This window comes from Mesocryomonas fontinalis, assembly GCF_055730125.2.
The window spans coordinates 169428-226803 of record NZ_JBUZWG020000008.1 but is presented as its reverse complement, the minus strand read 5'-3'; the positions used below and the strand labels follow the sequence as shown (position 1 = coordinate 226803).

Here is a 57376-nt window from a genome sequence, read left to right as displayed (position 1 = left end):
CGTTTGCCGATGCCGTCGCACTCGTCGATGAAGAGGATTGAGGGCGCGTTGCGGCGAGCGTTCTCGAAGGCGGCATTCATCCGGGTAATGACGCTGCCGAGGTAGCCCGACTCCAGCCAGGTCGAGACCGACGAGACGTGAAGCGGCAGATCCAGAGAGTTGCAGAGCGCGCGGGCGAAGGTCGTCTTGCCCGTGCCGGGCGGTCCCGATAGCAGCAGCCGCGAGCTGAGCTGGTCCCAAGGCAGCATGCCTTCGCGCCAGAGGGCGAGATCAGCCTTCAGGTCGAGCGCCCAGTCGCGCGCAGCGCCGAAGCCCGCCAGGGTCTCGACCTCGAGGCGATAGGGCTGCGTCACGACCTCTGGCAGGATAACCTCAGTACCGGAAGCCGCAACGGCATCTGCCTTGCTCTTCTCGGAGCGGCTTTTCCCCTGCCGCTCCATGCCTGTTGCCGAGAGGCTGCTTGCCTTCCGATCCCAGTCACGATCACCTTGCGAACCAGCCCGCCCACCGAACTGTGCTGCGGCTGCGGCGCCCCCGTCTTCCCCATCCTCGCTTCCAGCGCTCAGAAGGTGCTCCAGCATCTGAATGGTCCTGCCGACCGAGACGCCGGGACGGATCGCGACCGAGAGATCGGCGACAGAGAGGCGGGCAAGATCGAGGGACGCGGCTTCGAGGGCGGACAGGACCAAACTGACCTCGTTCCCAGCGACCCTCGCTGCCGTCTCTGCGATGACGTCGTCACCGAGCGCGCCGACATGCACCACTTGATCTGCCGCCAGCGACAGCAGCGAGGAGATCGGCGTGTTCTCTGCGATGACCAGGAGCGGATATCCGGCACGCGCGATATTGGCGATCCGGGTGCGCATCGCGCCGATTGCGGGGTCAACGGGTTCATCTGCGTCCGGCTCGCAGAGCATGGTGACGATGCGCCAGCGGATGTCGAGATCATCGGAGAAGCGAACGTGACCGCCGGGCCGGACGTATCCGACGTCGATTGTCTGCGTGCGACCCGGCAGGATGGAGTCCGCATCGAGCAGGCGGAGCAAGGACGCCGCAAAGCCGCTCACGCTGGCGCTGATCACGACAACCGAGCTCGGCCGATTGAACAGAGCGGCGAGATCGTCGACCACCATGTTGTTCTGGCGCAGACCCTGTTCGAGAAGCACCAGCGTTGCGACGTTCTCGGCAACGGTATGCTCGCCAAGGGCGTAGTGGATCGCGAAGACGGACGCTGTCGAAGCTGCGTCCAGGCGACGCTTGCTGCCCGTCGTCTTACCCTTTGCGGCCGCCATCAGACCGATCCCTCATTGAGGGAACGCCCGGCGCCGGTCTCGATGAGACCCTTGGCCGCCAGCCAGTCGAGGACGAGGCGGCAGGTCGGGTCCCCGGCCTCGGCGTGGCGGCCCAGGTGGTTGGCGAGAACGGCCGGAAAGCGATGGGGGACGCTCCCATCGCCCTGAGCTGCGACCGCTGCAACGTAGCGCTCGTGTCGCGGGGCGGTCCACAGCGACAGACCGATGATCAGGGCGGGATCGTCGAGGTCCGACGGCTTGCTGGAAGCTTCTGCCTCGAGGCCCGCGTCGACGGTGTTTGTGGCGGTGTGGGCGGACAGCGGGGCGCGGACGGACTGAGGCGACCGCGGATTGCCGACGGACCGGAAGGCCACGACGCTCGTCGGCGTGCCGTTGACCTGCAGGCTGGAGGGGTCGGCGTTGATGATGTTGGGCATGAACATGGCTTTCCCGTGCGCTGCGCCAGCGTTGAAGCGGCTGCGGCGATGATGAGGTCGAGGATGAGGGACAGACTGCCGCTGAGACCGGAGGGATCCTCAGCGGCAGCGGATCGGATCAGGCGTCGAGGCGCGCTCGCGCGAAGCCGACGCGGATGGTGCACGGTATGTGCGGAGCCGCGGAGCGGAAATGATTTCCGGTCCGGCCGCCACCGACATAGACGCCGGGTGACGTCGACCACGGCAGCGATGCGCCGTCTGCGCCGAGGTCGTCGGCCGCGGCGTTGCCGTGGAGGATGGCCTGCGCTGGCAGCACCGTCTCGGCGCAGTTCATTCGCATGCGCTTGGCTGGTCCGGTCTCCGCCTCAACAAGGCGACGCGCTTCGGTCGAGAGCAGTGCGCGGATCTTGACACCGAAGCGTCGGCGCACCTCGGCCAACGTCTCGGCGGCGCCGTCGACCTCGATGAGGTCGTTGATCTCATCCATTGCCCAGATGCCGTTCTCATGGTCGCTCGGTGCGCTTGCCCCGTCGACTATGGCGATGCCGACTGTGTCCACCATCAGCCGCATGTGCTCCTTGTAGAGCCAGTCCGGCAGGATCAGCGATGTCGCCAGCATTTTGGTCTTCAGCTCGGCCAAACGGTGGGTGTCGAGGTAGGAAGCGATCGAGCGTTTTACGTCGAGGATGGTGGCGCTGTGATAGCGGCGGTTCACCAGGACAATGTCCGGCGTGTAGGTGACACGGGTCCGGGCATCGGCGTCGAAGCTGAGGCCCTTCAGTGTGCCGCCGCGGTTGAGGGCAATCGCCTCCAAAGCCGCAGGCGTCACGGGCAGCTTCAGCGACTGCGACAGGATGACGAGGTCGGGATTGCGCTGTCCGATGCCGATGATCGCCTGCTCCAGCAGCTTGCCCTCGTGGGCAGAGACCGAGCGGATCAGCGCGGCGAGGCCGACGTAGTCGCCTAGGATCGCATCTGGGGTCGGCGTGCTGGCGGTGATGGCCGCGACGGCCTTGTCGATCAGCGCCGCGAGGTCGGCCTCGATGTCGCCGAATGCGATGCGGTAGGAATAGCGGGCACGCTCGGCCACGGCCGAGGCGGCACCCTTCGAAGAAAGACGCATGAAAAGTCCCTTGGATGAGGGAGATGATCGGCGCGAGCGCAGCCGGGCACGTCGGCGCCGGTGAGGGCGTCGGGCGGACAAGGCCGTGGCGACAAGGCGGGGCGGAGTGCCACGGCCTGCGTCAGCGTCGGGTGATCATCTCGAATGGATACGGAAGGACGAAGAGGCCGGAGCGCCTAGGCGCGGGCGGCCGTCTGCAAGCGCGCTATGGCGCCCTGCAATCCCTCGGGCACAGCGGCGCCGCGATCGTCGTTTCCAAATCTTCCCTCGAAGGGACGAAGCAGTTATGGCTCGTCATAGCCCAAGACCTCTCAATCAGGTTGCGGGTTAGGCCCTCGTTTGGTGTCTCACCACCAGCGGGGGCCGCATTGTGTCGACTTGGGGTGATCCCAAGCTCAAGACAATACCTGAGCCCTTCAACCACCGATCGCAAGGCGTCGAACAAAGCTCGGCGCCAGGATGGTTAACGATGGGCTCGAGAACGGTCGGCCTCATCCTCAGTCGAACGCTTAAATCCGATAGTGATCCGCTTTACAATTGTTAGGCTTTGTTCCGCTATCTAACCTCTCAATCATGCGGGGGAGAATGGCATGCACCTCTTCGAGAAACAGATGTTCATCTGCGATGAGGGTCGCGATCCGCACTACGCCCTAGCGCTCGGCACGGGCTCCGGTGGGGCAAGGCCTGCTCTTGACTGGCTAGAAGGTGAATGGACACCGGTCCGGCATTGCTTCTCGTTCAATTTCGGCCGCGAGCATCTGGGCCTTGCCATCGGCGACTGCGAATGGCTCAGTCCAGAAGCTCTGAGGCCGTTGCTGAAGACGATGGAGGAGCTGGCCTATACCGCCGACTACATGAGCATGGCTCTGCCGGAAGGTGGTCTGGTGGTTTTGGCGACAAAGCGGGTCGCCAGCAGCGCACTCGCCGTCGCCTACTCTACTTGGTTCGCGGGCCGGATGCAGGTCGGGATGTCACGCTACTGTGGCCCGGTGCTGTGGTTCGGAACGTTGCAGATGTGGGAGCCGCCCGTCGACCTGATCACGAAGATCGATCGCTACGCGCGCGCCAAGAAGTCGGCGGCCTGGGGACCGGGCCGCATCTACCTGGTCGACTCCAAGGAATTCGAGGAATGCGACTGTGAGGTAGAGCCCGAACTCTGGCTAGAGGAGATGCAGGCAGTCAAGTTGCCGCGGGCAAGCCTGCTTCTCTGAACAAGGGAGCGGTGCCAAGAACCTCGATGTTGTTGCCCCCGAATGGTAGGACAGTACCAGACGGATTTCCGGGACGCGATGAACTCGTGGGGTGAGAGATAGCCGAGCGCCTAATACGGGTTAACGGCATCGTAATGCTTGAACCAGATCGGCAACGCATCGATGAAGGTTCGAGCGTCCAGAAGGGAAGAGACGCGGGGGTAGTCGCGCGTAATTGTCCGGACGAAGGCCTCGGCCATGCTTTGGATTGCGGGCTGTGGACGGGCGTGGTCTTGGGCTTCAGCCCGATCTCCCGTGCCAAACGCTTAGTTTCGCCCGCGATATAGCCCGAGGCGTTGGCGTCAAGCCATTAGATTGTCTGCGGCAGGCGGTTCACGCCAAACGGGCCTCGACGGTGAGGAGCATGAGGTCTTAGATGTCCTCGCCCTTGATGCCCTCGTTCGTGGCGATGACGCCAATGCCTCGCGGTCGAAGCAGTCGAGCACTGTGCAGACGGTGCTCATCGCGAACCGTCCTTGGGTCACCACAGCGAGCCCAACAGCGCTTATCCAAACTGCCATCTTGGCTCGCACTGCCCTCCGCATGGTTTCCGGCACCGTTGACGTCGGCCCGTAACCTGGGCACAAAACTAATGCCCATTGTGGCGGCGAAAGCCGAAACCGGAAGTGTTTACCTAGACTTGCTTTTCCTCTGGCTGAGAATCCAGGTTCCCCAGCCAAATATTTTCAAAATATTTCCGTGAGTCGGATTTTACAGATCGACAGATTTCGGTCTGCGTGGTCGTTCGTTGTTGCAACAAGTTCGCTGGTTCTCGGGCTGTGACTGGCTGCCGGCGCTTGGATGCGAGAAGCGGCGAGTCATGGCTGGATCGTTACTGACTCCAGAGGCGGTGTGAGGTGTCGGGTCTCCTTGGACCAACCACAGCCCTCGGCCTCGCGAACACATCACTCTGCATACACCACGGCGCCGGGTTAGAGTTGCGCGACTTTCTTGCGACGGCAGTCCTCTGTGGGTCAGGAAAAACCTACGCGGAGACTGCGACGGTGAGGTTGCAGGCCTGGCCATGCCGGTCGATCAGTTCGGCGACGAAGCCGTCTTTCTTGGCCTTCTCGACGAAGGAGGAGAGGAAAGCGGCGCCTGCCGGTCGGCCACGCCGTATTCCGATCGCCTGCTGGATCGCAAAGAAGCCGCCCTCCAGGACGCGCGCACCGGGAAGTTTCTCGGCATCTTCGACAAGGCGCGGGCGGAGGCCTGCGAGCACGTCCAGTTGGTGCTCGACAAAACGCGCGTAGGACGCGTCTATCCCGGCCGATCGAACGAGTTCCGCCTGACTGATGTTGCGCTCCAGCCAGAGGTCGTACGCGGTCCGGGCAGCGACGGAAATCCGGATGTCGGGCTGGTCGACATCCGCAATGCTTGCGATCGGCGAGCCCGCCGGCACGAGGTAAGTTGCCTCGATTTCAACGTAGGCGCTGGTGAAGTCGATGAATTCCGATCGTGCGGGATCCGCCCCGATGAGGCCGATATCCCAGACGTCGTCGCCCGCGGCATCTGCCAGCAGACCTGGTGACGCAAACGGAATGAGATCGACGGGGACGCCGAGCCGATCAGCAATTGCCTTGCCCATGTCTGGAGAGATGCCGGTTGGATCGCCTTTCGGGTCGGTGCCGGTGACCAGCAGGAAATTGGACAGGTTGACGCCGACCCGCAGTCGGCCCGTGGGGGCGAGATCGAAAAGGGCGGCATCGAGCACCGGGGCACCTCGCACGACAGAGAGATAAACTTCTCGGAACGGGATAATTAGAACGTCGGAGCGTTCACATCGACCGCCAACCGATCATGGCAATACGTCCGCATTCCGTTGTGCAAACCGGCACGATCGGGGTCAAGCAGGAAGGGCCAGCCAGTAGGGCTGCCCCGACGCCAGCTTCTCGATCGGCTGGCGCTGGGCGGTTGCTATCCGCGGTGGTGGAGGATTTCCCGGAGGTGGCCGAGTTCTACCGCGTGAGCGGATCGGTGGATTATCTGCTGGGGCCGTCGCACCCGATGTCGCGGCCTTTGACGCCGTCTACGAGAAGCTCGACCGAAATGAAAATCCGCATCAGTCTAGAAATATAGTGGAATTATCTTGTCGGGCTCTCGACGGCTGCCTTATCTTCTCCGGTGTCCCGGCGAGCCCCGCTGGTGCCGTCGGCGACGGGCAATAGGGTCGCTTCGGCAACTGAACCTTACCGTTGCGCGCGTGCCACCGGCCGCGCCTTTGTGGAGAGCTGGCCGATGAGCATCGACACCCCCGACAAGATCAACGTTCTGTGGTTCCTGCCGACGCATGGCGACAGCCGCTATCTCGGCACCAGCGAAGGCGGCCGCTCGGTTGATCTACCCTACCTCAAGCAGATCGCCCAGGCGGCGGACGGGCTCGGCTATTACGGCGTGCTCCTGCCGACCGGACGGAGCTGCGAGGACTCCTGGGTCGTCGCCTCGGCGCTGGTGCCGTTGACCGAGCGGCTGCGCTTCCTCGTCGCGGTGCGCCCCGGCCTGCAATCGCCGACGCTCGCCGCCCGGATGACCGCGACGCTAGACCGCATCTCCAACGGACGCCTGCTGATCAACGTCGTCACCGGCGGAGATCCGGTCGAGAACAAGGGCGACGGCATCTTCCTCAGCCATTCCGAGCGCTACGAGGTGACGCGCGAGTTTCTCGAGATCTACAAGGCGGTGCTCGCCGGCGAGACGGTCGCCTACAAGGGCAAGCATTTCGAGATCGAGGACGGGCGGCTTCTGTTCCCGCCGGTACAGACGCCGCATCCGCCGCTCTATTTCGGCGGCTCGTCCGACGCCGCCAACCAGGTCGCTGCCGAGCAGATCGACAAGTATCTGACCTGGGGCGAGCCACCGGCGCAGGTCGCCGAGAAGCTCGACGTCATCCGCCGCCTCGCGGACGCAGAAGGGCGCAAGGTGAGCTTCGGCATCCGCCTGCACGTCATCGTCCGCGAGACCAATGCGAAGGCCTGGGAAGCGGCGGAGGAACTGATCAGCCGGCTCGACGACCAGACCATCGCCGACGCGCAGAAGGTGTTCGCGCGGATGGATTCGGTCGGCCAGAACCGGATGAGCAGCCTGCACGGAGGCCGCCGCGACAGGCTGGAGGTCAGCCCCAACCTCTGGGCCGGCGTCGGCCTGGTGCGGGGCGGCGCCGGCACCGCGCTGGTCGGCGACGCGGAAACCGTCGCCGAGCGCATCGACGAGTATCGCCGGCTCGGCATCGACAGCTTCATCCTCTCCGGCTACCCGCATCTCGAGGAGGCCTACCGTTTCGGCGAACTGGTGCTGCCGCATCTGCCGCTCGCTCACGCATTGCCACGGCAAGCGTCTTCGGTGAACATGGGACCGTTCGGCGAGTCGATCGCCGGCGACAGGCGCCCAGAGCTGAAGGCCAGCCAATCGTGACAGAAGGCCATTCTCCGGGCCGCAAGACGGTCGTCATCATCGGTGGCGGCTGTTCCGGCTCGGTCGTCGCGCACCATCTGGCGACGGCGCCGGAGATGCCGGGCCTGGACATCACCGTCGTCGAGCCGCGGCCGGCACTCGGGCCGGGGCTCGCCTATTCGACCGAGGAGCCGGCGCACCGGATCAACGTGCCGGCCTCGAAGATGAGCCTGTTCTCCGACGATCTCGTGGATTTTACCCGCTGGCTGGCGAATGCTGCGCTCGCGCCGGCGGACGCCGTCGATGCGACGGGAGAGGCCTATCCCCGGCGCGCGGTCTTCGGGCGCTACCTCGCCGAACGGATGGCGCCGCTGGTCGCGTCCGGCCGCATCCGGCAGGAACGGCAGCGGGCCGAGACCATCGCCAGCCGCGGCGATGGCCGGTTCGACGTCGGGCTTTCGGACGCGCAGACGCTCCTTGCCGACATCGTCGTGATCGCCACCACCCATCCGCCGCCGGCCGTTCCGGCTGCGCTGGCGCCGCTCGTCGGCCATCCCGGCTTCATCCCCGACGTCTATGCCGAGGGCGCTTTGCGCGGCGTCCTGTCAATGGACCGGGTGCTCGTCGTCGGCAACGGGCTGACGGCCGCGGACGTGATCGCAGCGCTGGACGGACGCGGCCATATCGGCCCGATCACCAGCCTGTCGCGCAACGGCCTTCGCTCGCGCGGCCATGCCGAAACGCCGCAGGAGCCGTTCGGCGACTTCACCACAGCGCCCGAGACCAGTGCCCTGGCGCTGCTGCGCCGCATCCGCCGGACGATCGAGGCGGGGAAGGCGCAAGGTGCCAGCTGGCACTTCGTGCTGGATGCCGTGCGCAACCAGGGACCGGAGATCTGGCGGGCGCTTCCCGTAGCGGAGCGGCGCAAGGTCGTGCGACGGCTGCGCAGCTTCTGGGACGTCCACCGCTTTCGCGTCGCGCCACAGGTGGCGGCGGTGCTGGACCGGCGAGCACGCGACGGCAGCTATCTCTCGCTGGCCGCCTCGCTGCGATGGGCCCGCCCGACCAGCGAGGGCATCGAGGTCGCATCCCGCCGGCGCGGATCCGGCTCGATCCGCACCGCCATGGTCGACGTGGTGATCAACACCACCGGCCCCGCCCACCGCAGCGTCGTGGAGCGCGCGCCGCTGCGCAGCCTCTTCGACGCGGGAACGGTGAGCCTCGACGAGGTCGGCCTCGGCCTTGCCGTCGCCGAGGACGGGCGGGCGCTCGACGGGGACGGCAAGCCGGTCGCCAACCTCTATGTCGCGGGCCCCCTCGCCCGCGGCACGGTCGGCGAGCTCATGGGTCTCTATGAGGTTGCCCGCCACGCCGTCGAAGTTGCCGACGCCATTCGTCTGGCGGGCGGCGCAGCGCGGCCGCGCGCCGGCGAGCCATCGGCCCATTTCAGCCAGGGGAACCGGACGCCTGCGCCCCTCGCGAAGGCCGCCGTCGGCGTCTGAGGCTTTCTCGTCGAGCACGTCCGGCAGCGGCGCAAGACGCACGAAAAATCTAATTCAGTCTACCAATTTGGTAGATTATTAGTGTCGCAGCCGACCGGCGGATCGTAGCGTCTCTCTGGCAGAGGAGATCATGCGCCGCTGCCCATCCTTCCCCCAGGATGCCCTCTCACCGCCCGGAGCGATTTTCATGAAGCCATCCCTTTTCGGTCGTTCCGTTCTCATTGCAAGCATGCTCGCGCTGCTGTCGAGCGCGGCTTCCGCTGCCGAGCTGAAGGAGATCACGGTCGACTGGGCGACGTACAATCCCGTCTCGATCCTCCTCAAGAACGAGGGGTTCCTGGAAAAGGAGTTCGAGAAGGACGGGATCAGCGTGCGCTGGGTGCAGTCGGCGGGTTCGAACAAGGCGCTGGAATTCCTGAATGCCGGCTCGATCGATTTCGGTGCCTCCGCCGGCGGCGCGGCGCTCGTCGCCCGCATCAACGGCAATCCGATCCGCTCGGTCGGCGTCTATTCGCTGGCAGAATGGACCGCGCTCGTCGTCCCGGCCGGCAGCCCGATCACCAAGGTCGAGGACCTGAAGGGCAAGCGCATCGCGGTGACCCGCGGCACCGATCCGCACATCTTCCTCGAACGCGTCCTGGCGGATGCCGGCCTCTCGGACAAGGACGTGACGCTCGTGCTGCTGCAGCATGCCGACGGAAAGCAGGCGCTGCTGCGCGGCGACGTCGATGCCTGGGCCGGCCTCGACCCGCTGATGGCCTCGGCGGAGATCGAGGACAAGGCCGTGCTGTTCCTCCGCAAGCCCGAATACAACAGCGGCGGCGTCCTCAGCACGCCCGAGACCTTCGCCGCCGAGCATCCCGACATCGTCAGGCGCGTGCTCGCGACCTACGAGACCGCCCGCCAGGAAGCCGTCGCAAAGCCCGATGTCCTCGAGGAAGCGCTGGTCGCCGCGACCAGGCTGCCGCCGGAGGTCATCCGGCGCCAGCTCGAGCGCACCAAGCTGACGACGTCGCGCATCGACGATGCCGAGCGCAACGCCATCCTCGGCGCGGGCCTCGCTCTGCAGAAAGCCGGGCTCGTGGCAGCCGATGTGAAGGTGAGCGAGGTCGTCGACCAACTCGTCGACGACAGCTTCGCGCCGCCGAGCCAGTGAGCGTGCGGGTGGATCGATCGGCTAGCCTCGGGATGACGCCGTGAGCTCGGTTGCAAGGCTCGCTCTGCCCGACGAGGCCGCCGCTGCGAAGCCGGCATCGGCGCTGCGGCCCCGCCGCTATCAGGTTCCGCTCGGCTGGATCATCCCGGTCGGCCTCGCTCTGTTCTGGGAGCTGGCCGTCTGGGCCGGCTGGTCGAACGGGCGCCTGATGCCGCCGCCTTCGCGCATTCTGGAGTCGCTCTGGGCGCTCGCCCGAACCGGCGAGCTGACGACGCACGTCGCGGCGACCGCCACGCGCGTCGCCTGGGGATTTGTCGCAGGTTCGCTGGCCGGCATCCTTGCCGGGGCGCTGACCGGGGCCGTGCCCCTGGCGCACCGGGTCCTCGATCCGACCATCCAAGCCCTGCGCGCCATTCCCTCGATCGCCTGGGTCCCGCTGTTCATCCTCTGGTTCGGGATCTTCGAGACGTCGAAAGTCGTGCTGATCGCCGCCGGCGTCTTCTTTCCCGTCTATCTCGGCGTCGCCACGGCCGTCCTCTCGGTGGACCGGCGGATCGTCGAGGTCGGCCGGGCCTTCCGGCTCTCGCGCACCGCCATGATCCGCCGGGTGCTGCTGCCCGCCATCCTTCCGCAGACGGTGACGGCGCTGCGCACCGGTCTCGGCCTCGGCTGGATGTTCGTCGTAGCCGCGGAGTTCATGGGAGCGTCAGAGGGTCTCGGCTACCTCCTCGTCGATGGCCAGCAGCTCGGCAAGGCCGACCAGATCGTCGCCGCGATCCTCGTCTTCGCCGTCCTCGGCAAGCTGACCGACCAGGCGCTCGCCGCCGCAGCGCAGCCCTTCCTGCGCTGGCAGGACCGCCATCAGGATGGCATCTGATGCTCGTCGCCGACAATCTCACGCGCACATACCGCAACGGCACGACGGCGCTGAGGAACGTCTCCGCCGACTTCCCCCCGGGCGGCATCACCGCCATCGTGGGCGGCTCGGGCTGCGGCAAGTCGACCTTGCTGCGGCTGCTGGGTGGCCTCGACCGGCCGGACCAGGGCGAGGTCCTGTTCGACGGCCAGCCGATCCTCGCCCCGCATCCCGACATCGGCATCGTGTTCCAGGAGCCGCGGCTGATGCCCTGGCTCACCAATGCCGGAAATGTCGAGTTCGGCCTGTCGGACCTGCCGCGCGCGGTGCGCCGCGAGCGGGCGGCGGCCGCGTTGAAACGTGTGCGGCTCGAGGATGTCAGCGATCGCTGGCCAAAGGAATTGTCGGGCGGCCAGGCGCAGCGCGTCGCCATCGCCCGGGCACTTGTCACCGAACCCTCGGTGCTGCTCCTCGACGAGCCCTTCTCCGCCCTCGACAGCTTCACGAGGTCGAGCCTTCAAGCGCATCTGATCGAGCTTTGGCGCGAGAGCTCGATCACACTGGTGCTGGTGACGCACGATCTCGACGAGGCGCTGATCCTTGCCGACCGCGTCCTCGTCATGAAGCCGCGGCCCGGCCAGATCGCCGCGAGCTTCGATGTCGATATCGAGCGGCCGAGGCGTCGCAGCGATCCTATCCTCGACCGTCTGCGCGAGCAGATCAGCACGATCATCGAGGCCACGTCGACGATCGAAAGCCTCGCCTCCTGAGCACGCCAAAAAGAGGGTCGGCTTTGGGCACCCATCATCAGGATCAAGGTGCCCCAAAGCCCGTATGTCGTGCCGCGCCGCACGGTGCGATGGTTCGGTGACGGGGACGACGACGCCCGTATGAACCACCCCGCCTGGAAGTCTTGAGCATTCGTCCGCTCGAGGTGCCGGCGCCTACGAAGGAATTCACATGACCGCTTCCACACATGACATCGTCGACACCGCCGTCGCCGCGGGCTCGTTCTCGACACTCGTCGCTGCTGTGACGGCCGCAGGCCTCGTCGATACGCTGAAGGGCGCAGGGCCGTTCACCGTCTTCGCGCCCTCCGACGACGCTTTCGCCGCCTTGCCCGCCGGGACTGTCGAGTCCCTTGTGAAGCCCGAGAACAAGGAAAAGCTCACCGCGATCCTCCTGCTCCATGTCCTCCCGGGCAAGGTGATGGCAGCGGATGTCGCCGGAAAGGTCCTCGACCCCAAGACCGCGGGCGGCGCGACGGTTCACGTCGACGGCACCAATGGGGTGACCGTCGACGGCGCCAAGGTGGTTTCCGCCGATATCGCGTGCACGAACGGCGTCATTCACGTGATCGACACCGTCCTGCTGCCCAAGGGCTGACGACGAGACCTGTGGCCGCGGCGGGACCATGCCGCGGCCACCGGTTCGCGGGCTTTGCCGATAACCAATCGGTACGGCGTTGCGAGCATGCAGCGAGTTCGGCGGGGCACTGGATCATCGAGAGATCCAGGCGGTATGCGGCGCGATACGAAGTTGAAGCCATATGCGGAGCGGCAGGGCGCTAGAGGCCCGCCTCTACGGCAAGACGGATAAGGTCGGCCGTCGTCCTCAGGCCAAGCCGGTCCATCAGGATCGAGCGGTGCATCTTCACCGTCTTTTCCGCAAGATCGAGTTCGGCAGCGATCTGCTTGTTGAGGAGGCCGGTCGCGACGAGCTTCAACACCTGTCCCTGCCGCGGCGACAGCGCCTTGACCATCTCGGCGGCCCGGATGCGGCGCATGCTCGACGGTGCCTTCGCGTCGGCATCGAGCTCGACCTGCGAACCGAGGAAGTACAGGAGCGCGTCCTGCTCGTCGTAGATCGGCGCCACGAGGACCGCATTGCGGAACGGCTGGCCGCTGCGCTTGTAGTTCAGGATCTCGACGAGTACCGGACGATGCTCGCGCACGCCGCGGCGTATCTCCTCGGTCAGCCACGGCTCGGTTGCAGGTCCTGAAAGGAAGCGGCAGTTGCGCCCCACGACCTCGTCGACGGGATATCCCGTGAGCTGGCAGAACGCATCGTTGCAGGCGACGATCGGATTGTCAGGCAGCCTTGGATCGCTGATCACCGAAGGAATGGGGCTGTCGGTGACAAGGCGGATGTGGCGGTTCTGATGGGAAACAGCCCTCTCCCCCCGTTCCATCAATTTGCCCGCCTCGCCCATGCGGCTCACCTTACAGAGGGCGTGACGCGATGGCACTTAGATAATCTGTAGATCAAGCATGGTTCGGATGCTTCCCAGCAGTTCAGGTCGAAGAATTGAAGCAAGAACTAAGTACCTCTTATTTCCAAGAAAGCTGATGTCAGTCAGTCCGTTCGGCTAGTTGGAACTTCGGACAATTTGGACTTCAGGATTGCCGCCCCTCCCGCCAATGTGCCGGCAGACCCCACCACGGGACCCAAGGTTGCGTGTGGTGCTCGTGATGGTAGCCAAAGTGGAAGCAGGAGAGCAGCGACGCCAAATACCCGAACTCGTTCGAGCGCGCATTGTGTTCGTCGGCGAAACCGTTCTCCTCCTCGTGACGGTGGGGGCGGAAGGTGCCGAAATAGAACAGCTGCAGCGACGACAGGAGCGAGGGCAGCCCGTAGAACAGGACGACGTTCAGGACCGGGGCGCGGAAGACCAGGATGTAGGTTGCCACCACCGTGCACACGAAAAGGATGGAGCGACGTCCGAAATATCGTGTGAAGAAGGTGCGAAACCATGGCCAGAACCGATCGGGCTCATCGGCGTAGAAATCCGGGTCCTCGGCAGTGCCGGGCGCGTCATGGTGAGCCATATGCGCGCCGCGAATCTGGCGCCACGCGAAACCGGCATAAATCGTCAGGATAAAGGTGCCGATAAACGTGTTCAGTCTCGTCCAACCCGGCGCAAGCGAGCCATGCATGGCATCGTGCGCGACAATGAATAGGCCCACCGTCAACCAGCACTGCAAGGCGATGATGACCGGAACGAACGGGAGCGTGCTCCAGCCAAGATCGAGGAAGAAAACCGCTGCGATGTGGATCGTCATCCAGGCAACAAGCACGCAGCCTGCAAGCGACAGACCGATGGCCGCCTGAAACGGACGGAGCCGGGGCCTCTGCCCCAGCGCGCCTTGACGCAGGGCGAAGGCTTTGTGGCTGCTTGGGGCGACCTCACTCATCTCCATCTTTCCATTCTAGTTTGCGGGGTCAGTCGGCGGCATGCGGCGTATCGCCTCCCGACGCTCCGGACACCCCAACCGGAGAGATTGGGCAAGTCAGCCTGGTTTAAAGGGTTTGGGCCGATCGGGACTCATTTGGACGCACCATTGGACGCAGCATAGTCGAGAGGATCAACTCACGACATGAGGAGCGAGGAGCCGGGCCAGGTGATCTCGGCCAGGCGCGCCAAATGGGCTCTGGACCAGGTCGAAGGCGGCTCCATATCCTGCGCACAATGAAGCAAATCTCCCCCGATGCGAGCCAGGATCGTCTTCAGCCCTTCGCGACGCCAGAGCGGTCCGAAGCAGCGAAGCCGTCGCTTGTCGCCTGCGTGCTGCTGCTCGCCCTCGTCAATGGCGTCGCTGCAGGGTTCCTCTGGATGTTCGGGCGCCCGTTCCTGCCCCGGCTGGAGCCACTTCGGTTGTGGAGCGCCGGTTTCGAGGCAGGGGCGAACTCCCAGCATCTATCGGATCCCTATTCGTTCATGCACGGCGTCTTCGGCGCCGGGCTTTACATCTTCATCAACGGACTGAAGCCGGGCTGGTCGACCCGCGCCAAGCTGATGGTCGCGGTGATCGGGAGCGCCGTCTGGGAGATCGTCGAGAACACGCCTCCGGTGATCCGCCTGTTCAACGAGTCCGGCCAGCCTGGCGCCTATGCGGGCGACAGCATCGTCAACTCGATGAGCGATACCGGCTGCGTGATCCTCGGTTTCTTCGTCGCCCGCTTGATCGGCTGGCGCGCCACGCTGGTCCTGGCGATCCTGATTGAGGTGGTGCTGTCGCTGACGATAGGGGACGGCCTGTTGCTCGGGGCGCTGAAGGTCCTCGGTCTCGTCTGAAGTCGCGCCACCGAGGTCTGGCCTGCGAGGATAACGCGCAGTCTGCAAGGCTTGCCAGCCATCGGCTGATCCCCATATCCTCGGCAACCGAACGACGCGAACACGCCGCGCCCTTCAGAAGCGAAATCCGCAGAGCCGCCATGACATTCGAGATCCTCCTTTACGTCCTCATAGCGCTCGTCACCGTGGCGGCGATGGAGGGTTTTGCCTGGGCGATGCACCGATACGTCATGCACGGACGGAGCGGATGGTCCTGGCACAAGTCGCACCACGAGGAGACCGAGGGTCTGTTTGAAAAGAACGACCTCTATGCCGTGGTCTTCAGCGGTTTCGCGGTCGCCCTGTTCTTCGTCGGTCAGGCATTGTCGCCGGTGATCCTGGCGATCGCATGGGGCATCACGCTTTACGGCCTGCTCTACTTCATCGTGCACGATGGGCTCGTGCACCAGCGCTGGCCGTTCCGCTACGTTCCCCATCGGGGCTATGCCAAGCGGTTGGTCCAGGCTCACCGGCTCCACCACGCGGTGGAGGGGCGCGGGCACTGCGTATCCTTCGGCTTTCTCTACGCGCCGCCGATCGACAAGCTGAAACAGGAACTGCGCCGCTCGGGTGTCCTCGACCGCGAGCGCATCGAGCGTTCGGTGACGGCCCAGGGTTCGTCCCACGCCCCGGTGCGCTAAGCCCTGATATTGGCGTGTTTCGCAAATTCTACAGGGATGCCCAGCATCCCTCGACTGGATGGGCACACCCAGTCTGAAAAAGATGCTGCAGGTTCAATACGATAGAGCACCCTTCGTGCGCCCTTCGGGAAGCACGGCGCTTCAGGACGCTATCAGATGCAGCCCCGTACGATGGGACCCCTGGCGGTTGGCGCCGGGGCGGCGTCGGGTCGTCTGGTCGTCCTCAGTCTGGAACAGCATCAACTGCTGATTCAGCTCGTGCACTTCAGCGGCGAGGCTGTTGCTGGCTGCCGTCGATTCCTCGACCATGGCGGCATTCTGCTGCGTGCCATGGTTCAGCGTGCCGAGCGCGATGTTGATTTCCTGGAGGCCGACCGCCTGTTGGCGGGCCGACGAGACGATCGCGATGACGTGGGCATGGATCTCGGTGACCTCGCCGACGATCGCCTGCAGCGCTTCGCCGGTTCGCGACACCAGGTCGACGCCCGCACCAACCTGCCGACCCGACGTCGAGATCAGGCTCTTGATCTCCTTGGCAGCTTCCGCCGAACGCTGGGCGAGCCCGCGCACTTCCTGGGCGACGACCGCAAAGCCCCGGCCTGCCTCGCCGGCCCGTGCCGCCTCGACGCCGGCGTTCAACGCGAGGAGGTTGGTTTGAAATGCGATCTCGTCGATGACGCCGATGATCTTGCCGATTTCGTCGGAGGAATGCGCGATCTCGGCCATCGCCGCCGTCGCCTTCGCCACGATCTGTCCCGACAGTTCAGCGCCACCCTTGGTGCGCGACACGAGCTCGCCGGCCTCGTCGGCCCGCTTGCTGGAGGTGTTGACCGCCGCGGTGATCTCGGTCAGCGCCGCCGCGGTCTCCTCGAGAGCTGCGGCCTGCTGTTCGGTCCGCTGGGCGAGATCGTCTGCGGCGATGCGGATTTGATCGGCGCCGTTGCCGATCTCCAGCGCGTTGATGCCGACGGACCGGAGCGTGTCGCGCATGTGCTCGACGGAGGAGTTGAAGCTGACCCGCAGCGGCTCGAGAGAGGGGATGAACGGACTGTCCAGCCGCTGCACCAGATCCCCCTTCGCCAGCTTGTCGAGCGCTTCGCCGAGGCAGTTCACGATGCGCACGCGTTCGGAGACATCGGTCGCGAACTTCGTCACCTTCACCACCTTGCCGTCAAGGTCGAAGATCGGGTTGTAGGACGCCTGGATATAGACGGGCTGGCCATCCTTGCCGATGCGCTTGAACTCGTCGGCGATGAATTCGCCGTTCCGCAACCGCTCCCAAAAGACGGCGTAGGCGGGCGCGACGGCGACGGCGGGCTCGACGAAGATCCGATGATGACGGCCGATGACTTCCTCGAGCCGGTATCCCACCGTGACGAGGAAATTGGCATTGGCGTCGATGATTTCGCCAGTCGGCGTGAACTCGATCATCGCCTGCGCCCGTCCGATGGCGTCGATCTTAGCGGACTTCTCGATCTGTTCGAGCTTGGAGGCCGTGATGTCGTTGGCGAACTTGACGATCTTGTGCGGCTTGCGTCCCGGTCGGGCCACCGGATTGTAGTTGCCGCGGATGTAGACCTGCTTGCGGTTCCGGCCGTAGCGCAGAAACTCGCTGCACTCGAACTCACCGTCGCTGAGGCGCTTCCAGAAGGAGGTGTACTCCGGCGACGCCGCATAGCCCTGGTCGAGGAACAGCCGATGGTGCTGCCCGACGATGTCCGACAGCGAATAGTCCATCAACTCGCAGAAATTGGCGTTGGCGGTGAGGATGGTGCCATCCATCGAAAACTCGATCGTCGCCATCGATTTGTCGAGCGCAGCCAGCAGCAGTTCGGACTTGCTTGGGAAGAAGTGGGTCACGGTGGTCTCCGGGGCGACAACCAAAAGCCGGTATCGCTCGGCGGATCGTTAGGCGCTTAACTTCTAAGAGGGAGCTAAGATTTCCCGTCGAATTGCTCACTGTCTCGAATGACCATGAAAAAGCCTGAAAGCCCGCAATCACGGGGTGTAGACGAAGTTGACCTGCCCTTTTTGGACGGTCCGGAGAGGCCCGGCGACCTCTCGCTAGGGAAGCATGAGGCCGGCCACCGGACGGCGGCGGCCGACGACAGTTCGCTGAAAGCCGACCGACCGCTTCCATCCTTTTCAGCGACGGGACTACGGTCCAGACGCAACCCCGGAAGCGTTCTCTTGAGTGGATCCCGGAGCGTCACGGGATCGGGGAACAAGCCGTGGATCCTGGCGACGAAAGCCTGGTCCCTCGCGATCAGACACGGCTCTTGATGCGTCGCGGAAGTGCGACGACGGACCCAGCCAGGATCAGCGGCAAGGCCATCAAGAAGGCCCAGCCCGGAACTTCGGCAAAGAAGACGGCCCCCGCCCCTGCCGCCCAGAGGATCGAGAGATACTCGAAGGGTGCCAGAGCACCGGCTTCGGCATGCCGGAAGGACAGCGTCATCATGATGTGGGCAAAGCCTCCGGCAAGGCCGGCGCCGACCAGCAAGGCGGCCTGCGGCAGGCTGGGAACGACCCACCCCGCCGAAAGGGTCAACAAACCGCCGGCGGCTGATACGATCGCGAACCAGAAGGCGATCGCGCCCGCCTTCTCGCCCGCCAGCGTCAGCCGACGGACCTGGATCAACGCTCCCGCCGTCAGGAACGCCGTCACCAGGCCGAGGACGAACCCGAGCAGCGCGTCATCGGAGAACGTGCCCGACAGCGCCGGGAGGCAGAAGACAGCGCCGCCGCCGAGGCCCAGAGCGACACCGCCGATCCGCCTTCGGCTCAAGCCTTCGCCCAGCAGAGCCCAACCGAGAAGGGTCAGCATCACCGGCGCGAGGTAGGACAACAAGGTCGCCTCCGCCAGTGGAAGAAGGCGGATCGTGGCGAAGGACGTGAACATCGCGCAGGCACCGAGAAGCGCACGGGCGACGTGACCGAAAGGATGGCGCGTTGCCAGCCCGCGCGGGAAGTCGCCCGTCCAACTCAGAAACAGGACCAGGGGCAGCAAGGCCACCGCCGATCGGAAGAAGACCACCTGACCGAGCGGCACGGCATCGCCCAGCGCCTTGATGCAGACCCCCATCGCCGCGAAAGCCAGCGTGGATCCGATGCGCAGCACGATGCCGAGGGTCTCGCGGCTGATCGGGTGGCGAACCGCCCTGCGCGCTGCGCTCATTTGCTACCGAGGTCGACGAGAGCGCTGTCGAGCCTGACGCCCACGTCCACCGACGCCTCGGTGCAGCAACCGTCCGCTCCTCGCTGCCCACCCCGGTTCACGGCGCGATCAGTAAAATGGTTCTGGATGCAGATCGGCATTGGGTACGGCTCCGTCGGCAGCAGGTCGATGAGGGCACTACACCAATCCGGGCGTCACGCCGATGCCGAACCCACCCAGTCGAGGCAGATTGGTATGGTTCTAAAGTATACTGGTTGCCTCATATTATACGGCGGCGTAGATCACACCTACCCAAACCAACGTTTCCGGAGCTCACTGTGATCAAGTCCCTGCGGCACACCGCGACCCTCGCTGCGTTCATCCTGAGCCTTGCCGCACCGACGCTGGTAAGCGCGGAGCCGCGTACGTTCACCGACGTCGTCGGGCGCGAGGTCACTGCCGACCTGCCGGCCAAGCGGGTCGTCCTCGGCTTCTACTTCGAGGACTACATGGCGATCGGTGGAGAGAAGGCCTTCGACCATGTGGTGGGCCTTTCGCGCGAGGCCTGGGTCGGCAAGGTCCCCGCCAACTGGGCGATGCACCTGGCTCATCGCCCCTCGCTCGCAGAGATCCCGGACGTCGGGGAAATCGACGCGCAGACTTTCTCGGTCGAGAAGGTGCTCTCCCTCCAGCCGGATCTCGTGGTCCTGGCCGAGTGGCAGTACAAGGCGCTGGGGCTCGACGCCGAGCGCATCGTGAACGCCGGCATCCCCATCGCCGTCGTCGACTACAACGCGCAGACCGTGGAGCGCCACGTCGCGTCGACGCATGTCCTCGGCGCGGTCACGGGTGAGGAAGCGCGCGCGGACGAGATCGCGGACTTCTACGAAGGGGCGATCAAGGACGTCGCCGACCGGATCGCCAAGAGCGGCCAGCCGAAGCCGAAGGTCTACACCGAGTTCGGCAACAAGGGGCCTTCCGAGCCCTCCTTCACCTATGGCAAGAACATGTGGGGCGCGATCGCCACCGCGGCTGGCGGCGACAACATCGCCGCTCCCTTCGTGGAATGGTGGGGCGTCATCAATCCCGAGCAGGTCCTCGCCGCCAAGCCCGATGCGATCTTCATCTCGGGCCGCGAGAACAACAGCAATCCGACCGCCCTCTCGATGGGGCAAGGCGTCGGATCGGACGAGGCGCACGAGAAGCTCAAAGCCTTCGAGGGCCGCCCGGGCTGGGCCGAGCTTCCCGCCATTCGCGACGGCCGGCTCTACGGGGTCTACCAAGGCGCCTCGCGCACCCTGTCCGACTTCGCGATGGTGCAGTTCATCGCCAAGCAGCTTTACCCAGCCGCCTTCGGCGACGTCGATCCGGTGGCGAACTATCTCGCCTACTACGCGAAGTACCTGCCTGTGACACCGCAGGGCACCTTCGCGATCACCTTGCAGAACTGAAAGTCGTGAAAGGACAGCGCATCCCGCCGCCGGGCACGACGGACACTCCATGACACCCGCTTCGCCCCATGCCGATGCGATCGCCAGCCACCGCCGCCGGGAGCGACGCCGCTGGCGCGCCATTGCGATCTTCGCGCTGATCACCGCCGCGAGCTTCGTTCTGGACGTCGCAACCGGTCCGTCGCTCCTGCCCCCCGGCGAGGTGTTGCGATCGCTGACCCGGCTTGGCGAGCGTGCCGCCATGACCGACACGATCGTCTGGGATCTCCGCTTGCCCATGGCGCTCATGGCGATCAGCGTGGGGGCGGCGCTTGGTGCCGGCGGCGCCCAGATGCAGACCATCCTCGACAACCCGATGGCCAGTCCCTACACGCTCGGCATGGCCGCGGCCGCCGGCTTCGGCGCCGCGCTGGTGCTGGCTTTCGGCGGCTTCGGGCTCGACGCCATGTTCGCCGTGCCCATCGGCGCCTTCGTCTTCGCCATGCTGGCGGCCTTGTTCCTGTTCGCGCTCGCCTCGATGCGGCGGATCCGCGGCGACACGATCATCCTCGGTGGCATCGCCCTCCTCTTCCTGTTTCAGTCGCTGCTGTCGCTGGTGCAGTTCCTGTCCTCGCCGGAACTTTCGCAGCAGATCCTGTTCTGGCTGTTCGGCAGCCTGACCAAGGCGACATGGCCGACCTTCTGGCTGACCACGGGGGTGACCGCCGTCTGCGGCCTGCTCCTATGGCGCGACTCGTGGAAGCTCGCGGCCCTGCGCATGGGCGAGACACGGGCGACGAGCCTTGGCGTCGATGTCCGGCAACTGCGCATGAAGGTCCTGGTGATCGTCGCGATCATGACGGCGACGGCGACGAGCTTCGTCGGCGTGATCGGCTTCGTCGGTCTCGTCGCCCCGCACATTGCGCGGATGAGCGTCGGCGAGGACCAGCGCTTCCTCCTGCCCCTGTCCATGCTGTGCGGCGCCCTCCTCCTGTCGACCGCGTCGGTCCTGTCGAAGTCGATCGTGCCCGGCGCCCTCTTCCCGGTGGGCATCGTGACGGCCATCGTCGGCGTGCCGTTTCTCCTGTGGCTGATCTTCGCACCGCGCAGGGCCGGGCGATGATCCGGCTGGACGGGGTCGCAGTGTCGCGGGGCGGGCAGACGATCCTCGAAGATGTCAGCGCCACGCTGGAGCACGGTCTCGTCCACGCGGTGATCGGCCCGAACGGCGCGGGCAAGACGACCCTTCTGCGCGCACTGTTCGGCGAGCTCCCACTGTCGGCCGGCGCGGTCGAACTGAGCGACCACCGGATGGGCCCCGGACGCCAGACATCCGCCTTCCGCAAGACCTGGCGCGACACCTTGGCCTACATGCCGCAGGACAACAGTGCCGACCTTGCGATGACGGTCCTCGAGGTCGTGGTGCTGGGCCGTCTTGGACGGCTGCAATTCCACGTCGACGACGAGACCCTGAGAGCCGCAATGGCGCGTCTGGAAGCGACCGGGATTGGCCACCTCGCCGATCGTGAGATCGGTTCGCTCAGCGGTGGCCAGCGACAGATGGCGATGTTCGCGCAGGTTCTCATGCGCGACCCCCACGCAATGCTCCTCGACGAGCCGGTCAGTGCGCTCGACCTGAAGCATCAGATCGGGCTCCTCGACGTCGTCCGCGACGAGACGCGCGCCAAGGGGCGGGTGACCGTCGTGGTGTTGCACGATCTGAACCTTGCATGCCGATACGCCGACAACCTCCTGATCGTCGCCGGGGGAACACTGCGGGCGTCCGGCCCGCCGCAAAGCCTCGTCACCGCCGATCTGATCGCCTCCGTCTACGGCGTCGAGGTCGAGGTTCTCCGGGACAGCGTCGGCTCGCCCGTGGTGCAGCCGACGGGACGGTCCGTCACGTCGGCAATCCGTTCGCAAGGCACGCCGGACGGACTTTCAGGCCCCTGACCCCGCCCGGGGGGACCTGCTGCGGCGAGGCCTCTCGAGCATCGTGGCACTCTCAATCCCTGACCGGCCTAGAGACGCCCGGGTCATGGCTTGGGGATAGCGGGCGTGACGCCCGCCATCCCCCGCCGGTTCAGTCGCGATAGAAGCGACGATCATCCCTATCCCAGCGTCCGCCACGGCGGTCGCCACGGTCCCAGTCGGGACGGCGATCCCAGTGGCGGTCCCGGTAGGCGCGGCGTCCGTCCCAGCGGTCCCAGTTGCCGCGGTCGCGGTAGAACGACCGGTCGCGATAGTTGTCGTCCCAGTAGCGACCGAAGGAGTAGCCGACGATCGGCGCACCGATGCGGCCGACGACCTCGGGCCCGGTGTAGCGGCGCCCGACATCGACCACGGCGATATAGTTGGAGGACATCCAGCCGCGGAAGCCGCGGAACCCGACGTCGCACCAGGAACGGGTTTCGAGGCAGCCGAACACGCGGACATCCTCGCCGCTGCGAACGACGTCGACGGCGGGGTATTGGGTCGAGGGGCCCGCGCGGAGGTTGACGTTGGTGGTGGCGATGGCGGTTGCCGTGGCGGCCTGTGCGGCATTGAAGCCGAGGACCGCGCCTGCGACGGTCAGGACGGCGAGAAGGGTGGATTTCTTTCGCATGGAAGCGTCTCCGCAATTCGTTTCAGAGCGTGCTTTAAGCCATACCGAACCTGAACCGTTCCCGAACAAGGACCGTGCCGGCGTCCGCCCTCTACCCAGCCGCGGTACACGGCGTATCGAGGGCCCGGATCGACGCAATCGGCAGACTGGCGGCAAGCGCGGCGAAGGCCGCCATTCGCCGAGGGGTTTGCAGGAGCCTTAGGCCGGCAAGCGGCAAAGGCCTGCACCACTAGGGCAGCCCAGCGTCTTTCGGGAACGAAACGAACAAAGCATCCTTGGCTTGTCATACCCACGGCAACGCCGCCAAAACGGCTTCGACAAAATTCCCGCAAGCGGTTCGACGACGAGACCCCATGGCCCAAACCCGTATCGTCGCCATCGGCGACATCTCCCTGGCAGCCTGCGACTGCCCCGCAGATCCCGGCCAGGCCGGCATGCCGCTGCTGTTCGTGCACGGTGCCGTGCAGACGCGCCACATCTGGGATGCGCAAATCGAGGCTCTGGCGGGTTCTCGCCGGCTCGTGTCGTTCGACCTGCGCGGCCACGGCGAGACACCCCTCGGGTCTCGCCGCCTGTCCATCGAGCAGCTCGCCGCGGACGCCCTGGCGCTTCTGGACTCGCTCGGCATCGACCGGGCTGCAGTGTGCGGCATTTCGCTCGGCGGCATGGTCGCGCTCGAAATGGGTGCGCGGGCGCCCGAACGGATCTCCTCCCTCATCCTCGCCAATACCCCGACGTCCCTCTCGTCGACAGCGTGGCTGCGGGAGTTGATCGACTGGGCGGATCCGCAGGATCTCCTGCCCTTCGCATTCCGGCTCCTCGGTCAGAAGCGGACCGCCCGGATCGGCCTTGCGATCGCCTCGCGGATGGTCGGGCCCCATTGGGTCGGCACGACGGCCCGCCACCACTTCATCCGCGGTTTTGCGACCATGGCGCCGGGGGCCATCGTCGCCACCTACCGCGCCATCGTCGATGCGCGTCCGGTCGACCCCGGCGCTCTGCACTGTCCGATCCTGCTCATCAAGGGCGATGGCGACGCCCCCTCGATCAATGCCCAGATGGACCATCTGGCCAAGGAGTTGCGCCATGCCCGAGCCGAGACCATGGCGGCAGGACACGTGGCCTCCCTCGACGATCCCCGAGCGTTCAACCGTCTGCTGATCGATTTCCTGGACCGTCACGATCCGCCGGCAGTGATCGCGGGGGAGGAGAGCGTGGCCGGTTGCCCCCCGGCCCCATAGAGCGCCTAGCGTCCGGAGGGATGCATGGTTCATTCATCGAAAATTGTTCGATCCCGGTTTGCCGTAGCCATAGGTGGCGTATGTTTCCCGTACGGTGGCCATTTCGGCGTCCGTCAGAAGAACGGGATCCCCCAGGGATTTCGCCAGCTGATACTGCCGGGCCAGGTTCTCCAACTTCTCGGTACGGGAAAAGGCTGTCTTGAGGTCCGGGCCCAGCGCGATCATTCCATGATTGGCCATCAGGCATGCGTGGTAATTTTGGCCGATCGTCGCCGAGACGACGTCGGCGAGGGCCTGGGAGCCGAAGACCGCATAGGGTGCGCACGGTACTTCGTCGCCACCGAAACCCGCGACCATATAGTGGAACGACGGTATCGGTTTCCGGAGTGCGGAAAGCGCCACGCAGTAGACCGGATGGGCGTGCACTACGGCCTGGGCCTCAGGCCTCCGACGATAGAGCGAGGCATGCAGCGCCCACTCGGATGACGGCTTCAACGGGCCGAGGGACCCTCCCTCGAAGCTGACTGCCGCGATCTGCTCCTCCCGCATGTCGCAAGGCTCGACACCGGACGGGGTGATCAGCATTCCATCTCCGAAGCGGACGGAGATGTTGCCGGCCGTCGCATTCGACAGACCCCGGGTGATGCACTCGCGGCTGTATCGAACGAGATCGCGTCTCAGTTCCCCTTCGTTCACGTCGATTGCCTCCCTTCATGGCCGAACGCATCTATAGCGCGTACCAGCACGTCCGGCGTGCCGAGCTTGCCGGACTTCAGAAAGAAGCTGACGGGATCCGGCCCCTCCGCGACGCAGAAGCCGCCCCCCAGCGCTCCGCGCGGCATCGAGCGGACCTGCTGGATACCGAGGGCGCTGACGATCGAGCCGGACGTTTCGCCGCCGGAAACGACGAACTTGCGGATGCCTGCCGCGTGCAGGCGAACGGCGATGCCGGCGAGCAACGTCTCCGCCTTGCGAGCCGCCTCGATGCGGCCGAAACGGGCCTGCGCGTCCCGTATGCCGGATGCGTCGGTGCAGGTCGTGATCGCAAACGGCCGTTCGCCGATATGCAGCGCCGCGAAGGCCAGCGCCCGGTCGATTCGCTCGGCTTCGGATCGGTCGTCCAGCAGGTCGATGCGCAAGGCGGGATATTCGGATTCGAAACTGGCGAGCTGCGTCTCGGCCACGGGACCGACGCTTCCGACGAGAACCGCGACGGGCCCTTCCGCATGGCGGGGGAGAACAGCCCTGTCCCTCTGACCGCCGCAGCAGCGCAAGCCGAGAGCGATGACCAGCGCGTCGCTGGCGACGATCGCCCGTGCGCCGATGGCGAGTTCAACGCTGCAGTCGATGTCTCCTGCATCGACGCAGTCGCAGAGCACATGCCGGGTGCCGTTCGCGACGAGGTTCTGGAGCACCAGCCGGGCCGATGCCGGTCCCTTCGCCAACGCTTCGTGCGGGATCAGGCCGACGGGGGTGCGTGTCTGCAAGGAGAGGAAGCGCACGAGATTGGGATCGGGCATCGGCGTCACGGGATCGAAGCGCTTGATCGACTCGTTCACCAGGCTGCCGCGAACGAACATATGGCCCTGGAACACCGTGGTGCCGAACTCGGGAAAGCCCGCACTGATCAGCACGGGATTCTGGTCGTATCGATCCGCCATCAGGTCGGCGACGGGACCGATATTGCCTTCCGGCGTCGAATCGAAGGTAGCGCAGGCCTTGTAGGCCACCGTCGAGCAGCCGAGGGCGTCCATGGCATCAAGCGCCGCCGAGACTTCTGCCAATGCGGCCTGCGGAGGCGAGAGGCGCATGCGTCCTGCGATGACGAGGATCGATGCGCCCGTCCGGTCCTCTTCGGCCGCGCGCGCGTCGAAGTAGACCGGACACTCGATCCCGGCCAGTTCAAAGAAGCTGGCGACCAAGAGGCCCCCGGTGAAATCGTCGGAAACGATGCCGTAGATTGGTTTCATCGACATGACGGCGCGGATGCGCTCTCCCTCCTCGTGTGATCCGGGGCCCGGCAGCTAGCCGATGTCGGGCTTTGCATCCGGGTTTGCTGTGCCGGCAAGCGAGACCCGGCAGGCGCCGACTTCCGCCCGTCCGGCCGGGACGGTCCTGCGCCAGCGCGGCGACAGGATCAGCGCGACGCCGCCGAGCGCGAGGAGCGATCCGACCGCCATCTTCAGGTCGACATGGTCGCCGGTAAAGGCGACGCCGAGCGCCACCGTCATCACCGGCATCATCAAGGTGAGCGGCGCAATCACGCTGGCATCGTAGTTCTGCAGCAGCCGGTAATAGCCGGTATGGGCGATGATGGTGACGATCATCGCCGAGAACACCACTGCCGCGACCAGCGGCCGGCCGCCGGCCATGAGATGGCCAAGCGGCGCCGGTTCGGTCGCCGCCGACAACAGCGCCAGGGGCGCGATCGAGATGAGGCTGACCCAGGCCTGCAACCGCAACGGCGCGATACGCGGCATCTGTTTCATCAGGATCGAGCCGAGTGACAGCGCCAGTGCGGCGGCGAGGACGAAACTGGCGCCGAGCGAGGGCGTCAGCCCGCCCGGCGTCCACATCACCGTCACCACGCCGATGAAGGCGACGGTGACGCCCAGCACGCGCTGCGCCGGCATCCGTTCGCCAAGCACCAGCACCGACAGGATCGCTGTGCACGGAATGCCGAACTGCACGACGATCGCCGCCGTCGATGGCGAGGCGTGCTGGAGGCCGAGGAAGAGCAGCCCGAAATGCCCTGCCCCCATCAACAGGCCGACGATCACCATGCGACCAAAGGGTCTCGGGATCGGCCGGAGGTAGCGATGCAGGAGCACCGCGACCAGCACGAAGCGCAGCAGCGCATAGAGCAAAGGCGGCGTGCCGAGGTCGGCGATGACGATGCGCCCGATGACGACATTGACGGCCCAGATGAAGCAGATCCCGACGAGACGGGCGAAATCGGAAGTCGGCATGGGGCCACATAAAGAGATTGCACTGCGGCTTATGATATATCATATTTTCGCTGACCTCTAGCACCGGACGGCACCATGACGATCAATGTTCGCGAGACGAAGGATTCCCAGCTGCGCCGGCGCGCCGAGGCCGTCATCCCCGGCGGCATGTACGGCCACCTCAACGTCAAGGGCCTTCCGGACGGCTATCCGCAGTACTTCGTCGCCGGCGAAGGCTGCCGCGTGACCGACGTCGACGGCCGCAGCTATCTCGACTTCATGTGCAGCTGGGGGCCGAACATCCTCGGCCATCGCCATTCGGAGGTCGAGGAAGCCGTGCAGAAGCAGCTGGCGATGGGCGACTGCCTGAACGGCCCGACGCCGCATCTGGTCGAACTCGCCGAGCGGTTCGTGGCGCTGCTGCCGCATGCCGACTGGGCAATGTTCCAGAAGAACGGAACCGACGCCACCACCACCTGCGTGACGCTCGCCCGGGCCCGCACGCAGCGCCGCAAGGTGCTGGTCGCCAAGGGCGCCTATCACGGCGCGGTGCCGTGGTGCTCGCCGTCGCTCATCGGCGTCACCGCCGAGGACCGCGCCCATATCGAGACCTATGTCTTCAACGATATCGAGAGCCTGGAAGCCGCGGCGAAGAAGGCCTCCGGCGATCTTGCGGCGATCGTCGTCTCACCCTTCAAGCATGACTTCGGCATCGAGCAGGAACTGCCGACGCCCGAGTTCGCCGCCAGGGTCCGCGCGCTCTGCGACGCCGGCGACGCCGCGCTGATCCTCGACGAGGTGCGCTGCGGCTTCCGCCTGTCGATGAGCGGCAGCTGGAGCCAGTATGGCGTCGAGCCGGACCTCTGCTCGTGGAGCAAGGCGATTGCCAACGGCTATCCGCTCGCCGCCGTGACCGGCAACGACAAGTACCGCGCGGCCGCTTCGCAGATCTTCGTCACCGGCTCGTTCTGGTGCGGCGGCGCGGCGATGGCTGCAGCGGTCGCGACGCTGACCGTGCTGGAGCGCGAGAACGCGCCGGACGAGATGCGCCGCGTCGGCCAGAAGTTCCGCGACGGGATCGCCGCGCAGGCCGCCCGGCATGGCGTGGCGCTGGTCAACAGCGGCCCTCCGCAGATGCCGCTGATCCTTTTCGACGGCGACGTCGACTATGCCAAGGGCGCCCGCTTCACCCAGGAGACGCTGGCCCGCGGCGTGTACCTTCACTACAAGCACAACATGTTCCTCAGCCTCGCGCATACCGATACCGATATCGACGAGGCGCTTCAGGCGACGGACGAAGCCTTCGCTGTGATCGCTCGCGAGTTCGCCTGATAGCGGTCCTGGCAGCGATGGCGTAAGGGCAGATGCCACCGCCGGAAGCCGCCTTCGCGCATCGGCTCCGCGAAGGCGTCGCCGGGAGGAATGAAATGTCTCATGCGGAAATGATCGCTCTCGAGCCGGTTGGCAGTCCCAGCCTCAGCGATCAGATCTTCCATCAGCTGCGCGATCAGCTGATGAGCGGTCAGCTACTGCCGCACCAGCGGCTGCGCATCCGCGACCTGGCGACCAGCCTCGGCACCAGCGAGACACCGGTGCGCGAGGCGGTGTTCCAGCTGGTCCGCGACGGCGCGCTGGAGCTGAAGGCGCGGCACTACATCCGCGTGCGCGGCCTGACCTTGCCGGAATACCTGGAAAACCGCGACATCCGGCTGCTCCTGGAACCGATGGCCGGCGAACGGGCGCTGGCGCACATCACCGCCTCCGAGATCGAGCGGCTCGCCGCGATCCACCGCCAGCTGATCGAGGCCGAACAGACCGGCGCCTGGCGGGAGGCGATCACCGCCAACTACGCCTTCCACATCGGCCTGTACCGTCACTCGCAGCTGCCGCACCTGATCGAGGTGCTGGAGCGCCTGTGGCTGCGCCTCGGGCCGATGCTCAACCATCTCTATCCGCACGGACATCCCCGCTATGACGGCCGGCACCAGCACGAAAACATTCTCGACGCTCTGCGCCGGCAGGATCGGGCTGACCTTGCCGCCTCCATCCGCGAGGACATGCTCGAGGGGGGACGTGGCTTCCTCAGCCGGCTCGAAGCGCTGACGAAGGACGGGAGACTGACGCCGAGCGGCGTCTGAGGCGGCCACCTTTGCATGAAAATTATGCAAAAGCGGCGCGACGCATTTAAGCGGCAGAAACCGAGTTGACATCCTTGTGTTCAGCCGTTTGATATATCCTGTATCAGCCCAACGGAGTGTGCCGCGATGACGACCCGAAGCTCGATCAAATCCCGCATTGCCAGCCTCATGCTGGGCGCCTCCCTTCTGGCAGCGCCGCTGTCCATCGCACAGGCCGCCGACGACGCGCTGGTCGTCGCCCGCAACATGGACGTCAACTCGCTCGATCCGGCCCGCGGCTTCTGCGACACCTGCCAGATCTACCTCTCGGCGGTCTACGAGACGCTGGTGACGCTGGGCGACAACAACAAGACGCTTGTCCCGAAGCTCGCCACCAGCTGGAAGGCCAATGCCGACCAGACCGAATTCACCTTCAACCTCGCCCCCGCCGCCGTCTTTGCCGACGGCGCGCCGGTGACCTCGGCCGACGTCGCGTTCTCGATGATGCGGCTGAAGAATATCAAGGGCGACCCGTCCTTCCTGATGGACTCGGTCACCGCGATCGAGACGCCCGACGACAAGACCGTGGTGTTCAAGACGAAGGAGCCGAATTCGGAATTCCTCGGCATCCTCGCCGCCTCCTATGCCGGCATCGTCAACAAGAAGCTGGCCGAGGCGAATGGCGCCAGCGCCGCCGACGACGCGGCCACGGCCGACACATCGGACGCCTGGTTCTTCGCCCATTCCGCGGGCAGCGGCCCCTACATGCTGGAATCCTACACCGCCGACGCCGAACTGCGCTTTGCCGCCAACCCGAACTACTGGGGCAAGAAGCCGGCGATCGCCGAGGTGATCATGAAGCAGACGGCCGACGCCGTGGCGCAGGCGCAGATGCTGGAATCGGGCGCCGCCGACATCGCCATGCAGATCGACCCGGACACCGCCGCCTCGCTCAGCAATCCCGACGTGGTGCTCGACACCGTGCCGTCCTTCAACTTCCTCTATGTCGCGCTCAGCCCCGGCGCCAAGGGCAACACCACCCCGCTGACCAAGCCGATCCGCGAGGCGATCGCGCTCGCCATCGACTATGACGCGATGATCGACTTCACCGTCGGCGGCAAGGGCAAGCTGCAGCCGGTCGCCATCCCCAACGGCTTTCCCGGCACCAGCGACCTGCCGATGCCGAAGGAGGACCTCGATAAGGCGAAGGCCCTGATGGCGGAAGCCGGCGTGCCCGACGGCTTCACCATCGAGGCACACTATCCGGCCGTCAACGCCTATGGCGTCGACATCTCGCTGATGATGCAGAAGGTGCAGCAGGATCTCGCCCGCATCGGCGTGACGATCAACCTGACGCCCACCACCTTCGCCGTCTGGCGTGAGGAAGTCGCCGGCGACGGCATCCCGATGACCGCCGTCTACTATGCTCCGGACTATTTCGGCTCAGCCCAGTACGTGCAGTATTTCTCGATGATCGAGGGCAATGCCTGGGCGAAGCGCGCCGGCGCGGGCAAGGTCGAGGGCGTCGCCAACCTCAAGGAAGCCGAGCTGTTCAAGCAGGCGATGGCCGCCTCGGGCGACGCGATGGACGCCGCCTACAAAGCGATCGCGCTGGAGATGATCAACGAGAAGATCATCCTTCCGCTGGTCAGCCCCGACCTGGTTCTGGCGGCGCGCAAGGGCGTCAAGGGCGTGCGCTACAGCGCCTGCTGCAACCTCGCGCTCGACCAGTTGAGCCGCGAGTAGCCGCAGCCGGCACGGGAGCCCATCGCCGGATCATTCGGCAGATAACCGACACATGAGGGGTCCGCGGCCACCGCCGGGCCCTGGGCGGGAAACAGAATGTCGAGAACCATCCTGCGCCGCCTGCTGATGATGCCGCTGCTTGTCTTCGGCATCATCACCGTGGCTTTCCTGCTGTCGCAGTTCACCAAGGGTGACCCGCTCGCCTCGATCATCGGCGAGCGGCAGATGAACAACCCGGTCATCGTCGCCGCCGCCAAGGTGAAATGGGGCCTCGACCGCACCTTGCCCGAGCGCTACGCGATCTATGTTGGCAACCTCGCGCGCGGCGACATGGGCACCTCGTTCCGCACCAAGCAGCCGGTCGCGAGCGATCTCGCCCAGCGCCTGCCGGCAACGCTCGAACTCGTCATCGCCGCGGTGATCGTCGGCGCCGTCTCCGGCATCTTCCTCGGCGTGCTCGCCGCCAAATACCGCGACACCGTGGTCGATTCGCTGATCCGGGTGTTCGCGCTGATGGGTTCGTCCGTGCCGATGTTCTGGCTGGGCCTCCTGGTGCTCTTCGTCTTCTCGGTGAAGCTCGGCGTGCTGCCTGGCCCCGGCCGGCTCGACACCCGCACCGCCGCGCCGGCATTCGTCACCGGCTTCTTCACGATCGACACGCTGATCGCCGGTGATTTCGCGAAATTTCGCGAGGTGCTGTCGCATCTCATCCTGCCGGCGCTGGTGCTCGGCTGGACGGTGACCGGCATCGTCGCCCGCCTGGTGCGCGCTGCCATGCTCGACGTGATGGCCCAGGATTTCGTCCTCGCCGCCCGCGCCAAGGGCGCCAGCGAATGGCGGGTGCTGCTCAACCACGGCCTGCGCAACGCGCTGATCCCGACGCTGACCATCCTCGGCTTCACCTTCGCCTATCTCATCACCGGCGCGGTGCTGACCGAGACGATCTTCGCCTGGCCGGGCATCGGCTCCTATGCGGTGGATGCCGCCCGCTCGCTCGACCACCCGGCGATCGTCGGCGTCACCATCGTCGGCGGCCTGTCCTTCCTCATCGCCAATCTCGTCACCGACGTCGCCTATGCCGCCGCGGATCCCCGCGTCCGCGTGGGAGGCGGACGATGACCGTATTGCCCGCCCTCCCCGTCGTCTCTGCGGCGCCGGTGCGCCGCCGCCGGCTTCTGCCGCGCTGGATCAGCGCACCGGTGCTGGTCGGCCTGATCGTCGTCGCCGCCTGGATCATCGTCGCCGTGACGATCGACCTCTGGTCGCCCTACAATCCGGTGACGCTTGCCGGCAAGCGGCTGCAGATGCCGAGCTGGCAGCACTGGCTCGGCACGGATTCGCTCGGCCGCGACGTGCTGATCCGCACCCTCTACGGCGCCCGCTTCTCGTTGCCGATCGCGCTCTCGGTGCTGACCGTCGCGGTGGCCATCGGCTGTGCGCTGGGCGCGATCGCCGGCTTTGTCGGCGGCGTCGTCGACGGGGCGATCATGCGGCTTGCCGACATCACCTTGTCCTTCCCGCCGATGCTGCTCGCCATGGCGATCGCCGCCTCCCTCGGCCCTGGTCTCGTCAATGCCGGGCTGGCGATGGTGATCGTCTGGTGGCCGGTCTATGCGCGGCTGATGCGGGCGCAGGTGATCACCGTGCGCTCGCTCGACCATGTCGAGGCGGCCGTCGCCACCGGCGTCTCCTCCCGCCGGGTTCTGCTGAAACACATCGTGCCGCTGTGCTGGAGCCCGATCCTCGTCAACGCGACGATCGACGTCGGCCAGGTGATCCTCTTGATCGCCGGTCTCAGCTTCATCGGCCTCGGCGCCAAACCACCGACGCCGGAATGGGGGCAGATGATCTCCGAGGGCGCGGCGAGCTTCTACAGCTGGTGGATCGCCACCGGGCCGGGGCTCGCCATCCTGTCGCTGTCGCTCGCCTTCTCTTTCATCGGCGACGGCATCCGCGACCTTCTCGATCCCCGGACCATGCAGTCATGAGCGCGCCCCTGCTTCTCAGCGTCCGCGGCCTGCAGATCTCGCTGCGCCAGCGTGATCGCGACGTGCTGGCGGTCGGCAATGTCGACCTCGAGGTCGACCGCGGCGAAATCCTCGGCCTCGTCGGCGAATCCGGATCGGGCAAGAGCCTGTCCATGCTGGCGGTGCTCGGCCTGCTGCCGAAGAGCGCCGCCGTCAGCGGCTCGGTGCGACTGGACGGCGAGGAATTGCTGGGCCGCCCCGAGCGGGAGCTTCGAAAGATCCGCGGCAAGCGCATCGGCATGATCTTCCAGGACCCGATGACGGCACTCGATCCGGTGATGACCGTCGGCGCGCAGCTGATCGAGGGCATCCGTATCCACGAGCCGCAGCTGTCCCGCCGAGCGGCACGGCTCCGCGCGATCGACCTGCTCGGCCAGGTGGCCATCGCCTCGCCCGAACAGCGGATCGACCAGTATCCGCACGAATTCTCCGGCGGCATGCGCCAGCGGGTGGTGATCGCCATGGCCATCGCCAACGATCCGGAGCTGCTGATCGCCGACGAGCCGACGACCGCCCTCGACGTCACCATCCAGGCGCAGATCGTCGAGCTGCTCGACAAGCTCCGACGCGAGCGCAATCTCGGCCTGGTGCTGATCACCCACGATCTCGGCCTCGTCGCCGGCCTCGCCGACCGGGTGACCATTCTCTACTCCGGTAAGATCGTCGAGCGCGGGCCGGTGCTCGACGTCTTCGCCGAGGCGCGGCATCCCTATACCCGCGGGCTCCTGCGGGCGATGCCCTCTTCCGACGACACGCTGGAACGGCTGGTGGCGATCGAGGGCACGCCGCCCTCGCCTGCCGACCGGCCCAGCGGCTGCGCCTTCCACCCCCGCTGCCCCGCCGCCTTCTCGCTCTGCGCCAAGGAGGAGCCGAGCTTCCGCTGGTTCGGCCCCAGCATGGCCGCCTGCCATCGCGCGGGCGAGCTCGACGCGCCGACATCGATGGAGGACATCCATGCTGGCTGATGCGCGCGATCTCACCGACATGGCGCCCGGCACCGCCGAGCCCGTCCTGTCGGTTCGCCACCTCACGGTCGAGTTCCCGATCCGCAAAGGCCTGATCATCGAGCGGCAGGTCGGCGCCGTCCAGGCGGTATCGGACGTCTCCTTCGACCTCATGCGCGGCGAGACGCTCGGCCTCGTCGGCGAGTCCGGCTGCGGCAAGTCCACCCTTGCCCGCAGCATCATCCGCCTCGTCGCGCCGACCGCCGGCGAAATCCTGTTCGGCGGCGAGGATCTCGCCAAGTTGTCGCCGGCCGAGATGCGACCGCACCGGCGCCGGCTGCAGATTGTCTTCCAGAACCCCTATGCGTCGCTGCACCCGCGGATGACCGCCGGCGAGATCATCGCCGAGTCGCTGCGTGGTCTCGGCCTCGGTGCCCAGGCGGAAAAGCTGCGCGTCACCGAGGCGATGCGGCGCGTCGGCCTCCTGCCCGAGCACTACGATCGCTACCCCTTCGCCTTCTCCGGCGGTCAGCGTCAGCGGATCGGCATTGCCCGCGCTCTGGTGCTGGGGCCGGACGTGATCATCCTCGACGAGCCGGTCTCGGCGCTCGACGTGTCGATCCAGGCCGGGGTGCTCAACCTCCTGAAGGACCTGCAGGAGGAGCTCGGCCTCTCCTACCTGTTCATCGCCCACAACCTCTCCGTCGTCCGGCACATCTCGACGCGGGTCGCGGTGATGTATCTCGGCAAGATCGTCGAGATGGCGCGGCGCGACGATCTCTACGCCCGGCCGATGCATCCCTATACGGCGGCGTTGCTCTCGGCGGCCCCGCTCGGCGATCCGGTGCGTGAACGCCAGCGCAGCCGCATCGTGCTCAAAGGCGACGTGCCGAGCCCGGCCAACCCTCCCTCCGGTTGCCGCTTCCGCACCCGCTGTCCGAAAGCGCAAGCGCTCTGCGCGACAGCGGAGCCACCGCTCGCCGAACTGTCGTCCGACCATCTGGTCGCCTGCCACTTTCCGATGATCGCTTCGAGCTGAGACGGGCTGCGCCTCAACTCGACCGCGACGGGAGAAGCTAAGCCGAACGGCGATAGCTTCGACCGTACCGGATGCCCGTGACGGCGGCGGCGACGCCCATGGCGAGGACCGGGAGCACGACGCCCTGAACGGCCGTTCCGAGGGCATCGCCGTCGATGCTGCCTTGGTCGCTGGCCAGTCCTATCAGCAGCGGTCCGAGGCCGATGCCGCAGAGGGTGGTCGCCGCGAGCATAACGCCGGAGACGGTACCCTTCGCCGGGGTGGCGTTGACGCTCTGGAGGAGGGTCAGGCCGGTCGGTGTCGCCGCGCCCATGGCACCGGCGAAGAGAGCCAGACCGGCGAGCGACAGCGGGAGATCGGGCGCCTCGGCGAACAGGATGAGGCCGGGGAAAGCCAGGAGAAGCGCGGTGGCGGCAATGCCGAAACCGCCCCGCAGTTGGAAAACGCGCATCACGCGATCGGTCGCCCATCCGCCGACGGCGTGGCCGGCAACGCCCGCGAGGACCGTCACCATGCCCGCAGCCAGCGCCGCCATGGCGGGCTCGAGCGCGAAGCGGCGGTAGAGAAGCGTCGGCGTCCAGGCCGCCACGCCCTGGATGGCCAGAACCGTCGCGGACATGACGACCAGAAGCGGCAGATAAGTCCGCCAGCCCGCCGACAGCCAGGCGAGGGCTTGGCCGAGCGTGGCCCTGCGGGACGGCAGCGCCCCCCCTTTCGCGGCCCCGCCATCGCGCACGGTGACGAGCGCCATCAAGGCCACAAGATTGAGGGCCAGCGAGGTGAGGACGACGGCGCGCCATGGCTCGGCCGGCATGTCGGCAAGGCCAGACAAGCGACCGAGCAGCCAGCCGCCGCCGATCAGCGCGGACGCCCGACCGGCAATGCCGGCGGACGTGAAGGCCGCGGTGGCCCGGGCCCGCCGGGGTGTCGCGACCCGCTCAGCGATCAGCGACAGCACGCAAGGCAGGAGCACCGACTGGCCGAGACCGACCAGGAGCGAGGCCGCGAACAGCCATGGAAAGCTCGGGGCGAGCGCGTAGCCGAGGATGCCGACGCTCGAGACGCTCATGCCGCAGAGGAGCAGGCGTCGCCGGTTGGTCCGGTCCGCGAGCAGGCCGGCCGGCACGATCGCGAGCGCGTAGAGGAGCGCGAAGCCCGTCCCCTGGAGAAGGCCGAGCTGCGTGTCGGTGAGGCCGAGGCTCGTCTTGATGGGCGTCAGCAGCACGGCGAGGAGGCCCCGGTCCATCAACGCCGTGAACTGCACGAGCGCCAGCGCCGCCACGAGGCCGGAGGCCGAGCGGCGGACGGGGCGGTGGGCATCATGCTCGGCGGCGATGCGGTCGTCCGGCGGGCTCAACTCAGCGCCCGCAGCCAGTCGTCGAAGAGCGGGCGGGAGATCGCCCCGTCCAGCACCGCCTCGCCGTTGCGGCTCCCGGCGCGGAAGCGTCCGGGTGTCGTGCCGTAAGCCTCCGCGAAGGATCGGTTGGCGTGGCTGTCGGACGAGAACCCGGCCTGGAGCGCGAGCTGTCCGACGCTGACCGACACCAGGTCGGGGCGCTGCACCAGCGAGTGAAGGCGCACGGCGCGCCGCTTCACGATATAGCGCGCGATGCCGCCGAAAGGCTTGAAGAGTTCGTAGAGAACGGTGCGCGACACGCCGGCAAGCGTCGAGATCATGATCGGCGACAGGTCACGGCGCGACAGGTTCGCCTCCACGACGAGGCGGATGCGGTCGAGAACCGCGGTGGCACTGCGGTCGCGCAGCAGCGCGGTATCCTCGGAGCGCAGCACCAGCGCCAGCGCGCTCTCCAGGATACCCACCACCGGTCCCGGCTCGGTGTTCGCCGCGCTGAGCTGCCGCGTGACGATCGAGGTCATGACGTCCGCCAGAAGGCCGGACTGCGCGCTGGACAGGATGCGCCCGTGCAGTCCCGCCACCTGGACGCTCGACCGCTCCACCAGGTCGCGCGGAACCGAGAAGGTCAGGAGACGCACGTCGCGGGCCGTGGTGCGCTGCGGGCGGGTCAAGTCGAAGAGGGCGATGCTGCCGGGCCCCGCCTCCTCGGCCTGGTCGTCGTGCTCGACCACCATGCGGCCGGAGACGACGAGCTGGAGCGTGAAGTGCGAGAAGCCGTCGCCGCGCACGCGGGCGGCCGTGCGCTCGTGCGCGACGTCGTTCAGCCGTCGATCGAACAGGACGAGCGGACCCAGGCGGCAAGCCTCGAGGCGCGCGTGGAAGCCGGGTCCGGTCTGGTGGACATCGCTGCCCCCGGCATAGAGTGCGCGGTATCGCCCGAAGGCATCGTTGTCCTCGACCGCGACGCTGTCGAACTCGTAGTGCACCGGCGGCGATCGGGTCATGCGGGGCAAGCTATCCTGGCGGCGGGTGGATCGGTCCGGCAGCCCTTCCGGCCGGGGTGGAAAGAGGGCGGCTTCCGGTCCCCGGTTGCGCCGCACGACTATGGCGCATGGGCCACAGGTTGCGCACCGAACGACCCTATAGGCACTTCCGGACGCTCAGGCAACGAATGGCGGACGCTGGTGCAACGCCGCCCCGGCCCGGTCCGTAGCTCCGCGCCAAGCCGGCCCGTAATCATCCGTCATCACAAGAGGCGGCGCCGGGCCGGGCCGTCTCGCGCAGCAGCACGGCGGGCATCGCCCGCAGCCGCCTCTTCCGCGTCGCACTGCCGGCCCTGACCCGAGACACGTTCATGCCGATCCGACGTTGTTCCGCCCCCGCCCTCCCGCCGCACGCCGTCCGCCAGATCCGTCCGATCTGCGGCGTCCGTGGCGAGGCTCTGGCATGAGCGCCGCGTCGATGATCGCCCCGGCCAGCCCCGGCAGCAGCGAGGACCTCGTCGTCACCTCCTCGCGGGGTTTCCCCGCCTGGCTTGCCGCGCAGAAGGCAAGCCTCCTCTTCACCACAGACCAGGCGGACAAGCTCTTCCTGATCGGCACGCACGGGGGACGCCTCTCGGTCGTGGAGCGCGGCTTCCCCCGCCCGATGGGCCTCGACGTGTCGGCGGACGGGCGATCTGTGCTGATGGCCACGCGCCACCAGATCATCCGCTTCGACAACGTCGCGCCGGCCGGGGAAAAGCCGGAGGCCACCGGCCTTCAGGGCTACGACGCGCGGCTGTCGCCGCAGGCCACCTGGAACACCGGCGACCTCGACGCCCACGACGTCGCCTTCGGGCCCGATGGCCGGCCGACCTTCGCCAACACCTTGTTCTCGTGCCTTGCCACCGTCTCGGATGGCGGTTCCTTTGACCCGCTCTGGCGGCCCCCGTTCGTCTCGAAGCTGGCCCCCGAGGACCGCTGCCACCTCAACGGCATGGCGACCGACGAGACGGGAACCCCGCACTTCGTCACCGCCGCGTCGCGCTCGGATGTGGCTGGCGGCTGGCGCGACCGGCGCGCGGACGGCGGGCTGGTGATCGATGTCACGTCCGGCGAGACCGTCGCCTCAGGCCTGTCCATGCCGCACTCGCCGCGCCTTCAGGACGGCTGGCTGTGGATCCTGAACTCCGGCACCGGCGAGCTTGGCCTCGTCGAACCCGGCTCGGGCCGCTTCGAGCCGGTGGCCTTCTGTCCGGGCTATGCGCGGGGCCTCGCCTTCGTCGGGCACTTCGCAATCGTCGGCCTTTCCCTGCCGCGCGACCGCCGGAGCTTTTCCGGCCTGCCGCTCGATGCGGCGCTGGCAGCGCGTCATGCCGACGCGCGCTGCGGGCTGCTCGTCATCGACACGCACACGGGCGAGACGGTGGAGTGGCTGCGCCTGGAGGGCGCCGTGCGCGAGCTGTTCGACGTCGCCGTGCTGCCGGGAGCTAAGCGCCCCGCCGCGGAAGTCGCAACGCCCCGATAAATGGCCGCAAAGGGTGCAGGGTGGAACTGACGTGCGACCGTCTCTCGCAACCAGACGCCCGCCGTTCGCTCAGGACGCGATCAAGCTCGACCGCAGGTCATCGCGGTCGCGGTGGTCCGGGTTCAGTTCGGCCAGCGCCTGCTTTGCCGCCTCGCGGGGATGCTCGGTGTCGATGTAGACGGAGGTGCCGTCGAGGGACTTGTTGACCAGAACGATGGTGTCGAGAACCTCGCTGAAGGTCGCCCGCTTGTCCTCGGGCCCGGCGATCAGAAGCTGCAGGCCCATGTCCTTGAAGAAGCGCAGAAGCGCCTGGGTATTGGGGACATCGAGCTTGTTGAAGGCTTCGTCGAACAGCGCGAGCCCCATGCCGACCGGGCGACCGGCGATGTGGCCGGGGAAGTAGGCCAGCGACAGCGAGGCGGCGATGGCGACGTAGAACGGCACCTGCGCCTCGCCGCCCGATCCCTTCATCGCCCGCGAAGACAGGCTGGTCCGGGCTCCCTTCGCGTCCGTCATGACGATCTCGAAGGTGAAATACTGGCGGTAGTCCGCCATGGCGGAGGCATCCTCGCCCCCCTCGATCATCGCCTCCACGTCCTCCATCGACGCCTCGAAGACCGCCTCCGACAGATCGCCATCGGCGACCCTTGCCGCGAGATCGTGGAGACGGGCAAAGCGTCCGTCGACGGCATAGGTGAAGGCGTAAGTCTGGCCGGTGAAGCGGTGGCGCCGCAGAAGACGGTTCATCGCCTCCATGCGGTGCGGGACATTGCCGAGCTTCTCGGACAACCGCGCCAGGAGATCCTCGCGCAACATCCGGCGCATCTCTCCCGCCGCACTCGCGCAGGCCTCGCGGTGAACCCTGAGGTCGTTCTCCTCGAGACGCTTTCGCTCATCCTCGATCCAGCGATAGCCGGCGATCATGCTGTCGGCATCGACCACCGGAACGGCGATCCGCCACTGCAGCGCGTAGTCGCCGAGATCGCGCAGCGCGGCGAGCTGGTCGCGCCGTGCCCGTCCCTCGGCAAGGTCGGCGCCGGTGCGGGCTTCGTTGCGGCAGGTGGCGAGCCAGGCCATCAGGTCGCGGCGCGGTGCACCGCCGGCGCGGACCTCGTCCCGGAACGCGGCGCAGACCTCGGCGGCCGAGCGCGTCTTGCCGTCGAGACTGGACAGCGCCAGGCTGGTCTCGCTCTCCAGCGCCGCCCAGGCACTCCGGCGAAGGGCAACGGCGGCTTTCAGCTTTTCCGCGGCGACCGTCTCCCGGGCCCTCGCATGGGCGACGGCCTGCTGCAGGCCGTCGATCTTCGGTTCAACCTCCTCGGCAAGTTCCGCCGCATGGGCGTCGCGCTCGGCCCGGATATCGTCGAGCTCGGCGCGAAGCCCGGCAGCGTCGCTCTCCTCCACGGATCGGCGGTCGCGCAGGAGCGCGTTGTGCCGAAGCTGCGCCGTGGAGACGCGGTGCTCCAGTTCGGCCAGCTGCGGATCGGCGGTGAGGACCTCCGCGATGCCGGGCAAGCGGCGGGCGGCGTCACGGATCTCGTTCAGGCGCATCGTCGCCGCGGCGAGCTCACGCTCGATTCGCGCCCGGCTGCCGTCGGGCTGATCGGCACCGGAAGCGTCGGCCTGCCGCCCGAGGAGGAGTTCCTTCAGCTCGCGCTGGACGGAGAGGCTCATGCCGGACGAGGTCTTTCCGTTGCGCATGATGCCGCGATCGAGACGGTCGAGTTCCGCCTCGGTGTCCGCCTTGCGGAAGCCGCCGATACGGACGGTGAGGAACGCTTGGGCGTGCCGGTCATCCGTCCGAAGCGCCTCGAGAATGCTGCCCGGCGGCGTGTTCGTCCGGGTCGAGGCGGTGGCGCTTGTCTTCACCAGCGTGCAGCCGGCGAAGGCGTTTCGGTTCTGCCACATCAGATCGAAGGCGCGCGGCAGCAGCGGTGGCTGGACGATGATCGCTTCGCGGCCCCGCCCGAGCAGCGCCTCGGCCGCATACTGCCAATCCGGATCGGCAACCCCGACGACGTCGCACAGCGGAACGGCGGGGATGCCGGCGGAGGCGAGCGCCGTCAGAAGCGCCACGACCTCCCGCGACAGGAGGGCGCCCCCCGCCCGCGACGGGCTGGCGGCCGTTCGCTGCAGTTCCTCCTGCAGGCGGCGCACCCCGTCCTGGAGGCTGTGGGCGAGATCATCGAGCGCTGTCTGCAGCGCATCAAGGTCACTGGCTCTGTTCAGCAGATCCTGGACCTCTTCGCCGCGACCTCGGAGTGCCTCGTGCAGCAGCTTTCCCGCCGGGACCAACGCGAGGGCTTGGCGCGCCGCCTGCAGGGCGGAGAGAATGCCGGGATGCTGCACCTCGGCGAGGGACGACAGCCGCACGAGCTCGGCAAGTGCCGCGCGGATCCGGGTCCAGGCGGCTTCCGCCTCCCGCAGATCGCGCTCGGCAAGCTTCGCCTCGGCATCAATCTGTCGGAGCTGCGCCTCGCCGCTGGCCGCGCCGAGCAGAGCTTGCTTGGAGCGGATCTCCTCGTCCCAGTTGCGGATCCATTCGCGGCGGCTGGTGAGCACACGGCGCTCGACATCGAGGCTGGCCGAGCGCGTCCGTGAGAGGTCGCGGGCGGAGCGCAATTCGAGGGCTGCCCGGGTCGCGTCCGCAGCGGCCGCTCGCCAGCGCAACCGATCCGCCTCGATGCGCGCCGTCCCCCAGGCCTCGAACCGACCGGAAATCCGGCTGACGCGCTGATGCTTCGCCTCGGCCTCCTCGATCAGCGCCTCCAACTCCCGCCACGTCGCGATCGAGGTGCGGACGCGCTGCACATCCAGCGGGTCGGGCTCCAGCACGAACTCGCGCACGAAGACCGTCGGGTCGAAGATCGGCTTGAAGGCGAGCGCGTTCGAGAAGGCGCGCAGGAAGTGCCGGGCATTCGGCGGGGAGGCGGAGCCGCGCATCGCCGCCAGCATGTCGGCGGTGAAGCGTTCGGCCGAGGACTTGTACTCGGCCATGTCGGGATGCGCCTTGCGCAGGTCCGCGGCGACCTCCGCGAAGGGCGCGATGGTCGCGATCCCGTCCTCGTCGCGGCGCAGCGCTGCGATCGAGAAGTCGTGTCCGGGGATGATGAAACGCGACAGCACCTCCTCGCGGCTGTCGCCATGGCGGGCCGCGAAGGCGACGCCGACCGACAGCGGCACCCCGGTGTATTCGTGGACGAAGGTCAGAGCGAGGATGCTCTCGCAGGACTTGCGCAAGGGCCGGCCGTCCTGCGCGGGATCGCCGGTCATGCCGAGGCAGTATTCGAGCACGCTGCGCGACGACCGACCGCTGGCGCTCGCATTGAGGTTCAGGCGGTTGTGATTGCCGCCGGTGATGACGGTCTGGATCGCGTCCTGGATGGAGCTCTTGCCGGCGCCGGTTGGCCCGATCAGGGCGGCCTCGCCCCGGATCTCGATGTCCTTTGCGTCGATCAAATACCAGTTGGAGATCGAAATCCGGCGAAGGCTATACAAGGGTACTGCCCCGGCCGGCCGGCCGCTGAACCACGGTATCCGCCGACGCCGCGCTGCGCTCGATTTCCACCGCCGTGCGATCCGGGTCGAGGCTCGGGTTGCGCTCGCTCGGCGGCGCCGCGACCCAGGCCATCAGGTCCTCGACGTAGGAGTCCGGCACCAGGACGGCGATCCCGGGCAGGATGGCGAGCGGCGACACGCGGCCAACCCGGTCGCGCTCGCCGAGACGAACGGCGCCGTTGCGCTGGAAGCGGCGAAGGATGTCGAGCAGCCGCATCTCGTCGGGCGGCGCGGCTTGCGTTGCGCTCTCGATCCGGTCGACGAGCGTATCGGTCGTCCGCTCGACGATGCCGCCATCCCCGATCTCGTGCGCCCGCATCGCCTCCTCCCAGAGAAGCCGCAGCGCCAAGAGGACGATCGTCTCGTCCTTGCGCAGCCGCTCGAACATGCCGTCATAGCGCGCCTCGTCGCCGGGAACGACGAGCGCCACCATCTGATCGCGGGCCGAAATCTCCAGCCGGTAGCCGAGGGCGCCGAAGTAGCGCTCGTAGAAGGTCGGATAGGCACGGACGAGATCGTAGGTCCGGCCAAGCCCCGGCGTGTGGGAGTAGACGCACTGGCGCGTCAGCAGCACCTGCAGCGAACGCGTCATCTCCTCGGCCGACGGACGGCGGCCGGCGATATGGCCACCGGCCCAGTCGCCGTCGACGATATCGCGGAATTCGTCGGTCTCACGCTGCATCGCTATCCCTCGGCATTCGCCGTCGTATCAGGAAATCCTGGCAGGAGATCCAGTCGTTGGAGCAGCGGCCAGGCAGGAGGACGAGCTCGAAGCGGGGCGCCAAGGCCCCGTTGAAGATCGAGGGGAGTTCCCGCAATCGCTGGAAGGCGACGAAGTCCTCCACCGTCTCGAGCATGATATCCTTGGCGCGAACCTCCGTCTTCTCGCCGAGGACCTTATCCACATAGCTTGCGAGCACTGGTGCGGTGACGCGGGTGCGCCGGACATACTCGGCCTTGGCCCGGGCATAGACGAGCGCGCCGGGATCGACGGGAACGTCCCGGATGACGGTCGGGGCGACGACCGCCCGCTCGCGGCGCGGCGCCGGCACGTGGACGGGGCCGAGCGGCAGGATGCGCGGCAGCAGGGCGGTCGCGACCGGAACATCGTCGCGGCGGTCGTCGGCCAAGGCCTTGATGGCATCGACGAGGCGCACCTGCGAGGGGTTGATGATCCGGTCCATGTAGCGGGCGGTGTTGACGATCCGCCGCTCGATCCGCGCGACCGTCGCGTCGATGGCGTCGAGATGCAGGTCGGCAGCGTCAAACACGGCGATGACCTCCGCGATCTCCTCCCGCACCCGCTCCTGCCCGGCTCCCGCGTCCTCTGCCCTCCCCTCCCTGGCATAGGCCTCTCCCAGCCGTGCCACGAGGTCGTCGTCCATCATCATCTCGTTCGCCTGGCGGACGATGGCGGCGCGGAACCGGAACGGATTATCCTTCGTGTGCAGGGTCTTGAAGTCACGGATCAGGTGGCGCTCGACGAAATCCTCGAAGAAGTGCCGGAACACCTCCCGGACACTCGGCTGCTTCAGGATCCGGTCTTCGGCCTGGCGCAGCGAGATCGAGACCGTGCGCATGTGGGCCATGAACTCGTTCGCCCCCCGAAGGGCGTTGCGAAGGCTTTCGGACCGGTCGTCGGGCTCCGCAGCGGTTCCCTCCAGGGCGCCGAGAACGCCGAGGACCGCGCCGCCATAGCTGCGGGCCTCGCCCTTCTCGATCTCGGCCAAAGCCTGAACGAGGATGCTCGCCTCGGGATTGAAGTCGACGAGGCGGACGTAACGCTCCCGGTGTTCGACAAGCCAGCCGGTGTCCACGAGCCGCTGATAGACGGCCCGCGCGCGGTCGTCGCCCGATGGCTCCAGTGCCTCCTCGTCGACGACCGGTTCCTGCGTGGCTTCCCATCGCAACAGGAAGTCCTCGACCTCGCTGACGACATCGGCACGGCGCGGTGCCTCCGGCGCGAGCTCGAAGGTGCGGTGGTAGAGATGCAGCAGGAGGTCGGAATAGAGCCGCCGCGACGGGGACGCCAGCGGCTTGAACAGATCGGGCGGCAGGACGTCGAAGAGCGGCATTCGTTTCCTGGGCGCGTCGACGGGACAACTGCGAGCGAGGAGCTGTCCGCCTGCATATCGATCTAACGGAGCTGGATCAACCAAGCGGGGAGGACCAAGGTCCGCTGCGAAGGCCTGGCTGGCCCGCACGATGTCAGGGCCGAAGACGGCGCCGGGTTTGCGTCAGATCAAGGCATCGATGCGCCGTCCGTGCTGAGAGAGGTGACCGTCTCCGGCTGATCGGGGGCGGCTTCTATGGCTGCGGCAAGGCTTTGTGCCGGAGCGTCGCCGGGCGGCCGCGTCAACGCCCGGAGCCCATCGCCGCACGGCCTACCCCGGGCGGCGAGTTTCCGTAGCCGGACCTCTGGAGGAGGCCATGATGATGCCGTCGACTGTCGTGTCCGCCGAAGCGGCCCGTCCTGCCGAGCGCAAAAGGCGGTTGCTGAGGCTGTTGCCGATCGCCTGCGCGGTGGCGGGGCTCGGCGCCGGCACCGCGGCCTTCCTGCTCGGCAAGGCGGACGCGGCCGGTCTGATCTGGTCGACAGGCGTCGTGCCGGTCCTTGCCACCCTTCTCTGGCAGATCGCCGCCAGCCTTCGCCGCGGCGATGTCGGGCTGGACCTCGTGGCCGCCCTCTCGATGATGGCCGCGCTGGCGATCGGAGAGGCTCTGGCGGCGGCCGTCGTCGCGCTGATGTACGCCAGCGGACAGGCACTCGAGGCTTACGCGGCGGGCCGTGCCAACCGCGAGATGAAGGCGCTTCTCGACCGCGTCCCGCGCACGGCGGTGCGGTATTCGGGCGAAACCCTCGCCACGATCCCGATTTCGGAGGTTGCCGTCGGCGACCGCCTGCTCGTCCATCTCGGTGATGTGCTTCCCGTCGACGGGACGGTCTCGGGATCGACGCTGCTCGACGAGGCGCCGCTCACCGGCGAATCCCTTCCGGTAACGAAGCGCGACGGTGACGCCGCCATGAGCGGCTCGACCAATGTCGGCGCAGCGTTCGACCTCGTGGCGCGCGAGCCGGCCGCCCGGAGCACCTATGCCGGGATCGTCCGCCTCGTCGAAGAGGCGACGACGTCGCAGGCACCGATGACGCGCCTCGCCGATCGCTATGCCCTCGGCTTCATGGCGGTGACCCTCGGGCTCTCGGCGCTGGCCTGGTGGCTATCCGGCGATCCCGTCCGCGCCGTCGCGGTCCTCGTCGTCGCGACCCCGTGCCCGCTGATCCTCGCGGTTCCCGTCGCCATCGTCTCCGGCATCTCCCGGGCGGCCAAGGTCGGCGTTCTCGTCAAGGGCGGCGCCGCGCTCGAAACGCTCGGCCGCATCAGGACGCTCGTCGTGGACAAGACGGGAACCCTCACACACGGGTCCGCCGCCGTGTCGGAGATCGTCGTCGGCGAAGGCTGGACGGAGGCCGAAGTCCTGTCGCTGGCCGCCAGTCTCGATCAGGCGTCCCAACATGCGGTCGCCAAGGCCGTCGTCGCCGCCGCGGTCGAACGCGGGCTCGCTCTCGCGCTTCCGACCGAGACGCGGGAGGTGCCGGGCGAAGGCGTGGAGGGGCGCGTTGCCGGGCGCCTCGTGCGCGTCGGCGGCAAGGGCTTCGTGGCCGCGGGGATGCCCAATGCCGAACGGGCGGCGCTGACCGCCGCCGTTCCCGCCGGCGCGCTGACTGTCGCGCTTGCCGTCGACGGCGCCTTTGCCGGGCTCGTCCTGATGCGCGACGCGCTTCGCCCGGATGTCGCGGGGACGCTGGCGCGGCTGCGCGCGCTCGGCGTGACACGGATCGTGCTCGCCACCGGGGACCGCCGGGATGTCGCGCTCGCCATCACCAGGAGCCTCGGCCTCGACGAGATCGCCGCCGACCTCGTGCCGGAGGACAAGATCGCGCTGGTGCGGCGCGAGAAGCAACGGGCACCGGTGATGATGGTCGGCGATGGCGTCAACGATGCGCCGGCTCTGGTCGCCGCCGATCTCGGCATCGCGATGGGCGCCAAGGGGGCCGCCGCATCGGCCGAGGCGTCGGACGTGATCCTCCTGCGCGACAGTCTCGACGGGCTCGTCGAGGCGATGGCCATCGGCCAGCGATCACGCAGGATCGCGCTGCAGAGCGTCTCCGTGGGGATCGGGCTTTCCGGGATCGGGATGGTGGCCGCCGCCTTCGGCTACTTGCCGCCCGTGCAAGGCGCACTGCTTCAGGAAGCGATCGATGTCGCGGTCATCCTGAACGCGCTGCGCGCCCTTCGTCCGGGCTGAAAGCCAAGGCGGAACCGCCAGAGCTCTCCCGCGACACCGGCGTCGCGTCGGGGGCCTCAGCAGTTTCCGTCGAGGCCGGTGTTAGAGGCCCAGCACCGTTCGTGGCTTGGATCCGCGAGCCCGATGCCCACCTCGCACAAATCGATCTGCTGCCAGAAAGGCAGATCAGAACGGCCAGACGAGCGAGATCAGCAACGTGCCGCAGATGACCACGATCACCGAGAGCGGCAGGCCCAACCGCCAGTAGTCGCCGAACTTGTAACCGCCGGGGCCCATGACGATCGTATTACACTGGTGGCCGATGGGTGTCAGAAAGTCGCAGGCAGCGCCGAGGGCGACACCCATCAGGAACGGATCCGGGTTGAGCCCGAGCTTGATCGCCACCGACGCCGCGATCGGCGCCATCATCAGCACCGTGGCGGCATTGTTGAGGAAGGGCGTCACGGCCATGGCGAGGATGATGACGACGGCCAGTGCCAACGAGGGTGCGAGGCCCGACAGCAGCGGCGAAAGCCAGGCCGCGATCAGGTCGGTGCCGCCGGTAGTCTGGATCGCCTCGCTGATCGGAATAAGAGCGGCGAGGAGCACGATCACCGAGGCCTCGACCGAGTGATAGGCATCCGACATGCTCATCACCCGCAGCAGCAGCAAGGTCACCGCCGCGCCGAAAAACGCGACGGCGGCGCTGGCGATGCCCGCGGCCGTCAGGGCCATCGCGATGGCCAGCACCGCGATCGGAACGTAGCTGCGCCGGTTGCGGCCAAGGACGATGCGACGCTCGGCGAGCGGCAGGAAGTTCAAGGCGCCGAGCGCCTGCGAAATGTCGTCGGCGGTTCCCTTGAGAACGACGACGTCGTTTGCCCGGAGCTTCAGGGATGAAAGGCGCTGGCTGATCGGCTGCCCGCCCCGGCTGATCGCCAGCACGGCGACTTCGGGATACTGCTGCATGATGCCGCGGCCGACCGGCAGCCCGATCACCGACGACGCCGGAGAGACGATCGCCTCGACCACCGTCTCCGTCTCGACGTCGGCGGCGGCGATGATGGTTTCTCCCGCCAGCCGCAGTTCAGACCGGGCGATGGCGCGCTCGAGATCTTCGGGATCGCCGGCGATGAGCAGCACGTCGCCGCCGCGCAGCGGCATGTCCGGCGACGGCACGAGCCTGCGAAAACGCTCCCGGATGACCCAGCGGATGCGAATGTCGCCGTCGCCGAGCGCCTCGACCTCGCCGATGGTTCGCGATGCGGACGCCGAGCCCTCAGGAATGACGGCCTCGACGGTGTAGGCATCGAGGTTGAAGCTCGCGGAGACCGTGCCGCCCGGCTTGCGCTTCGGGAGCAGGCCCGAGGCGAGCGAGAGGAAGATGAAGCCCGCCAACGCCACGCCGAGACCAACCGGCGCGTAGTCGAACATGCCAAACGGCTTGCCGGACACGTCGACCCTGATCTTCGAGACGATGATGTTCGGCGACGTGCCGACCAGGGTCACCAGGCCGCCGATGAGCGAGGCGAAGGACATCGGCATCAGGAAGCGGGAGATCGACGTGCCGCTGCGCTTGGCGACCTGCGCCGCCACCGGCATGAAGATCGCGAGGGCGCCGACGTTCTTCGTCACCATCGACATCAGCATCGTCGCCCCGACGAGGATCGGCACCTGGCTTCGCGCCGACTTCATGTAGGGCAGAAGCGGGCGCATCAGGTCCTCGACGAAACCCGAGCGGGCGACGGCCGAACTGATGATCAAGGCGCCGGCGACGATGACGACGACATTGTCGGAGAACCCGGTAAAGGCCTGATCGAACGGCACGATGCCGAGCACCAGCCCGGCGAACAGGGCCGCGACCGCCACCAGATCATAGGGCAAGCGCCCCCAGATGAAGCCGACGACCGTCGCGAAAACGAGGCCGAAAGCCAGGGCTTGGTCGATCGTCATTCTGGAGCTTTCGAGAGAGGCACGCGGTGATGCGACCCGGCGTCTGACGGCCAAGCGGTCCCGGCAGCTTGCGAGGATTTCGGGAGGGTAGCGCGAGCGCGGAAGGCGACAATGGCTGACCCGCGCTTTTGCCCGCGGCGTTGATGTCCTCTACGGCGAAGCGGCAAGGCCTTCGCGCCACGCTAATTGTCGGCGGATGGGAACGCCCCCGGCCCCAAACCGTCCTTGGAGGGAGCCGCAACCGCCTCAACCCCGGTTTGGCCCAATGCCAGAGACAAGTGCCAGAGATTGGATCGTCCGTGATGGAAACCGACAAGTCCGCCAACGCAATCACCCCGGTCACGAGCGGCGTTCGAGACGGCGAGGTGCAGGCTCTCGTGGAACTGGCGGACCGCCCGTTCCCGGATGCGCCGCCCGCCGATGCGGGGCGGACCTCGGCTCTCGGAGAGATCTCCTTCGAGGCATTGCGCTCGGAGATCCTTCTGAAGGCGCTCGCCTCAAAAGTGCTCGGCGCGCATCTCGACAACCGTTTCCAAACCTCCTACCCGCTCGTGCTCGATCTCTCGGCGGTCACGCCGGAGGCTCGTTCGCTGATGCTGGAAGTGGCAGGGGCGGCAGCTGTCTCGGTCGGCCTGACGGCAGCGCAGACGGAAGCAGCCACCCGCGGCCTCGCTTCCATCCGCGCCGATACCCCGGCCATCGCCGCGTTCCACCACGCCATCAGCCAGCCGAGGGCACTGCCGCTGATCCTGGCGGAAACGGCAAAGGCTGGCTTCTCGGAATATGCCTATGCTGTTTCGCTGGTCACTCTCTCGGGCGTCGACAACGATCTGGCCGCGATCCATCTCAGCTACGTCGCCGCACGCCTCAGCTTGACGCGGGAACTGACGCGGAGCCTTGATCGGCGCTTTCGGACTTGACCTCCTGCAGCGCCTCGGGAATGGCGTTCGTCTCCAGCAGCAGCTTGCGCGAGATGTCGGCCAGGGTCAGCCAGCCGACGATCTCGCCGGTATGATCCCTGACACCCAGGCGGCGAATATGATTTGCCGCCATCATGCTCATGGCCTCGTTCACCCCGTCGTCGACGCGGCAACAGATGATCGGGGACGACATGATCTCGGTGGCGACCATGGACGCGGGGTCACCGCCCTTGGCGACGACCCGGTAGAGGATGTCGCGCACGGTGACGACACCCAGCGGATCCGAGGAGCTGCCGACCGGCACCGCCCCGACGTCGAGATCCCCCATCAGTTCCGCGAGCGAGCGCGCCGTGTCCTCCGGTGCGGCAAAGTCCACGATACGGCTCATCAATTCGGCAACTCTCACGACAACCCTCACGGTGATTTTGCAGTGCAATATAACGCACGGTTCCCGATTGTGTTCACCCGCAATTTAATAAGGCGGCAAGCGGGAACGAACGGCATCGGCGGAACTTTCGACCTCGTCTTTGTATCCGAACACTGTGAGCCCGTATGACAATCCATACCCTGGTCGAGAAGTCTGCCGCCCCGGCCTTCAGCCCGCCTTCGTCGCGGTCTCAACTCGAGGAGGGAAGGCCTTATCCTCTCGGTTCGACGTGGGATGGACGCGGCGTCAACTTCGCGATCTTCTCCGCCCACGCCACGAAGGTGGAGCTCTGCCTCTTCGACGCCACCGGAACGCACGAGATCGAGCGGATCGAGCTGCCGGAATATTCCAACGAGATCTTCCACGGCTACCTGCCGGCGGCGCGCCCGGGTCTCACCTACGGCTACCGCGTGCATGGCCCCTACGATCCGCGGGCCGGTCATCGCTTCAACCACCACAAGCTGCTGCTCGACCCGTATGCCAAGCAGCATGTCGGCGAGCTGGTGTGGGACCATGCGCTGTTCGGGTACACGATCGGCCACAAGGACAAGGACCTGTCCTTCGATACCCGCGACAGCGCGCCCTTCGTGCCGAAATGCCGCGTGGTCGACCCGGCCTTCACCTGGGGCGATGAGCGCAAGCCGAACGTTCCGTGGGAGCGGACGATCTTCTACGAGACCCACGTCAAGGGTTTCACCCAGACCCACCCCTCCGTTCCGGAGAGCGACCGCGGAACCTTCGCCGGACTGATGCACGCCGACGTCGTCGCCTACATCAAGAGCCTCGGCGTGACCTCCGTCGAGCTGCTGCCGATCCACGCCTTCGTCGACGACAGCTATCTCGTCGAGAAGGGCCTCCGGAATTACTGGGGCTACAACTCGCTCGGCTTCTTCGCCCCGGATCCGCGCTACTGCTCGACGCCCTTCGTCAACGAGTTCAAGGAGATGGTCTCGCAGTTCCATCACTCGGGACTGGAGGTCATTCTCGACGTCGTCTACAACCACACGGCCGAGGGCAACGAGCTTGGCCCCACCTTGTCGTTCAAGGGCATCGACAACGCGACCTATTATCGTCTGATGCCGGACGACAACCGCTACTACATCAACGATACCGGCACCGGAAACACCGTGAACACCACGCATCCGCGGGTGATGCAGATGGTGACGGATTCGCTTCGCTACTGGGCCGGCGAGATGAAGGTCGACGGCTTCCGTTTCGACCTCGCGACCATCCTGGCGCGCGAGCCGACCGGTTTCGACGAGGAGTCGGGCTTCCTGCATGCGTGCATGCAGGATCCGCTGCTGGCGCAGACCAAAATGATCGCCGAGCCGTGGGACTGCGGCCCGGGCGGTTATCAGGTCGGACGCTTCCCGCCGGGCTGGGCCGAGTGGAACGACGGCTACCGCGACACCATCCGCTCGTTCTGGCGGGGCGACGAGGGCAAGATCCCGGCGGTCGCCGGCAAGTTCAGCGCATCTGCCGACATCTTCGACAGGCGGGGCCGCAAGCCCTGGGCTTCCGTGAACTTCATCACGGCGCATGATGGTTTCACCTTGCACGACACGGTTTGCTACAACGACAAGCACAATGAGGCGAACGGCGAGGACAACCGCGACGGCCACTCGCACAACCTCTCCTGCAACTACAGCGTCGAGGGACTGACAGAGGATCCGGAGATCAACAACGTCCGCTTCCGGCAATTGCGCAATTTCTTCGCAACCTTGCTGTTCTCGCGCGGCACGCCGATGATCCTGGCGGGCGATGAGTTCGCGCGGACGCAGAACGGCAACAACAACGCCTATGCGCAGGACAACGAGATCGGCTGGGTCAACTGGGATGTCTCGCCGGAGGGCAAGGACCTCGCGGAGTTCGTCCAGAAGCTGATCATGCTTCGGCAGTCGCTGCCGATGCTGCGCCGGGGCAAGTTCCTCAGCGGGCGCTACGACGAGGAACTGGGCGTCAAGGACGTCACCTGGATCACGCCCGCCGGAACGGAGTTCGACGAGGCGCACTGGGCCGACGTGGGAGCGCGCTGCTTCGGCGTGCTGCTGGACGGCCGCGCACAGGCCGCCGGCATCCGTCGGCCAGGCACCGACGCGACCATGATGATCGTCATGAACGCCCATCATGACGTCGTGAACTTCACCTTGCCAGAGGCTGCCGGCGGCAAGCGTTGGCAGTGCGTGGTCGACACCAACCTGCCGGACCGCGAGGAATTCGCGCCCTTCGACTTCGGGGTCGAATACATGGCGACGGGTCGTTCCTTCCTCGTCTTCATGCTTGAGCCAAGCGAGGGCGAGCGTGGGCAGGCCGAAGCGCAGCGCTCCTTCGCGCACGTTTCCGAAGCCTTCGACCGGGCCTTCGTGGACCGTGTCCACTTTCCGTGAGACCGAAGCAGAAAGAGGGGCGTCGCAGCACTTGAGCGACGCCCCTGAATGAGAGTGCTGAGGGCTGTGTGATGTTTCCATCGCGCAGCCCTCAGCAGTTAAAGCGGTCGTCGGAAAATTGGATCGACGCTCGACACCCGAACGAAACAGCACTGACCTTTGCTTCGGCATGCGGCAGCGTAGGTCATTCGTTGTCTGGTCATCGCACGTGCGGCGGCGCCTTGCGGAGATCTGATCGAGAAGCCATCGCAGTCAGCCGCCACCGATCAGGATGCCGGCGGCGAGGACAAGCGCACCGCCGACGACGATCTGAAGGGTCGCCCGCACGATCGGCGTCTCCATGAAGCGGTGCTGGATCCAGACGATCGCCCAGAGTTCCAGAAAGACGACGGCGAAGGCAATGACTGTGGCCGTCCAGAAATCCGAGATGAGATAGGGGAGCGCGTGGCCGAGGCCGCCGGCGGCGGTCATGATGCCGGAGGCCAGACCCCGCTTCAGCGGTGAGCCGCGGCCGGAGAGCACGCCGTCGTCATGGGCGGCCTCGGTGAAGCCCATAGAGATGCCGGCGCCGACAGCGGCGGCAAGGCCCACCAGCAGCGTCGTCTTGGTATCGTGCGTCGCAAAGGCGGTGGCGAAGATCGGCGCCAAGGTCGACACCGAGCCGTCCATCAGACCGGCGAGACCCGGCTGGACCAAGGTCAGGATCAGCTGCTTGCGCGCCGTCTGGTCTTCCCCCGCACGCGCCTCTCCCGTCAGATGGGCCTCCTCGAGCAGGCTGGCCTTGCCCTTGTGCCGGCGCCCGGCTTCCGCCAGATCGCCGAGCAGGCGGCGGGTGGAGGGGTCGCCGACCCGCTTGGCGGCCTCGTCGTAGAACCGGCAAGCCGCATCCTCCATCCGGTCGGCTTCCGCCCGCATCTGCTCGATCCCGAGATTGGCGACCAGCCAGATCGGACGCCGGCTGACGTAATCTGCCACATGCTCCCGCCGGATCAGCGGGATGGAACCGCCGAAGCGGCGTTCATGCTCGGCGATCAGGACGCGGCGGTGGCCGTCCTCTTCCTGCTCCATGTCGCGGAAAACCGCGGCCGTATCGGGAAAATCCTGCGCCAGGCGCTCGGCATAGCCGGAGTAGATCCGCGCATCGTCCTCCTCTGCCGAAATGGCGAGAGCCAGGATTTCCCGCTCCGACAAATCCTTGAAGCGCTTTCTGCCGTTCGCAAACCACCGCATGGCCATTTCCCCAGTTTGGAATCATTCTAATTGGCGTAGCACTGTCGACCCCGACGGGCCAGGCTGATGGCAGGCGAAGGCAAGCGCATCGAAACGACCGACGGCTTCTCGCCTCGGCGGAAATGGGCGATGGACGCACGTGATGGCGGATGTCGACCTGGAGGAGGACAACGACGACAACCGACGGCTCACCGTGAAGCACCTCTGCCCGCTGCAGGTTCATCGCCGGCAACACCAGATCGTCCTTGCGATCGACCAGAACCCGGCTCATTGACACCATGCGCCTGGAAATCTCGAACGCGACGCCGCGAATGATTGGCGATCCGTATAGCCATGGCCATCAATCCGAAGGGGCAACCCTCCTATGGCTCAGGGAGTTGAAGCCGCAGCTCGCCTTGCTCTTAGAATTCAAAGATCGCCATGAAACTATCCACACCGCGCATCGGCAGCGTCACGCTGTCGGTCGTCGTATCGGCCTACCTTCTCGCCGCGACGAACCAGACGTTCCTCGCGAAAGGGCTTCGCTACTTCGTCGGCCATGAGGCTCAGTTCGCCGCCCTCGTGGTGGCGATCTTTCTGCTGACGGTTGCGGCGCTGACGACCGTGTCGGTCAAGTACCTGATCAAGCCCGTCTTCATCCTTCTGATCGTCATCGCCGGTTCAGCGTCGTACTTCACCGACACGTTCGGCACGATCATCGACCGCGAGATGATCCAGAGCGCTGTCGTCACCACGAGCGGCGAGGCGCGCAACCTCTTCACGCCCAATCTCTTCGTGCATCTGGCCCTGTACGTCGTGCTGCCCAGCCTGTTGATCTTCTGGGTGCGGATCGTCCACCGGGCCTTTCCGGCGAAGTTCATGTTCAACATGGCGGTCATCTTGCCTTGCCTGATCGGGGCGGTCACGATCGTCGGATTGAACTACGCGTCGTTCTCCTCGACCTTCCGCGAGCGCGGCGATCTCATGGACACCTTCAATCCCGGCGCGCCGATCGCCGGAGCCGTCAAATATGTCGAGAGCCTGACCAAGGAGCGCAACATCGTTGCAGCGCCCCTGGGCACCGACGCCCAGCAAGGCTCGCGCTTTGCCTCGAAGGGCCTGCGCTCGCTGACCGTGGTTGTCGTCGGAGAGACGGCGCGGGCCATGAACTTCAGCCTGAACGGCTACGGTCGTGACACCAACCCCGAGCTCGCCAAGCGCAATGTCGTAAGCTTCACGCAGACGTCGAGCTGCGGGACCGCGACCGCCATCTCGCTTCCCTGCATGTTCTCCGTCTACCCGCGCGTCGACTATTCGACGGCGAAGGGGCTGGCCTCAGAGAACCTCGTCGACGTTCTCAGGCATGCCGGCCTCGCCGTCGACTGGTTCGACAACAATACGGGTAGCAAGCATGTCGCCGACAGGGTCGCGTACGAGTTCCTGCCGGACGCGAACGATCCCCGGTTCTGCGAGGGCGGCGAGTGCAAGGACGAAATTCTGATCGAGCGCCTGAAGCTGTTCCTGAAGCAGCGGCCGAAGACAGGAAACGCCGTCGTCGTGCTGCATCAACTCGGCAGCCACGGCCCCGCCTATTTCAAGCGCTACCCTCCGGCGTTCGCAGGCTTCAGCCCGGCCTGCGAGACCGCCCAGTTCGCCGATTGCCAGCAGGAGGAGATCGTCGCGGCCTACGACAACACGATCCTCTACACCGACCATATCCTGTCCGAGGTCATCGACCTGTTGAAGGCCGAGGACCAGGAGACGGCAACCGCCATGGTCTACATGTCCGATCACGGCGAGTCGCTGGGCGAGAACGGGCTCTATCTGCACGGGACGCCGTATTTCCTGGCGCCGGAGACCCAGACGCATATTCCGTTCGTCACCTGGCTTTCGGACGCCTACCAGAGCGCCAGCGATGTCGATATGGATTGCCTGCGCGGCGAACGAGACCGTCCCGTCTCGCACGATAACCTCTTCCACACGATCCTCGGCCTCACCGACGTGTCGACCGGTGTTTACGATCCGGCGCTCGATGCATTCGGCGCCTGCCGGCGGGTGAAGGAGAAGGCTCCGGACGGACGGCCCGCGGGAAACCCGTCGTGACGGACGATGCGCCGAAGTTCCAGACGAAACCGGGAAAGGCGCTCGGGCTCCGCCATACGGTCGCTTCCGCCGGCTACTCCTTCTTAGGGTTCAAACGCCTGCTCGGCGAAACGGCGTTCCGGCAGGAACTCATCGCCCTCGTCGTCCTGCTGGTGCTGTTCGCCGGACGGGGCGTTGCCATCGGGAGCTACGCGACGCAGGTCACCCTGGCGCTCGTCCTCTTTGCGGTCGAGGCGCTGAACACCGCGATAGAGGTTCTCGTCGACCGGATATCACCGGACTATGCCGAGTTTGCCGGGCACGCGAAGGACCTCGGCTCCTTCGCCGTCTTCTGCCTTCTCGCGGCGAACCTCGTTCATGCGGTGGCGGTGCTGTGGACGGCTTGACCTCGAGAGGTCACCAGAGGCGCATCCGGTTGATCAGGCCGTCACGCTTGACGAAGTGATGCCGCAGTGCCCCTGCGACATGAAGTCCCGTCAGCGCGAGCAGTACCCAGGCCAAGGTCCCGTGCAATTCGAAGAGCCAATCGCTCCGGTCCTCGTTCATCGAGATGACGTCCGGAAGCGTCAGCCCGAAAGCCTTGATCGTGTCGCCGGACATCGCCGAGGCGACCCAGCCGAGGACAGGCATGGCGAGAAGGCAGGCGTAGAGCGCGCCTTGCACGCCGGAAGCCAGCCAATGTTCCCAGCGCGGCGAGCCGTGCGGCATGGGGTCGAGGCGATGGGTCGCACGCCATGCCAGGCGGGCGACGACGACGAGGAACAGCAGGATCCCGAAGGAGCGGTGGAAGTCGATGAGGCTGACCCGCAGATCGCTCGGCCGCAGCCAGTCGAACGTCCAGGCCAGCCCGAACATGACGACGAGCAGCGCCACCGTCGCCCAGTGCAAGCCGCGGAGGGTCCGCGGCAAGGGTTTCACGTGTTCGATCGCCGACGAATGTTTCTCCGACATTACCAACATGTATAGTAGCCGCCGCCCTGCCGACACGATTGTCCGATGACTTCATTCGTAGCGAAAGCCTGCCCGCCTCGCTAGCAATAATACAAGTACGTATTCCCTACTACTCTTCATCACTAAGGAAAAACATGGCCATGAACCGCATCGCCCTCTACGCCGCGCTGGGCGTCTTCCTTTCCTCCGTGCCCGTCCTCGCCGCCGAGACCGTGTCGGTTCAGCTGATCGGCGAGCGGGGCGGCCAGATGTCGATCAAGCTCGACAAGAGCGAGGTCCCTGCCGGCGAAGTGACCTTCAAGGTCGTCAACGCCGCGGCGAAGACGCCGCACGAGATGGTCGTCATCAAGCTCGACAAGGCCGGACAGAAGCTCGAGATCGACCCGGCCAAGAACCGGATCGACGAGGACAAGCTGATGAGCATGGGCGAGGTCGGCGACCTCAAGGCTGGCAAGACCGACACGCTCACCGTCAAACTGGCGCCCGGCGCGTACGAGTTGATCTGCAACCTGAAAGGCCACGCCGCCGCCGGCATGGTCGTGCCCTTTACCGTCAAGGGCTGAGCCTGAGGCCTTTGAACGGCTGAGGAGAGGGCGTGCCCGCCAAGGGAGGCTGCCCCCTTCTAGCCCTCGGCAGAATAGGGCTTGGGCTTCCGCCACAGCCATTGCTGAAATTTCAGAGCAACGCGCGTTCCCGGCACG

The 57376-nt window shown here is 66.5% G+C and carries 49 protein-coding genes (1 of these 49 running past the window's edge); 28 read left to right on the top strand and 21 right to left on the bottom strand.

Annotated elements, in window-relative coordinates; all coding sequences use genetic code 11:
- The 3 genes from ACZL02_RS19570 to ACZL02_RS19560 all read right to left on the bottom strand — a co-directional run.
- Nucleotides 1-1292 carry the 5' portion of an AAA family ATPase gene (locus tag ACZL02_RS19570; protein WP_472940567.1) on the bottom strand. Its footprint begins 1030 nt before the window's first position, so the window shows 1292 of its 2322 coding nt (coding positions 1-1292); it begins with the start codon at nt 1290-1292; its stop codon lies beyond the left edge, outside the window.
- Nucleotides 1292-1735 (bottom strand): hypothetical protein, encoded by a 444-nt coding sequence (locus ACZL02_RS19565; RefSeq protein WP_496258567.1) that lies wholly within the window; start codon nt 1733-1735, stop codon nt 1292-1294. Before ACZL02_RS19565 ends, ACZL02_RS19570 begins: the two co-directional genes overlap by 1 nt.
- 112 nt (nt 1736-1847) lie before the next feature.
- Complete coding sequence (locus tag ACZL02_RS19560; protein WP_472940565.1) at nt 1848-2852, bottom strand: hypothetical protein; 1005 nt, start codon at nt 2850-2852, stop codon at nt 1848-1850.
- A 590-nt stretch (nt 2853-3442) separates the two neighbouring features.
- Here ACZL02_RS19560 and ACZL02_RS19555 point away from each other — a divergent pair.
- Nucleotides 3443-4063, top strand: a complete 621-nt coding sequence (locus tag ACZL02_RS19555; RefSeq protein WP_472940564.1) for a hypothetical protein — start codon at nt 3443-3445, stop codon at nt 4061-4063.
- Between the two features lie 1024 nt (nt 4064-5087).
- On the opposite strand, the gene ACZL02_RS19550 is transcribed toward ACZL02_RS19555, so the two are convergent.
- A complete protein-coding gene (locus tag ACZL02_RS19550) occupies nt 5088-5816 on the bottom strand; it encodes an ABC transporter substrate-binding protein (protein WP_472940563.1) in 729 nt (242 codons plus the stop codon).
- A 524-nt stretch (nt 5817-6340) separates the two neighbouring features.
- On the opposite strand from ACZL02_RS19550, the gene ssuD reads away from it, so the two are divergent.
- The 6 genes from ssuD (at nt 6341) to ACZL02_RS19520 (ending at nt 12392) form a co-directional block, all read left to right on the top strand.
- On the top strand, nt 6341-7513 hold the full coding sequence (gene ssuD / locus ACZL02_RS19545) for an FMNH2-dependent alkanesulfonate monooxygenase (protein ID WP_472940562.1): 1173 nt from the start codon (nt 6341-6343) through the stop codon (nt 7511-7513).
- A complete protein-coding gene (locus ACZL02_RS19540) occupies nt 7510-8994 on the top strand; it encodes an FAD/NAD(P)-binding protein (RefSeq protein WP_472940560.1) in 1485 nt (494 codons plus the stop codon). Before ssuD ends, ACZL02_RS19540 begins: the two co-directional genes overlap by 4 nt.
- A gap of 187 nt (nt 8995-9181) precedes the next feature.
- Entirely contained in the window at nt 9182-10150 is a 969-nt protein-coding gene (locus tag ACZL02_RS19535; RefSeq protein ID WP_472940559.1) for an aliphatic sulfonate ABC transporter substrate-binding protein, read from the top strand.
- 40 nt (nt 10151-10190) lie between these two features.
- Entirely contained in the window at nt 10191-11027 is an 837-nt protein-coding gene (locus tag ACZL02_RS19530; RefSeq protein WP_472940558.1) for an ABC transporter permease, read from the top strand.
- Nucleotides 11027-11776 (top strand): ABC transporter ATP-binding protein, encoded by a 750-nt coding sequence (locus ACZL02_RS19525; RefSeq protein ID WP_472940557.1) that lies wholly within the window; start codon nt 11027-11029, stop codon nt 11774-11776. Before ACZL02_RS19530 ends, ACZL02_RS19525 begins: the two co-directional genes overlap by 1 nt.
- A gap of 190 nt (nt 11777-11966) precedes the next feature.
- Nucleotides 11967-12392: a fasciclin domain-containing protein gene (locus ACZL02_RS19520; RefSeq protein ID WP_472940556.1), complete on the top strand. Its 426-nt coding sequence runs from the start codon at nt 11967-11969 to the stop codon at nt 12390-12392.
- A 181-nt stretch (nt 12393-12573) separates the two neighbouring features.
- On the opposite strand, the gene ACZL02_RS19515 is transcribed toward ACZL02_RS19520, so the two are convergent.
- Both ACZL02_RS19515 and ACZL02_RS19510 read right to left on the bottom strand, forming a co-directional pair.
- The gene (locus ACZL02_RS19515) at nt 12574-13089 is read right to left on the bottom strand and encodes a LuxR C-terminal-related transcriptional regulator (protein ID WP_496258568.1); all 516 of its coding nucleotides are present in this window, start codon (nt 13087-13089) and stop codon (nt 12574-12576) included.
- A gap of 313 nt (nt 13090-13402) precedes the next feature.
- On the bottom strand, nt 13403-14200 hold the full coding sequence (locus ACZL02_RS19510) for a fatty acid desaturase (RefSeq protein ID WP_472940554.1): 798 nt from the start codon (nt 14198-14200) through the stop codon (nt 13403-13405).
- 275 nt (nt 14201-14475) lie between these two features.
- On the opposite strand from ACZL02_RS19510, the gene ACZL02_RS19505 reads away from it, so the two are divergent.
- Entirely contained in the window at nt 14476-15081 is a 606-nt protein-coding gene (locus ACZL02_RS19505) for a DUF2585 family protein (protein ID WP_472940553.1), read from the top strand.
- Between the two features lie 140 nt (nt 15082-15221).
- Nucleotides 15222-15761 carry a sterol desaturase family protein gene (locus tag ACZL02_RS19500; protein ID WP_472940552.1) on the top strand — a complete coding sequence of 180 codons (540 nt, stop codon included), beginning with the start codon at nt 15222-15224 and terminating at the stop codon, nt 15759-15761.
- A 141-nt stretch (nt 15762-15902) separates the two neighbouring features.
- Here ACZL02_RS19500 and ACZL02_RS19495 read toward each other — a convergent pair whose 3' ends face one another.
- A complete protein-coding gene (locus tag ACZL02_RS19495) occupies nt 15903-17621 on the bottom strand; it encodes a methyl-accepting chemotaxis protein (protein ID WP_472940551.1) in 1719 nt (572 codons plus the stop codon).
- A gap of 406 nt (nt 17622-18027) precedes the next feature.
- A complete protein-coding gene (locus ACZL02_RS19490) occupies nt 18028-18939 on the bottom strand; it encodes a DMT family transporter (RefSeq protein WP_472940550.1) in 912 nt (303 codons plus the stop codon).
- A gap of 317 nt (nt 18940-19256) precedes the next feature.
- On the opposite strand from ACZL02_RS19490, the gene ACZL02_RS19485 reads away from it, so the two are divergent.
- Genes ACZL02_RS19485 through ACZL02_RS19475 form a run of 3 tightly spaced genes read left to right on the top strand, consistent with a single transcriptional unit; the run spans nt 19257 to nt 22301 of the window.
- Complete coding sequence (locus ACZL02_RS19485; protein ID WP_472940549.1) at nt 19257-20369, top strand: ABC transporter substrate-binding protein; 1113 nt, start codon at nt 19257-19259, stop codon at nt 20367-20369.
- Between the two features lie 49 nt (nt 20370-20418).
- The gene (locus ACZL02_RS19480; protein WP_472940548.1) at nt 20419-21471 is read left to right on the top strand and encodes a FecCD family ABC transporter permease; all 1053 of its coding nucleotides are present in this window, start codon (nt 20419-20421) and stop codon (nt 21469-21471) included.
- Entirely contained in the window at nt 21468-22301 is an 834-nt protein-coding gene (locus ACZL02_RS19475) for an ABC transporter ATP-binding protein (protein WP_472940547.1), read from the top strand. Before ACZL02_RS19480 ends, ACZL02_RS19475 begins: the two co-directional genes overlap by 4 nt.
- Nucleotides 22302-22431: 130 nt before the next feature.
- On the opposite strand, the gene ACZL02_RS19470 is transcribed toward ACZL02_RS19475, so the two are convergent.
- Nucleotides 22432-22953 carry an SH3 domain-containing protein gene (locus ACZL02_RS19470; RefSeq protein WP_472940546.1) on the bottom strand — a complete coding sequence of 174 codons (522 nt, stop codon included), beginning with the start codon at nt 22951-22953 and terminating at the stop codon, nt 22432-22434.
- Nucleotides 22954-23306: 353 nt separating this feature from the next.
- Here ACZL02_RS19470 and ACZL02_RS19465 point away from each other — a divergent pair, with 353 nt between their 5' ends.
- Complete coding sequence (locus tag ACZL02_RS19465; RefSeq protein ID WP_472940545.1) at nt 23307-24194, top strand: alpha/beta fold hydrolase; 888 nt, start codon at nt 23307-23309, stop codon at nt 24192-24194.
- Between the two features lie 33 nt (nt 24195-24227).
- Here ACZL02_RS19465 and ACZL02_RS19460 read toward each other — a convergent pair whose 3' ends face one another.
- The 3 genes from ACZL02_RS19460 to ACZL02_RS19450 are packed head-to-tail and all read right to left on the bottom strand — an operon-like array spanning nt 24228 to nt 27163.
- The gene (locus tag ACZL02_RS19460) at nt 24228-24890 is read right to left on the bottom strand and encodes a class II aldolase/adducin family protein (RefSeq protein WP_472940544.1); all 663 of its coding nucleotides are present in this window, start codon (nt 24888-24890) and stop codon (nt 24228-24230) included.
- Nucleotides 24887-26170, bottom strand: a complete 1284-nt coding sequence (locus tag ACZL02_RS19455; RefSeq protein ID WP_472940543.1) for a four-carbon acid sugar kinase family protein — start codon at nt 26168-26170, stop codon at nt 24887-24889. Before ACZL02_RS19455 ends, ACZL02_RS19460 begins: the two co-directional genes overlap by 4 nt.
- A 48-nt stretch (nt 26171-26218) precedes the next feature.
- A complete protein-coding gene (locus tag ACZL02_RS19450) occupies nt 26219-27163 on the bottom strand; it encodes a DMT family transporter (protein ID WP_472940542.1) in 945 nt (314 codons plus the stop codon).
- A 75-nt stretch (nt 27164-27238) separates the two neighbouring features.
- Here ACZL02_RS19450 and ACZL02_RS19445 point away from each other — a divergent pair, with 75 nt between their 5' ends.
- The 7 genes from ACZL02_RS19445 to ACZL02_RS19415 all read left to right on the top strand — a co-directional run bounded on the left by ACZL02_RS19445 (nt 27239) and on the right by ACZL02_RS19415 (nt 35015).
- Complete coding sequence (locus tag ACZL02_RS19445; protein ID WP_472940541.1) at nt 27239-28474, top strand: aminotransferase class III-fold pyridoxal phosphate-dependent enzyme; 1236 nt, start codon at nt 27239-27241, stop codon at nt 28472-28474.
- A gap of 95 nt (nt 28475-28569) precedes the next feature.
- Complete coding sequence (locus ACZL02_RS19440) at nt 28570-29280, top strand: GntR family transcriptional regulator (protein ID WP_472940540.1); 711 nt, start codon at nt 28570-28572, stop codon at nt 29278-29280.
- Between the two features lie 168 nt (nt 29281-29448).
- Nucleotides 29449-31005 carry an ABC transporter substrate-binding protein gene (locus ACZL02_RS19435; protein WP_472940582.1) on the top strand — a complete coding sequence of 519 codons (1557 nt, stop codon included), beginning with the start codon at nt 29449-29451 and terminating at the stop codon, nt 31003-31005.
- A gap of 96 nt (nt 31006-31101) precedes the next feature.
- On the top strand, nt 31102-32124 hold the full coding sequence (locus tag ACZL02_RS19430; RefSeq protein ID WP_472940539.1) for an ABC transporter permease: 1023 nt from the start codon (nt 31102-31104) through the stop codon (nt 32122-32124).
- Nucleotides 32121-32993: an ABC transporter permease gene (locus tag ACZL02_RS19425; RefSeq protein WP_472940538.1), complete on the top strand. Its 873-nt coding sequence runs from the start codon at nt 32121-32123 to the stop codon at nt 32991-32993. Before ACZL02_RS19430 ends, ACZL02_RS19425 begins: the two co-directional genes overlap by 4 nt.
- Entirely contained in the window at nt 32990-33997 is a 1008-nt protein-coding gene (locus tag ACZL02_RS19420; RefSeq protein ID WP_472940537.1) for an ABC transporter ATP-binding protein, read from the top strand. Before ACZL02_RS19425 ends, ACZL02_RS19420 begins: the two co-directional genes overlap by 4 nt.
- A gap of 19 nt (nt 33998-34016) precedes the next feature.
- Nucleotides 34017-35015 (top strand): ABC transporter ATP-binding protein, encoded by a 999-nt coding sequence (locus ACZL02_RS19415; protein WP_472940581.1) that lies wholly within the window; start codon nt 34017-34019, stop codon nt 35013-35015.
- Between the two features lie 37 nt (nt 35016-35052).
- On the opposite strand, the gene ACZL02_RS19410 is transcribed toward ACZL02_RS19415, so the two are convergent.
- Nucleotides 35053-36372: an MFS transporter gene (locus tag ACZL02_RS19410; RefSeq protein ID WP_472940536.1), complete on the bottom strand. Its 1320-nt coding sequence runs from the start codon at nt 36370-36372 to the stop codon at nt 35053-35055.
- Nucleotides 36369-37376, bottom strand: coding sequence for an AraC-like ligand-binding domain-containing protein (locus tag ACZL02_RS19405; protein WP_472940535.1), 1008 nt, complete (start codon nt 37374-37376; stop codon nt 36369-36371). Before ACZL02_RS19405 ends, ACZL02_RS19410 begins: the two co-directional genes overlap by 4 nt.
- A 442-nt stretch (nt 37377-37818) precedes the next feature.
- Between ACZL02_RS19405 and ACZL02_RS19400 the strand changes: the two genes are divergently transcribed.
- A complete protein-coding gene (locus ACZL02_RS19400) occupies nt 37819-38880 on the top strand; it encodes a TIGR03032 family protein (protein ID WP_472940534.1) in 1062 nt (353 codons plus the stop codon).
- Between the two features lie 69 nt (nt 38881-38949).
- On the opposite strand, the gene ACZL02_RS19395 is transcribed toward ACZL02_RS19400, so the two are convergent.
- The 3 genes from ACZL02_RS19395 to ACZL02_RS19385 are packed head-to-tail and all read right to left on the bottom strand — an operon-like array spanning nt 38950 to nt 44513.
- On the bottom strand, nt 38950-42378 hold the full coding sequence (locus ACZL02_RS19395; RefSeq protein ID WP_472940533.1) for an SbcC/MukB-like Walker B domain-containing protein: 3429 nt from the start codon (nt 42376-42378) through the stop codon (nt 38950-38952).
- Entirely contained in the window at nt 42371-43120 is a 750-nt protein-coding gene (locus ACZL02_RS19390; protein ID WP_472940532.1) for a DUF4194 domain-containing protein, read from the bottom strand. Before ACZL02_RS19390 ends, ACZL02_RS19395 begins: the two co-directional genes overlap by 8 nt.
- Nucleotides 43110-44513, bottom strand: coding sequence for a Wadjet anti-phage system protein JetA family protein (locus tag ACZL02_RS19385; protein ID WP_472940531.1), 1404 nt, complete (start codon nt 44511-44513; stop codon nt 43110-43112). Before ACZL02_RS19385 ends, ACZL02_RS19390 begins: the two co-directional genes overlap by 11 nt.
- Nucleotides 44514-44874: 361 nt before the next feature.
- Here ACZL02_RS19385 and ACZL02_RS19380 point away from each other — a divergent pair, with 361 nt between their 5' ends.
- Nucleotides 44875-46746, top strand: coding sequence for a heavy metal translocating P-type ATPase (locus tag ACZL02_RS19380; RefSeq protein ID WP_472940530.1), 1872 nt, complete (start codon nt 44875-44877; stop codon nt 46744-46746).
- Between the two features lie 165 nt (nt 46747-46911).
- Here ACZL02_RS19380 and ACZL02_RS19375 read toward each other — a convergent pair whose 3' ends face one another.
- Nucleotides 46912-48678 carry an SLC13 family permease gene (locus tag ACZL02_RS19375; RefSeq protein ID WP_472940529.1) on the bottom strand — a complete coding sequence of 589 codons (1767 nt, stop codon included), beginning with the start codon at nt 48676-48678 and terminating at the stop codon, nt 46912-46914.
- Between the two features lie 302 nt (nt 48679-48980).
- Between ACZL02_RS19375 and ACZL02_RS19370 the strand changes: the two genes are divergently transcribed.
- Nucleotides 48981-49598, top strand: a complete 618-nt coding sequence (locus tag ACZL02_RS19370) for a hypothetical protein (RefSeq protein ID WP_472940528.1) — start codon at nt 48981-48983, stop codon at nt 49596-49598.
- Here the strand turns inward: ACZL02_RS19370 and ACZL02_RS19365 are convergent.
- A complete protein-coding gene (locus ACZL02_RS19365; RefSeq protein ID WP_472940527.1) occupies nt 49546-49986 on the bottom strand; it encodes a CBS domain-containing protein in 441 nt (146 codons plus the stop codon). The genes ACZL02_RS19370 and ACZL02_RS19365 overlap by 53 nt on opposite strands.
- Nucleotides 49987-50150: 164 nt before the next feature.
- On the opposite strand from ACZL02_RS19365, the gene glgX reads away from it, so the two are divergent.
- Nucleotides 50151-52412, top strand: coding sequence for a glycogen debranching protein GlgX (glgX, locus tag ACZL02_RS19360; RefSeq protein WP_472940526.1), 2262 nt, complete (start codon nt 50151-50153; stop codon nt 52410-52412).
- Between the two features lie 252 nt (nt 52413-52664).
- Here glgX and mbfA read toward each other — a convergent pair whose 3' ends face one another.
- A complete protein-coding gene (mbfA, locus tag ACZL02_RS19355; RefSeq protein WP_472940525.1) occupies nt 52665-53648 on the bottom strand; it encodes an iron exporter MbfA in 984 nt (327 codons plus the stop codon).
- 136 nt (nt 53649-53784) lie between these two features.
- Between mbfA and ACZL02_RS19350 the strand changes: the two genes are divergently transcribed.
- From ACZL02_RS19350 to ACZL02_RS19340, 3 genes are all read left to right on the top strand, one after another.
- Nucleotides 53785-53916 carry a hypothetical protein gene (locus tag ACZL02_RS19350; RefSeq protein ID WP_472940524.1) on the top strand — a complete coding sequence of 44 codons (132 nt, stop codon included), beginning with the start codon at nt 53785-53787 and terminating at the stop codon, nt 53914-53916.
- 146 nt (nt 53917-54062) lie between these two features.
- Complete coding sequence (locus ACZL02_RS19345; RefSeq protein WP_472940523.1) at nt 54063-55724, top strand: phosphoethanolamine transferase; 1662 nt, start codon at nt 54063-54065, stop codon at nt 55722-55724.
- Complete coding sequence (locus tag ACZL02_RS19340; RefSeq protein ID WP_472940522.1) at nt 55721-56110, top strand: diacylglycerol kinase; 390 nt, start codon at nt 55721-55723, stop codon at nt 56108-56110. The genes ACZL02_RS19345 and ACZL02_RS19340 overlap by 4 nt, the downstream gene beginning before the upstream one ends.
- Before the next feature lie 10 nt (nt 56111-56120).
- Here ACZL02_RS19340 and ACZL02_RS19335 read toward each other — a convergent pair whose 3' ends face one another.
- Nucleotides 56121-56633, bottom strand: coding sequence for a cytochrome b (locus ACZL02_RS19335; RefSeq protein ID WP_472940521.1), 513 nt, complete (start codon nt 56631-56633; stop codon nt 56121-56123).
- Nucleotides 56634-56815: 182 nt separating this feature from the next.
- Here ACZL02_RS19335 and ACZL02_RS19330 point away from each other — a divergent pair, with 182 nt between their 5' ends.
- Entirely contained in the window at nt 56816-57238 is a 423-nt protein-coding gene (locus tag ACZL02_RS19330; RefSeq protein WP_472940520.1) for a plastocyanin/azurin family copper-binding protein, read from the top strand.
- The last annotated feature ends 138 nt before the right edge of the window (nt 57239-57376 follow it).

What these genes read in the sequence shown, in the direction of transcription:
- ACZL02_RS19565 (WP_496258567.1), bottom strand. Translation starts at nt 1,735, where the DNA reads ATGTTCATGCCCAACATCATCAACGCCGACCCCTCCAGCCTGCAGGTC.
- ACZL02_RS19560 (WP_472940565.1), bottom strand. Translation starts at nt 2,852, where the DNA reads ATGCGTCTTTCTTCGAAGGGTGCCGCCTCGGCCGTGGCCGAGCGTGCC.
- ACZL02_RS19555 (WP_472940564.1), top strand. Translation starts at nt 3,443, where the DNA reads ATGCACCTCTTCGAGAAACAGATGTTCATCTGCGATGAGGGTCGCGAT.
- ssuD (WP_472940562.1), top strand. Translation starts at nt 6,341, where the DNA reads ATGAGCATCGACACCCCCGACAAGATCAACGTTCTGTGGTTCCTGCCG.
- ACZL02_RS19535 (WP_472940559.1), top strand. Translation starts at nt 9,182, where the DNA reads ATGAAGCCATCCCTTTTCGGTCGTTCCGTTCTCATTGCAAGCATGCTC.
- ACZL02_RS19525 (WP_472940557.1), top strand. Translation starts at nt 11,027, where the DNA reads ATGCTCGTCGCCGACAATCTCACGCGCACATACCGCAACGGCACGACG.
- ACZL02_RS19520 (WP_472940556.1), top strand. Translation starts at nt 11,967, where the DNA reads ATGACCGCTTCCACACATGACATCGTCGACACCGCCGTCGCCGCGGGC.
- ACZL02_RS19510 (WP_472940554.1), bottom strand. Translation starts at nt 14,200, where the DNA reads ATGAGTGAGGTCGCCCCAAGCAGCCACAAAGCCTTCGCCCTGCGTCAA.
- ACZL02_RS19505 (WP_472940553.1), top strand. Translation starts at nt 14,476, where the DNA reads ATGAAGCAAATCTCCCCCGATGCGAGCCAGGATCGTCTTCAGCCCTTC.
- ACZL02_RS19500 (WP_472940552.1), top strand. Translation starts at nt 15,222, where the DNA reads ATGACATTCGAGATCCTCCTTTACGTCCTCATAGCGCTCGTCACCGTG.
- ACZL02_RS19490 (WP_472940550.1), bottom strand. Translation starts at nt 18,939, where the DNA reads ATGAGCGCAGCGCGCAGGGCGGTTCGCCACCCGATCAGCCGCGAGACC.
- ACZL02_RS19480 (WP_472940548.1), top strand. Translation starts at nt 20,419, where the DNA reads ATGACACCCGCTTCGCCCCATGCCGATGCGATCGCCAGCCACCGCCGC.
- ACZL02_RS19475 (WP_472940547.1), top strand. Translation starts at nt 21,468, where the DNA reads ATGATCCGGCTGGACGGGGTCGCAGTGTCGCGGGGCGGGCAGACGATC.
- ACZL02_RS19470 (WP_472940546.1), bottom strand. Translation starts at nt 22,953, where the DNA reads ATGCGAAAGAAATCCACCCTTCTCGCCGTCCTGACCGTCGCAGGCGCG.
- ACZL02_RS19465 (WP_472940545.1), top strand. Translation starts at nt 23,307, where the DNA reads ATGGCCCAAACCCGTATCGTCGCCATCGGCGACATCTCCCTGGCAGCC.
- ACZL02_RS19455 (WP_472940543.1), bottom strand. Translation starts at nt 26,170, where the DNA reads ATGTCGATGAAACCAATCTACGGCATCGTTTCCGACGATTTCACCGGG.
- ACZL02_RS19450 (WP_472940542.1), bottom strand. Translation starts at nt 27,163, where the DNA reads ATGCCGACTTCCGATTTCGCCCGTCTCGTCGGGATCTGCTTCATCTGG.
- ACZL02_RS19445 (WP_472940541.1), top strand. Translation starts at nt 27,239, where the DNA reads ATGACGATCAATGTTCGCGAGACGAAGGATTCCCAGCTGCGCCGGCGC.
- ACZL02_RS19440 (WP_472940540.1), top strand. Translation starts at nt 28,570, where the DNA reads ATGTCTCATGCGGAAATGATCGCTCTCGAGCCGGTTGGCAGTCCCAGC.
- ACZL02_RS19435 (WP_472940582.1), top strand. Translation starts at nt 29,449, where the DNA reads ATGCTGGGCGCCTCCCTTCTGGCAGCGCCGCTGTCCATCGCACAGGCC.
- ACZL02_RS19430 (WP_472940539.1), top strand. Translation starts at nt 31,102, where the DNA reads ATGTCGAGAACCATCCTGCGCCGCCTGCTGATGATGCCGCTGCTTGTC.
- ACZL02_RS19425 (WP_472940538.1), top strand. Translation starts at nt 32,121, where the DNA reads ATGACCGTATTGCCCGCCCTCCCCGTCGTCTCTGCGGCGCCGGTGCGC.
- ACZL02_RS19420 (WP_472940537.1), top strand. Translation starts at nt 32,990, where the DNA reads ATGAGCGCGCCCCTGCTTCTCAGCGTCCGCGGCCTGCAGATCTCGCTG.
- ACZL02_RS19415 (WP_472940581.1), top strand. Translation starts at nt 34,017, where the DNA reads ATGGCGCCCGGCACCGCCGAGCCCGTCCTGTCGGTTCGCCACCTCACG.
- ACZL02_RS19405 (WP_472940535.1), bottom strand. Translation starts at nt 37,376, where the DNA reads ATGACCCGATCGCCGCCGGTGCACTACGAGTTCGACAGCGTCGCGGTC.
- ACZL02_RS19400 (WP_472940534.1), top strand. Translation starts at nt 37,819, where the DNA reads ATGAGCGCCGCGTCGATGATCGCCCCGGCCAGCCCCGGCAGCAGCGAG.
- ACZL02_RS19390 (WP_472940532.1), bottom strand. Translation starts at nt 43,120, where the DNA reads ATGCAGCGTGAGACCGACGAATTCCGCGATATCGTCGACGGCGACTGG.
- ACZL02_RS19385 (WP_472940531.1), bottom strand. Translation starts at nt 44,513, where the DNA reads ATGCCGCTCTTCGACGTCCTGCCGCCCGATCTGTTCAAGCCGCTGGCG.
- ACZL02_RS19380 (WP_472940530.1), top strand. Translation starts at nt 44,875, where the DNA reads ATGCCGTCGACTGTCGTGTCCGCCGAAGCGGCCCGTCCTGCCGAGCGC.
- ACZL02_RS19375 (WP_472940529.1), bottom strand. Translation starts at nt 48,678, where the DNA reads ATGACGATCGACCAAGCCCTGGCTTTCGGCCTCGTTTTCGCGACGGTC.
- ACZL02_RS19370 (WP_472940528.1), top strand. Translation starts at nt 48,981, where the DNA reads ATGGAAACCGACAAGTCCGCCAACGCAATCACCCCGGTCACGAGCGGC.
- ACZL02_RS19365 (WP_472940527.1), bottom strand. Translation starts at nt 49,986, where the DNA reads ATGAGCCGTATCGTGGACTTTGCCGCACCGGAGGACACGGCGCGCTCG.
- glgX (WP_472940526.1), top strand. Translation starts at nt 50,151, where the DNA reads ATGACAATCCATACCCTGGTCGAGAAGTCTGCCGCCCCGGCCTTCAGC.
- mbfA (WP_472940525.1), bottom strand. Translation starts at nt 53,648, where the DNA reads ATGGCCATGCGGTGGTTTGCGAACGGCAGAAAGCGCTTCAAGGATTTG.
- ACZL02_RS19350 (WP_472940524.1), top strand. Translation starts at nt 53,785, where the DNA reads ATGGCGGATGTCGACCTGGAGGAGGACAACGACGACAACCGACGGCTC.
- ACZL02_RS19345 (WP_472940523.1), top strand. Translation starts at nt 54,063, where the DNA reads ATGAAACTATCCACACCGCGCATCGGCAGCGTCACGCTGTCGGTCGTC.
- ACZL02_RS19330 (WP_472940520.1), top strand. Translation starts at nt 56,816, where the DNA reads ATGAACCGCATCGCCCTCTACGCCGCGCTGGGCGTCTTCCTTTCCTCC.